General features: G+C 70.9%; 55 protein-coding genes, 1 tRNA gene and 1 pseudogene (2 of these 57 cut by a window edge). 18 read left to right on the top strand and 39 right to left on the bottom strand.

Annotated features, from left to right (window positions below; translation table 11 throughout):
- Both E0500_RS24995 and E0500_RS24990 read right to left on the bottom strand, forming a co-directional pair.
- On the bottom strand, positions 1-1,307 hold the 5' portion of the coding sequence (locus tag E0500_RS24995) for a sulfatase (protein ID WP_131562518.1). The gene continues 94 nt to the left of window position 1, outside the view; 1,307 of the gene's 1,401 nt are visible here — the first part of the coding sequence; the start codon lies at positions 1,305-1,307; its stop codon lies beyond the left edge, outside the window.
- 304 nt (positions 1,308-1,611) lie between these two features.
- Positions 1,612-2,910: an MFS transporter gene (locus E0500_RS24990; protein ID WP_165934959.1), complete on the bottom strand. Its 1,299-nt coding sequence runs from the start codon at positions 2,908-2,910 to the stop codon at positions 1,612-1,614.
- A 250-nt stretch (positions 2,911-3,160) separates the two neighbouring features.
- Here E0500_RS24990 and E0500_RS24985 point away from each other — a divergent pair, with 250 nt between their 5' ends.
- Entirely contained in the window at positions 3,161-4,144 is a 984-nt protein-coding gene (locus E0500_RS24985; RefSeq protein WP_131562552.1) for a LacI family DNA-binding transcriptional regulator, read from the top strand.
- A 425-nt stretch (positions 4,145-4,569) separates the two neighbouring features.
- Here E0500_RS24985 and E0500_RS24980 read toward each other — a convergent pair.
- From E0500_RS24980 to E0500_RS24965, 4 genes and pseudogenes are all read right to left on the bottom strand, one after another.
- Positions 4,570-4,778: pseudogene (locus E0500_RS24980) on the bottom strand (IS5/IS1182 family transposase); the annotation flags it as partial.
- 416 nt (positions 4,779-5,194) lie between these two features.
- A complete protein-coding gene (locus E0500_RS24975; RefSeq protein ID WP_131562522.1) occupies positions 5,195-5,575 on the bottom strand; it encodes a transposase family protein in 381 nt (126 codons plus the stop codon).
- 86 nt (positions 5,576-5,661) lie between these two features.
- Positions 5,662-7,173, bottom strand: a complete 1,512-nt coding sequence (locus E0500_RS24970; protein ID WP_131562524.1) for a cell wall metabolism sensor histidine kinase WalK — start codon at positions 7,171-7,173, stop codon at positions 5,662-5,664.
- Positions 7,160-7,840, bottom strand: a complete 681-nt coding sequence (locus E0500_RS24965; protein WP_131562554.1) for a response regulator transcription factor — start codon at positions 7,838-7,840, stop codon at positions 7,160-7,162. Before E0500_RS24965 ends, E0500_RS24970 begins: the two co-directional genes overlap by 14 nt.
- Positions 7,841-7,968: 128 nt before the next feature.
- On the opposite strand from E0500_RS24965, the gene E0500_RS24960 reads away from it, so the two are divergent.
- Positions 7,969-9,498 (top strand): glycosyltransferase family 39 protein, encoded by a 1,530-nt coding sequence (locus E0500_RS24960; RefSeq protein WP_165934960.1) that lies wholly within the window; start codon positions 7,969-7,971, stop codon positions 9,496-9,498.
- Positions 9,499-9,934: 436 nt separating this feature from the next.
- Here the strand turns inward: E0500_RS24960 and E0500_RS24955 are convergent, their stop codons facing one another.
- Both E0500_RS24955 and E0500_RS24950 read right to left on the bottom strand, forming a co-directional pair.
- Positions 9,935-10,597 carry a response regulator transcription factor gene (locus E0500_RS24955; RefSeq protein WP_131562526.1) on the bottom strand — a complete coding sequence of 221 codons (663 nt, stop codon included), beginning with the start codon at positions 10,595-10,597 and terminating at the stop codon, positions 9,935-9,937.
- Between the two features lie 136 nt (positions 10,598-10,733).
- Positions 10,734-12,482: a histidine kinase gene (locus E0500_RS24950; RefSeq protein WP_131562558.1), complete on the bottom strand. Its 1,749-nt coding sequence runs from the start codon at positions 12,480-12,482 to the stop codon at positions 10,734-10,736.
- Positions 12,483-12,729: 247 nt separating this feature from the next.
- Here E0500_RS24950 and E0500_RS24945 point away from each other — a divergent pair, with 247 nt between their 5' ends.
- Positions 12,730-13,329, top strand: coding sequence for a hypothetical protein (locus E0500_RS24945; RefSeq protein ID WP_131562528.1), 600 nt, complete (start codon positions 12,730-12,732; stop codon positions 13,327-13,329).
- Positions 13,330-13,671: 342 nt separating this feature from the next.
- Here E0500_RS24945 and E0500_RS24940 read toward each other — a convergent pair.
- Positions 13,672-13,745: transfer RNA gene (locus E0500_RS24940), tRNA-Pro, on the bottom strand.
- A 135-nt stretch (positions 13,746-13,880) separates the two neighbouring features.
- Here E0500_RS24940 and E0500_RS24935 point away from each other — a divergent pair.
- Both E0500_RS24935 and cobF read left to right on the top strand, forming a co-directional pair.
- On the top strand, positions 13,881-14,408 hold the full coding sequence (locus E0500_RS24935; protein WP_131562530.1) for a DUF309 domain-containing protein: 528 nt from the start codon (positions 13,881-13,883) through the stop codon (positions 14,406-14,408).
- 90 nt (positions 14,409-14,498) lie between these two features.
- Entirely contained in the window at positions 14,499-15,278 is a 780-nt protein-coding gene (cobF, locus tag E0500_RS24930; RefSeq protein WP_131562532.1) for a precorrin-6A synthase (deacetylating), read from the top strand.
- On the opposite strand, the gene E0500_RS24925 is transcribed toward cobF, so the two are convergent.
- Positions 15,229-16,056, bottom strand: coding sequence for a cobalt-precorrin-6A reductase (locus tag E0500_RS24925; protein WP_131562533.1), 828 nt, complete (start codon positions 16,054-16,056; stop codon positions 15,229-15,231). The genes cobF and E0500_RS24925 overlap by 50 nt on opposite strands.
- 88 nt (positions 16,057-16,144) lie before the next feature.
- The gene (locus E0500_RS24920) at positions 16,145-16,918 is read right to left on the bottom strand and encodes a sulfite exporter TauE/SafE family protein (protein WP_131562535.1); all 774 of its coding nucleotides are present in this window, start codon (positions 16,916-16,918) and stop codon (positions 16,145-16,147) included.
- Between the two features lie 167 nt (positions 16,919-17,085).
- Between E0500_RS24920 and E0500_RS24915 the strand changes: the two genes are divergently transcribed.
- Positions 17,086-17,895, top strand: a complete 810-nt coding sequence (locus E0500_RS24915) for an alpha/beta hydrolase (protein ID WP_131562537.1) — start codon at positions 17,086-17,088, stop codon at positions 17,893-17,895.
- 10 nt (positions 17,896-17,905) lie between these two features.
- On the opposite strand, the gene E0500_RS24910 is transcribed toward E0500_RS24915, so the two are convergent.
- Both E0500_RS24910 and E0500_RS24905 read right to left on the bottom strand, forming a co-directional pair.
- Positions 17,906-18,676: a YqjF family protein gene (locus tag E0500_RS24910; protein ID WP_131562539.1), complete on the bottom strand. Its 771-nt coding sequence runs from the start codon at positions 18,674-18,676 to the stop codon at positions 17,906-17,908.
- 77 nt (positions 18,677-18,753) lie between these two features.
- Entirely contained in the window at positions 18,754-19,860 is a 1,107-nt protein-coding gene (locus tag E0500_RS24905; RefSeq protein ID WP_131562541.1) for an FAD-dependent oxidoreductase, read from the bottom strand.
- A 235-nt stretch (positions 19,861-20,095) separates the two neighbouring features.
- Here E0500_RS24905 and E0500_RS24900 point away from each other — a divergent pair, with 235 nt between their 5' ends.
- Entirely contained in the window at positions 20,096-20,350 is a 255-nt protein-coding gene (locus tag E0500_RS24900) for a WhiB family transcriptional regulator (RefSeq protein WP_131562543.1), read from the top strand.
- An 86-nt stretch (positions 20,351-20,436) separates the two neighbouring features.
- Here E0500_RS24900 and E0500_RS24895 read toward each other — a convergent pair whose 3' ends face one another.
- The 9 genes from E0500_RS24895 to E0500_RS24855 form a co-directional block, all read right to left on the bottom strand.
- Positions 20,437-21,120 (bottom strand): SDR family NAD(P)-dependent oxidoreductase, encoded by a 684-nt coding sequence (locus tag E0500_RS24895; protein WP_131562545.1) that lies wholly within the window; start codon positions 21,118-21,120, stop codon positions 20,437-20,439.
- Positions 21,117-22,043, bottom strand: a complete 927-nt coding sequence (locus E0500_RS24890; RefSeq protein WP_131562547.1) for a cupin domain-containing protein — start codon at positions 22,041-22,043, stop codon at positions 21,117-21,119. Before E0500_RS24890 ends, E0500_RS24895 begins: the two co-directional genes overlap by 4 nt.
- Positions 22,040-23,401, bottom strand: coding sequence for an amidohydrolase family protein (locus tag E0500_RS24885; protein WP_131562549.1), 1,362 nt, complete (start codon positions 23,399-23,401; stop codon positions 22,040-22,042). Before E0500_RS24885 ends, E0500_RS24890 begins: the two co-directional genes overlap by 4 nt.
- A gap of 134 nt (positions 23,402-23,535) precedes the next feature.
- Positions 23,536-24,546 (bottom strand): alpha-ketoacid dehydrogenase subunit beta, encoded by a 1,011-nt coding sequence (locus E0500_RS24880; RefSeq protein ID WP_131558825.1) that lies wholly within the window; start codon positions 24,544-24,546, stop codon positions 23,536-23,538.
- The gene (locus tag E0500_RS24875) at positions 24,534-25,529 is read right to left on the bottom strand and encodes a thiamine pyrophosphate-dependent dehydrogenase E1 component subunit alpha (RefSeq protein ID WP_131558823.1); all 996 of its coding nucleotides are present in this window, start codon (positions 25,527-25,529) and stop codon (positions 24,534-24,536) included. The genes E0500_RS24880 and E0500_RS24875 overlap by 13 nt, the downstream gene beginning before the upstream one ends.
- Positions 25,529-26,863: a Xaa-Pro peptidase family protein gene (locus tag E0500_RS24870; RefSeq protein WP_131558821.1), complete on the bottom strand. Its 1,335-nt coding sequence runs from the start codon at positions 26,861-26,863 to the stop codon at positions 25,529-25,531. The genes E0500_RS24875 and E0500_RS24870 overlap by 1 nt, the downstream gene beginning before the upstream one ends.
- 44 nt (positions 26,864-26,907) lie before the next feature.
- Positions 26,908-27,564, bottom strand: a complete 657-nt coding sequence (locus E0500_RS24865; RefSeq protein ID WP_131558819.1) for a helix-turn-helix domain-containing protein — start codon at positions 27,562-27,564, stop codon at positions 26,908-26,910.
- 121 nt (positions 27,565-27,685) lie between these two features.
- Positions 27,686-28,348, bottom strand: a complete 663-nt coding sequence (locus tag E0500_RS24860; RefSeq protein ID WP_131558817.1) for a response regulator transcription factor — start codon at positions 28,346-28,348, stop codon at positions 27,686-27,688.
- Positions 28,345-29,460 (bottom strand): sensor histidine kinase, encoded by a 1,116-nt coding sequence (locus tag E0500_RS24855; protein ID WP_131558815.1) that lies wholly within the window; start codon positions 29,458-29,460, stop codon positions 28,345-28,347. Before E0500_RS24855 ends, E0500_RS24860 begins: the two co-directional genes overlap by 4 nt.
- 258 nt (positions 29,461-29,718) lie before the next feature.
- On the opposite strand from E0500_RS24855, the gene E0500_RS24850 reads away from it, so the two are divergent.
- The 3 genes from E0500_RS24850 to E0500_RS24840 all read left to right on the top strand — a co-directional run bounded on the left by E0500_RS24850 (position 29,719) and on the right by E0500_RS24840 (position 31,775).
- On the top strand, positions 29,719-30,102 hold the full coding sequence (locus tag E0500_RS24850; RefSeq protein ID WP_131558814.1) for a DUF6223 family protein: 384 nt from the start codon (positions 29,719-29,721) through the stop codon (positions 30,100-30,102).
- 163 nt (positions 30,103-30,265) lie between these two features.
- A complete protein-coding gene (locus E0500_RS24845; RefSeq protein ID WP_131558844.1) occupies positions 30,266-30,793 on the top strand; it encodes an NUDIX hydrolase family protein in 528 nt (175 codons plus the stop codon).
- 217 nt (positions 30,794-31,010) lie between these two features.
- Entirely contained in the window at positions 31,011-31,775 is a 765-nt protein-coding gene (locus E0500_RS24840) for an SDR family NAD(P)-dependent oxidoreductase (RefSeq protein WP_131558812.1), read from the top strand.
- Between the two features lie 53 nt (positions 31,776-31,828).
- On the opposite strand, the gene E0500_RS24835 is transcribed toward E0500_RS24840, so the two are convergent.
- A complete protein-coding gene (locus E0500_RS24835) occupies positions 31,829-32,932 on the bottom strand; it encodes an Lrp/AsnC family transcriptional regulator (RefSeq protein ID WP_131558810.1) in 1,104 nt (367 codons plus the stop codon).
- 157 nt (positions 32,933-33,089) lie between these two features.
- Here E0500_RS24835 and E0500_RS24830 point away from each other — a divergent pair, with 157 nt between their 5' ends.
- Positions 33,090-34,382, top strand: coding sequence for an amidohydrolase family protein (locus E0500_RS24830; protein WP_131558808.1), 1,293 nt, complete (start codon positions 33,090-33,092; stop codon positions 34,380-34,382).
- A complete protein-coding gene (locus E0500_RS24825) occupies positions 34,382-35,959 on the top strand; it encodes an AbgT family transporter (protein ID WP_131558806.1) in 1,578 nt (525 codons plus the stop codon). The genes E0500_RS24830 and E0500_RS24825 overlap by 1 nt, the downstream gene beginning before the upstream one ends.
- Positions 35,960-35,997: 38 nt before the next feature.
- Here the strand turns inward: E0500_RS24825 and E0500_RS24820 are convergent, their stop codons facing one another.
- Genes E0500_RS24820 through E0500_RS24790 form a run of 7 tightly spaced genes read right to left on the bottom strand, consistent with a single transcriptional unit; the run spans position 35,998 to position 42,008 of the window.
- Positions 35,998-36,798, bottom strand: coding sequence for an alpha/beta fold hydrolase (locus E0500_RS24820; RefSeq protein WP_131558804.1), 801 nt, complete (start codon positions 36,796-36,798; stop codon positions 35,998-36,000).
- Complete coding sequence (locus tag E0500_RS24815) at positions 36,795-37,871, bottom strand: LLM class flavin-dependent oxidoreductase (RefSeq protein WP_131558802.1); 1,077 nt, start codon at positions 37,869-37,871, stop codon at positions 36,795-36,797. The genes E0500_RS24820 and E0500_RS24815 overlap by 4 nt, the downstream gene beginning before the upstream one ends.
- Positions 37,868-38,881 (bottom strand): 4-hydroxy-2-oxovalerate aldolase, encoded by a 1,014-nt coding sequence (gene dmpG, locus E0500_RS24810; RefSeq protein ID WP_131558800.1) that lies wholly within the window; start codon positions 38,879-38,881, stop codon positions 37,868-37,870. The genes E0500_RS24815 and dmpG overlap by 4 nt, the downstream gene beginning before the upstream one ends.
- Entirely contained in the window at positions 38,878-39,828 is a 951-nt protein-coding gene (locus tag E0500_RS24805; protein WP_131558798.1) for an acetaldehyde dehydrogenase (acetylating), read from the bottom strand. The genes dmpG and E0500_RS24805 overlap by 4 nt, the downstream gene beginning before the upstream one ends.
- A complete protein-coding gene (mhpD, locus tag E0500_RS24800; RefSeq protein ID WP_131558796.1) occupies positions 39,825-40,658 on the bottom strand; it encodes a 2-keto-4-pentenoate hydratase in 834 nt (277 codons plus the stop codon). The genes E0500_RS24805 and mhpD overlap by 4 nt, the downstream gene beginning before the upstream one ends.
- Positions 40,655-40,981: a ferredoxin gene (gene fdxA / locus E0500_RS24795; RefSeq protein ID WP_131558794.1), complete on the bottom strand. Its 327-nt coding sequence runs from the start codon at positions 40,979-40,981 to the stop codon at positions 40,655-40,657. Before fdxA ends, mhpD begins: the two co-directional genes overlap by 4 nt.
- A 1-nt stretch (position 40,982) precedes the next feature.
- On the bottom strand, positions 40,983-42,008 hold the full coding sequence (locus E0500_RS24790; RefSeq protein ID WP_131558792.1) for an NAD(P)/FAD-dependent oxidoreductase: 1,026 nt from the start codon (positions 42,006-42,008) through the stop codon (positions 40,983-40,985).
- 147 nt (positions 42,009-42,155) lie between these two features.
- Here E0500_RS24790 and E0500_RS24785 point away from each other — a divergent pair, with 147 nt between their 5' ends.
- On the top strand, positions 42,156-43,148 hold the full coding sequence (locus E0500_RS24785) for an ABC transporter substrate-binding protein (RefSeq protein WP_131558842.1): 993 nt from the start codon (positions 42,156-42,158) through the stop codon (positions 43,146-43,148).
- Here E0500_RS24785 and E0500_RS24780 read toward each other — a convergent pair.
- The 7 genes from E0500_RS24780 to E0500_RS24750 all read right to left on the bottom strand — a co-directional run bounded on the left by E0500_RS24780 (position 43,084) and on the right by E0500_RS24750 (position 49,805).
- Positions 43,084-43,545, bottom strand: a complete 462-nt coding sequence (locus tag E0500_RS24780; RefSeq protein ID WP_131558790.1) for a MaoC/PaaZ C-terminal domain-containing protein — start codon at positions 43,543-43,545, stop codon at positions 43,084-43,086. The genes E0500_RS24785 and E0500_RS24780 overlap by 65 nt on opposite strands.
- On the bottom strand, positions 43,542-44,090 hold the full coding sequence (locus E0500_RS24775) for a MaoC family dehydratase N-terminal domain-containing protein (protein WP_131558788.1): 549 nt from the start codon (positions 44,088-44,090) through the stop codon (positions 43,542-43,544). The genes E0500_RS24780 and E0500_RS24775 overlap by 4 nt, the downstream gene beginning before the upstream one ends.
- A complete protein-coding gene (locus E0500_RS24770; RefSeq protein WP_131558786.1) occupies positions 44,087-44,812 on the bottom strand; it encodes an IclR family transcriptional regulator in 726 nt (241 codons plus the stop codon). The genes E0500_RS24775 and E0500_RS24770 overlap by 4 nt, the downstream gene beginning before the upstream one ends.
- A gap of 404 nt (positions 44,813-45,216) precedes the next feature.
- Positions 45,217-46,074 (bottom strand): alpha/beta fold hydrolase, encoded by an 858-nt coding sequence (locus tag E0500_RS24765; protein ID WP_131558784.1) that lies wholly within the window; start codon positions 46,072-46,074, stop codon positions 45,217-45,219.
- Between the two features lie 38 nt (positions 46,075-46,112).
- Positions 46,113-47,057 (bottom strand): catechol 1,2-dioxygenase, encoded by a 945-nt coding sequence (locus tag E0500_RS24760; protein ID WP_131558782.1) that lies wholly within the window; start codon positions 47,055-47,057, stop codon positions 46,113-46,115.
- Entirely contained in the window at positions 47,054-48,406 is a 1,353-nt protein-coding gene (locus E0500_RS24755; RefSeq protein WP_131558780.1) for a peptidase dimerization domain-containing protein, read from the bottom strand. The genes E0500_RS24760 and E0500_RS24755 overlap by 4 nt, the downstream gene beginning before the upstream one ends.
- 115 nt (positions 48,407-48,521) lie before the next feature.
- Positions 48,522-49,805 (bottom strand): Rieske 2Fe-2S domain-containing protein, encoded by a 1,284-nt coding sequence (locus tag E0500_RS24750; protein WP_131558778.1) that lies wholly within the window; start codon positions 49,803-49,805, stop codon positions 48,522-48,524.
- A 511-nt stretch (positions 49,806-50,316) separates the two neighbouring features.
- Between E0500_RS24750 and E0500_RS24745 the strand changes: the two genes are divergently transcribed.
- From E0500_RS24745 to E0500_RS24730, 4 genes are read left to right on the top strand one after another with little or no spacing between them, the layout of a single operon-like run.
- A complete protein-coding gene (locus E0500_RS24745; protein WP_131558776.1) occupies positions 50,317-51,324 on the top strand; it encodes an ABC transporter substrate-binding protein in 1,008 nt (335 codons plus the stop codon).
- Positions 51,324-52,175, top strand: a complete 852-nt coding sequence (locus E0500_RS24740; RefSeq protein WP_131558774.1) for an ABC transporter ATP-binding protein — start codon at positions 51,324-51,326, stop codon at positions 52,173-52,175. Before E0500_RS24745 ends, E0500_RS24740 begins: the two co-directional genes overlap by 1 nt.
- Positions 52,172-52,993 carry an ABC transporter permease gene (locus E0500_RS24735; RefSeq protein WP_131558772.1) on the top strand — a complete coding sequence of 274 codons (822 nt, stop codon included), beginning with the start codon at positions 52,172-52,174 and terminating at the stop codon, positions 52,991-52,993. Before E0500_RS24740 ends, E0500_RS24735 begins: the two co-directional genes overlap by 4 nt.
- Positions 52,990-53,955 (top strand): zinc-binding alcohol dehydrogenase family protein, encoded by a 966-nt coding sequence (locus E0500_RS24730; protein WP_309505133.1) that lies wholly within the window; start codon positions 52,990-52,992, stop codon positions 53,953-53,955. The genes E0500_RS24735 and E0500_RS24730 overlap by 4 nt, the downstream gene beginning before the upstream one ends.
- Before the next feature lie 42 nt (positions 53,956-53,997).
- Here the strand turns inward: E0500_RS24730 and E0500_RS24725 are convergent, their stop codons facing one another.
- The gene (locus tag E0500_RS24725; protein ID WP_131558770.1) at positions 53,998-54,414 is read right to left on the bottom strand and encodes an acyl dehydratase; all 417 of its coding nucleotides are present in this window, start codon (positions 54,412-54,414) and stop codon (positions 53,998-54,000) included.
- A gap of 35 nt (positions 54,415-54,449) precedes the next feature.
- Complete coding sequence (locus E0500_RS24720; protein ID WP_131558768.1) at positions 54,450-54,929, bottom strand: MaoC family dehydratase N-terminal domain-containing protein; 480 nt, start codon at positions 54,927-54,929, stop codon at positions 54,450-54,452.
- A 124-nt stretch (positions 54,930-55,053) separates the two neighbouring features.
- On the opposite strand from E0500_RS24720, the gene E0500_RS24715 reads away from it, so the two are divergent.
- Positions 55,054-55,365, top strand: partial view of an alpha/beta fold hydrolase gene (locus tag E0500_RS24715; RefSeq protein WP_131558766.1) — the 5' end (the start) only. It continues 555 nt past the right edge of the window; 312 of the gene's 867 nt are visible here — the first part of the coding sequence; its start codon is at positions 55,054-55,056; its stop codon lies off the right edge, out of view.

Below are 55,365 nucleotides of genomic sequence, written 5' to 3'. Positions count from 1 at the left end.
TCGCGTCGCAGGTACTCCTCGGCCGGGAGGAACTCGTCGCCGAGTTCGGCCAGCCGGCGGTCGAGTTCGCCGTCCAGTTCCTCCACCAGCGAGGCGTATGCCGGATCCGCGCAGAGGTTGTTCAGCTGCAGCGGGTCGTCGACGTTGTCGTAGAGCAGCCACGGGCCCTGGAGGGAGCGGATGTAGGTGTGCCGGGTCGTGCGCAGCCCGCGGTACTCACCGATCCCGTAGGTCCGTGCCCACAGGATGGGCACCGGCATCCCGATGAACGCCGATCCCGGCGGGGTCGCGCCGAGGACGTCCGTGCCCCGCACCGTCCCGGGAACGGGGATGCCGCAGAGGCCGAGCAGCGTCGGCATCAGGTCGGGGGTGTTGACGGGAACCGGGTTCCTGCTGCCCGTCGCTCCGAAACGCGCGGGGTAGCGCAGCAGAAGAGGCACACGCACCGACTCGTCCCACGGGCAGACCTTGACGTCGTGCCGGATGCCCTGCGATCCCATCATGTCGCCGTGGTCCGAGGTGAAGACGACGATCGTGTCCTGTGCGGACCCGCTGCGCTCAACCGCATCCAGCAGACGCTCGACACATCGGTCCAGTGCGGCGATGTGCGCGTAGTAACCGCGCAGGGCCTCGGTCGAGGCATCGGCGAGCTCGTCCGGGACATTGCCCCGCAGCTCGATCGGCGCGTCCTCGTAGAGGCTGCGAAAGCGCTCGGGCGCGGTGTGGAGGGGGAAGTGCGGTGGCCCGTAGGAGACCACGAGCATGTACGGCCGCTCGTCATCGCTGTCGGCGATGAACGCGCAGGCGTCCGTCGTCTGGTCCTCCGCGTCGTACCCCTCCCAGAACTTCCGCTCCGTGCTCGCGCCCTCGAAGTAGAACGAATCGTTGTAGTCGTGCGTGCACTCCGCGGCCTTCCAGTGCTCGAAGCCGAACTGCTTCTCGACCGGTACCGGATCGGTGCGCCGCCCGTAGCGGCCGTCGGGGCTGCCGTAGAGGTGCCACTTGCCTATGTAGCCGGTGCGGTATCCCGCGTCGCGGTACGCCTCGCCGAGCGTCGTCCCGCGCGGCCGCAGTTCCACGTCGTTGATGTAGACGCCGTGCTCCAGCGGGTACTGGCCGGTGAGCAGGCTCGCGCGCGCCGGGCAGCACACGGGGGCGCCCGAGATCGCGTTCTCGAAGTCGACCGACTCCGCCGCGAGTTCGTCGATGCGCGGCGTCCTCGCATTGGGGTCGCCCGCGTATCCCACGGACTGAGCGCGCCACTGGTCGGTGAGGACGAACAGCACGTTCGGCTTCCGCTCGGTCATGCGGATCCTTTCTGTGGGTGGTGGCCCCGCGGTCGCAGGGCCACGATCGTGCTTCTGCGCGGGTGGTCGCCGTCAGAGCCTGTGTCATATCCCCGGCCGGATCAGCGCGCGGCGTCTGGTGCGTGCGATCGCAAGGCGCCGGAGCGCCCTCGATGGGGGTGCCCCCGCGCGAGCGAAGCCGAGCGTGGGGGAGGAGCCACGTGGGCGTTTCGGCAACGCGGCTGGGGGTCCCCCCACGCCCTCAAGGCAGTGGGGGAGTGCGTGCCAGGCGTCGCGCGCCCGGCCGGGGATATGACACAGGCTCTCAGCGCGCGGACGAGGCGGCGGCAGTCTCCCCGGCGACGGCGGCCGCCTCGGGGGCGTATTCGTCCGCCGTACGGAGCCGGGGCATCCAGACCAGCAGCACGACGGTCGAGACGACGGCGCACACGAAGATCCCGGTGAACACCACGCGGGGGCTCGAAGCCAGCAGGGACGGCACCACGAACGCGAGGATCGCCGCGACAACGCGGGCGAACGCCATGGTGACTCCCTGGGCCGTGCCGCGCAGCAAGGTGGGGATGAGTTCCTGCGACCACACCTTGTAGAGGGGTTCACCGGCGAGACTGCTGGCGAGACCGAAGAGGAAGACGAGGACCAGGATCGAGGCCCGGGACGGTCCGAGGAACGTCAGCGGAGCCCAGCTCACAAGGATGAGCACGGTGCCGATCACGGTCAGCGGCCGACGCCACCGTGTGTCGACAAGGGCCATGAACAGCGCACTCGCCAGGAGCGACAACACCAGGGCGATGAGGGCCAGACGCGAGATCGTCTCGACGTCGCCGCCCGCGAGCGTCGTCCAGATGTAGGTCTTGTACTGGCCGTTGATGCTCGCCCCGACATTCCAGGCCGCGTAGAAGATGCCGGTCGCGAGCACCGCGAAGACCACCGGGCGACGGAAGATCTGGCCGATGTTCCGGAACTGCACGGCGGGTGCCCCGGTCCTGCCGTCGCGGTCGGCGGCGCGCCTCGCGTCGAGCCACTCCTGGGATTCGGGGAGGCTGATACGCAGCAGAAGGACAAGGACCGCGATTCCCACCAGGCCCCAGAAGATGATGCGGGCTCCGGTGACGCCGAGGTGTCCGACGAAACTCACCACCAGCTGCACGGTGGCGATCCCCAGCGCCCACAGCAACGCCGAGAGGCTCACCATCCGGCCCTTACGCCTGGGCGGGGCGGCCTCGTTGGCGAGTGCCAGTGCGACGGGCAGGTCGGCGCCGATACCGAGACCGGTCAGGACCGCGCCGGGAATCAGCATCCACGGCGCCACCGCGGTTGCCAGCAGGACGGCGCCCACGGCGAACACGATCAAAGCAAGGGTCAGCACACGCCGTCGGCCGAACCGGTCGCCGAGCCGCCCGCCGAAGAGCGCACCGAGGGCGAAGGCGAACTGCTGGCACGCGAGCACCGTGCCGATCATCCCCGGAGTGAGCCCGAGCGGGCCGGCGTAGAGCACGCTGATCCCGATCCCGGACCCGACGAGGGCGGCGGAATCGAGGTAGGACGCCATGCCGGCGAGGATGGCCGTGCGCCACGGGCGTTGCGCCGGGACAGGGTGCGCCATAACGAACTCCTCATTGAGTCGAAACCTTAGTGGGTCGATCGATTCCCGCCACTTGTAGATCGATCTACACATGGCGGGAAACGATCGCTGTAGATCGGTCTACGATGCTCGGGGCGGGTCGGCCCCATGTCAATACCCGGCCCACGAAGAGAGGAGATGCCCATCGCCCTCTCGATAGGGTGGCAGCACGGTCCAGAAGCCGCGGTGCCGGCGAAGGGGAGGTGCTGTGAGGCCAGGTAAGGCCGTCACGATGATGGACGTCGCACGCGAGGCCGGGGTGTCACGCGCGGCGGTTTCCAAGGTCATCCGCGACGCCTACGGCGTGAGTCCCGACATGCGCAAGCGGGTCGAATCGGCCATCGAACGCCTCGGATACCGGCCGAGTGTCGCGGCACGGGCGATCCGCGGATCGAGCTTCACGATCGGGTTCGAACTCCACGAGATCGAGAACCCGGCGCTCAGCCGCATCCTGCGCGGAGCCGCCGAGGGGATCGAGGGAACCGGATACCGGCTGGTCATCGCTCCCGGCGACCCCGAGGGCCAGCATGCGATCGACGCGCTCGTCGACCTGCGGGTCGACGGCCTCGTCGCGATCGCCCCGCGCGCCACACCCGCTTGGCTGGAGAACCTGGCGTCGCGGATTCCCCTGGTGCTGGTGTCGCGGCACGACCCGTCGGTCAACTACGACACCGTCGCGGGCGGCGACGACGAAGGGGCACGCCTCGTGATGCGGCACCTCTTCGACCTGGGACACCGCAGCATCGCGCACCTCACACGGAGCGAGGAAGCCACGGCGCAGGAGGGAGGGGCGCTCGCGGTGAGACTGGGCGCCTACCTCGACGAGATGGCCCGAAACGGCCGGGAGTCCCACATCCAGGTGCTGCGGACGCTCTCGACGAGCGACGCCTACCACGCCACGGTCGGGCTGCTGGACTCGGCCGACGCGCCGACCGCGATCTTCGCCTCGCACGACGACCTCGCGTTCGAGGTACTTCGCGCGGTCAGGGAGCGCGGCCTGGACGCGAGCGACCTGTCCGTCGTGGGATACGACAACGTGCGCTTCGCAAGCCATCCCGGGCTCTCGCTCACGACGGTGGACCAGTCCGGCGACGACCTCGGCCGACGTGCCGTACGCCTGCTTCTCGAGCGGATCAACGGCCGCACCGCGGCGAAACACGAGGAGACCGAGCTGCGGCTGGTGGTACGCGGGTCGACCGCTCCCCCACGGCGCTGACACGTTCAGGGGCGAGGCTCACCCGCTGCCGAACACGGGCATCGAGCGTTCGGACCCGACCAGGTCTCGACAGACCCGCAGTGATCCTGCCCAGGTCCAAGAGCGGAATCTTCGCCGGCCTCCGAGTAAAGGTGCCGATGAGCGGCGGACTCAACCTCGAAGATCGGAAACGACCCATACGAAAAGGGCCCTCACAGGCTCTCGCCCGCGAAGACTCTTCGCACCGTCGGGACGACAGGATTTGAACCTGCGCCCCCTTGACCCTCAGGAGTGAGCGTCGAAGGTATTTTCTGAACATAGCGGACTTAACCAGGACGCAGGATGCGTACACAAGGCTCCTTCGTGCACCATCGCGCACACCGTGTGGTCCCGAGCTGGTCCCCACTCGCGGTCATAGCTCTGCGGCCAGACGCTTCGTGAAACGTGGGTACGCCGTGCCGCTCGCAGATCCGGATGACGCGGTGGGTGCGGGCCGCTGCCAGGTCGTGAGTGCGTCCCAGCAGCGCAGGCGAGATCCACAGCCCTGTGCCGACTCGTCTGTGACGACGCTGTCGCCGCCCCAGAGGCACTCGGCGAGGGTCCCGTCGAACAGCGCGAAGTCCGGGTCTGCCTCGCGCAGCACCTTGCACTGACCGCCTCTCATTCCAGCCCTGGGGCGCTTTCCCACTCTTCCTTGACCTTCACCACGACCGACGCCGCGAGGCAGATCCGTGCACCGAACACTGGTCCCCAGAGCTGGTCCCCAAGCCAACACCGCCGAGCCCTCATCCCAGTTGGAGGAGGAGACGCTTGCACATCGTCGACAGGACACCCACGACACACATCCAAGGGCCGCCGCCGGGTCAGGAGGCGGTTCGCCATGGCCGGTCACGGCGTGAGAGCTCGCGACCCTCCGCCTGAGCTCGCGGATGTTGTCCTGCCATGGCCAGGAATCACTGCTACACCACTGAGTTGCGTTCATCTTGAACGCGCAGGTCATGGGGGTGGCATGAGTGGGTGAGGTCATGCTCGTGCTGGTCGGCGGCGGCTGTCTGCGGTGAAGATCGTCGGTCAGCGGGCGATCCCGTGCCGGTTGAGGACCATCAGCGCGCGGACGAGCCGGGTGGCCCACTTGACGTCGAGGCGGAGCCGGGTCAGTACGCGCCAGTTCTTCAGGTGTGCGAAGGCGTGTTCGCAGACGGCTCGTTCTGCGGCGATCAGCTGGTTGACCTGCTTCTTCGCGGGCGGGAGCTTCTTGCCCTTGGGCTTCTTGTAGCCGGTGATGACCGCCGGGTCGCTGCTGTCGTCGCCACCACCGTCGAGGCCGACGAAGCCGAGGTCGGCGATCGCGGCGAGGCCGGCCGCGCGGAGTCGGCCGACCTCGGCAGGCGGTGATCTCCGAGCCGCGCGTGGGTCGGGCGGTGGAGGTCCACAGCAGCCGCCCCTTGACATCGGTCAGGGCGATGACCGGCAGCCCGTGCCGTTTGTGCTTGGCCGGCCGGCTCATCGGGTGGCCGGTGCGGCCGCGGTGAAGCGCGTCATTTCTCGGCTGGGGCGGGGGCTCGGGGAAGGCGTAGCTGGAAGCATGCTCCGAGGGTCCGGGGGGTGAGGGTGAGGGTGCCTCGGTGGCGGTGGGCCAGGTCGCGTGCGATGGCGAGGCCCAGGCCGGTGCCGCCGTGGTCGCGGGAGCGGGCGTCGTCGAGCCGGACGAAGCGTTCGAAGATGCGCTCGGCGTCCTCGGTGGGTACGCCCGGTCCGTCGTCGTGCACCGTGAGGACGACCCAGGCGTCCTGGTTTCGGATGGTGATCTGGATGCGGTGTGCGGCGTGGCGGGCGGCGTTGTCGATGAGGTTGCGCAGCAGCCGTTCGTATTCGTCGGGGTTTCCGTGTACGTGTGCTGGGGCGGTGCTGTCGCAGGTGAGGGTCAACGGTCGTTCGGTGAGGGGGTATTGCTCGGTCAGCCGGGAGGCGAGGGCTGTCAGGTCGACGGTGTCGGGGCCGGTGGTGGGGGTGCGGGTGTCGAGGCGGGCGAGGAGCAGCAGGTCTTCGGCGAGGGCCTGGAGGCGGCGGGTCTGTCGTGCGGCGGTGGTGGCCGCGGCGGGCCAGTCGGTGCGTTCCGGGTAGGCGAGTGCGACCTCCAGGCTGGCCAGGAGTGTGGTGAGGGGGCTGCGGAGTTCGTGGGCGGCGTCCGCGACGAAGCGGCGTTGCCGGGCGGCGGCGTTGTCGAGGCGCTGGAGGGTGGTGTTGATGGTGGTGGCCAGGGCGGTGATCTCGTGTCCCGTGGCGGGGACGGTGACGCGTTCGCGGGGGTCGCTCGCGGTGACGGAGGCGGTGAGGACGCGGATGGCTTCGACCGGCCGCAGCGCGATACGGACGGCGAAGTAGGCGACGGCGGCGATCAGTACGAGGCCCACGAGCCCGGCCCGCAGCAGCAGGCGGTCGGTGGCCTCGGTGATCGCCTCGGCGATGTCCTCGCCTGCGTGCGGGAGCACCACCGCGTAGACCCGCAGTTGGGCGTCGGGGGCGACACCCAAAGCGGCGGCTCTGTCGGCGCTCAGCTCATCGGCCCTGACATCGTCGTACATGACCAGGTAGGTCCCACCGTCCTTGCCGAACAGGTCCCAGGGCTTGGAGTCGGGGCGCGCCGGTATGCGCATGGGACGGGTCGTGTAGCCCCAGACCGCCCCGTCGTCCGGTGGGGCGGGCAACTCGGCCTTCGGTGGGGCGGGCAGCACATGGCGGGTGCCGGGATCGAACTCCTCCATGCCTCCGCCGTAGGCGACGGCGGCGTGGCGGCCGGTCGCGACGACCTCGTACGGCACGGGGCTTCGGCGAACGGGAACCACACCCTCCTCCAGCTGATCGACGAGAGCCAGGAGCTGTTCCTGCGCCTGCTCTTCGGCGATCCGCGTGCTCTCGCGGTAGACGTCGCGGTGTATCCACCAGCCGATGCCCACCAGGATGACGGCGGCGGCCGAGGCTGCGGCCAGGGCCGTGCGGGCCCGTACCGAACGCGGCCACCAGCGGCGTCGCGGCTCAGTCGCGTTCACGGTCGTCCACCAGCCGGTAGCCGGTACCCCGTACGGTCTGCAGGGACCGTCGGCCGAACGCGGAGTCCACCTTCTTGCGCAGTGCGCTGACGCGCGCCTCCACCAGGTTGGGGTCCAGGGCTTCGTCGGGCCACGCGTGATACAGCAGATCCGCTTTGGAGACCGCCTGGCCCGCCCGGCGGGCCAGCAGCTCCAGCACGGCGAACTCCCTGGGCGTGAGTTCCACCCGGGCCCCGGCCCGGCGGCAGACCCGGCCGGCGACGTCCAACGAGAGGTCGCCCACGGCGAGGACGGGCGGGGCGACCGTGACGGCTCGTCTGACCAGGGCCCGCAGCCGTGCGACGAGCACCAGGTAGGAGAAGGGTTTGGCCAGGTAGTCGTCGGCCCCCGTGTCCAGGGCCTCTGCCTGGTCCCAGTCCCCGTCCTTGGCGGTGAGCACCAGGATGGGGGTCGCGTTGCCCTCCCGGCGCAACTGGGCGCAGACCTTGTAGCCGTTGAGTCCGGGCAGCATCAAGTCCAGTACGACCAGGGCGTATTCGCCGGACCTGGCCATCCACAGTCCCTGCCGGCCGTCGTGGGCGAGGTCGACGCTGTAGCCCTCGGCGGTCAGACCGGTGTGCAGGGTCTGGGCAAGGTCCACCTCGTCTTCGACCACCAGGATGCGCATGCGGTGCAGCCTCGCACAGCGCCGGCGCGCCTTCCTGATCAGCCGGTCAGGTTGGGTCAGCATCCGGTCAACGAGGTCCGGGCACGCTGGCGGAGTTTCTTCGCCACTGCTGAAAGGCCCTGTCGCCGATGTACCTTGATGAACGTGCCCCCGCCGTGGCCAGGACGGTTTCCCCTCCCGTACCCGCCCGTCGACGATCACCGAGCCCGGCCAAAGCCGTTGTCGTCATCGCGCCCTTGTCGCTGACCGTCGCTCTGGGGCTCTGGGGTATCCGCAGGAAGAACACCATGTGGGGGGACGAGTCCGTCACCTATCAGCTCGCGCACCGCGATCTTTCGCAGATATGGCTCACCGCCCAGCATGTTGATCTGGTCCATGCCCTCTACTACGCCGTGATGCATGAGATCTTCGGTCTCTTCGGCGGAGGGCTGCTGACGTTGCGGCTGCCGTCCGTGCTGGCGATGTCCGTGGCGGCGAGCGGAGTCGGGCTTCTGGGGCTACGCCTGGCGGGACCCCGTGCCGGGCTGCTGGCCGGGCTGGTGTTCGCGCTCCTTCCCCAGGTACAGAAGTACGCGCAGGAAGGCCGCTCGTATGCCATGGTCTGTGCCCTGGTCACCTGGGCCACCTATGCGCTCGTGATCAGCGTCCCGCATCGCGCCCGGTGGCGGTGGGCGGTCTATGGCTCCACCATGCTGCTGGCCTGTCTGCTCCATGAGTTCGCGGTCCTCGCCCTGGTCGCACACGGCGTCACACTGGTCGTCTCCCGTGTTCCACGACCGGTGCTGAAGGCGTGGAGCGTGACTGCCGCGGGCGTTGTGGCCGGGCTGTTGCCGCTGGCGATCCGTAGTGCGGGACAGTCGGGGCAGCTGTCCTGGATCGACGGACCGGTGCGGCTTCCTGGTTTCCTGGCCATGGCGGTCGTGGGCGTGGCGTGTGCCCTGGCACCCCTGGGGGCCAGAGGGCCCGTGCGGCTCTCCGTGCTGGCTGTACCGATTGTTGCGCTTCCGGGCCTTCTGCTGCTGATCGCCTCACTGGTCAAGCCCCTTTTCGTCGACCGGTATGTGCTCTACAGCAGTATCGGAATCGCCTTGCTGCTGGGCGCCTGGATGGATTACTTCCACCGGCTTCAGCGGTCTTCCCTCAACGCGTTGATCGCGGCGGTTGCCGTACTGGCCGCGCTCGTCCCGCCGAGCCTTTCGCTGAGGACGCCCCAGAGCCGGAGCAATGACGTCACCGCCATCGGCGCCGCCGTACGCAAGGAAGGCCGTCCCGGCGACGGGCTGCTCTATCTCTCCGGCCAGCACCGGATCTTGACCGCGGCCAACCCCGAGGACACCCGTTTTCTGACAGATCTCGCCCTGGCACAGGATCCCGTTTCGTCGAACACACTTGCAGGTGTCGAGCTTCCCGCCCAGGACATAGCGGCACGCATGCTGGAATTCGACCGGATCGTCGCGGTCCGTGCGGCGGGTGCGCACTCGGCGACCAACCCGCAGGAGGAAGCGAAAACAAGCACCCTGCGGCGCCATTTCCGCGAGTACGGAACAACCCATGTCAACGGGGCGCGAGTCACCGTCTATGTCCGAGACCACGCCCCGAGTCCGAAGGCCGGTCCTGGATCCAACAGCCCGGGAGCGAGCGGTGGCGTGATGAGGTGACGGCGGTGGTGCCGGCCCGGTCGGCACCACCGCCGTCACGCTGTCTCGACCCGGAAGCACCGGACCTTGACGTGCCGGTCGCTGCTGCCGTGGGAGGCTGCGGCTGTTCTCCGACGCTGCCCAACTCATCGCGACCGCACGCCAACGCCGCCTGCGATTTGCCCGCCACTGGCCATGGACGGAAGAGATCACCAACACGATCAGTCGGCTCGGCACCTTCCCGGACCCAGGCTGACCGACAACAGCCCGGGGAAGATCCGGGACGTCGGGGATGTCGGGGATGTCGATCTCCTCGAACCCCGACGAGCAGCACATTCATGTGCACAACAGCCGGGGAAGGCCGGATATTCCGTGGGCGGGAACGCGGGAAGCAGCCGCCCCGGAGCCCGTCGTCCGGATCTGCGGAGAACGCGGGCACCGTATCGGCCCCTGAAGTTCACCCCCCGCCCGGGTGCACTCCGGCGTCACGGGCGAGCAGCGCCGCCTGTACCCGGTTTTCGCACTCGAGCTTGGTCAGGATGCGGCTCACATAGGTCTTCACGGTGGCTTCGCTCATATGCAGCCGCCCGCCCGCGTCCGCGTTGGAGAGTCCCTCGCCGAGCAGCGCGAGCACGTCGCGCTCCCGGGCCGACAGCCGGCCGACACGCTGTCTGGCCTCATCCGCGCGGGTGGTGGCCCCGGGGGAGGCGAGGGCGTCCACCACGTGGCGGGTGGCCGCGGGCGAGAGATAGGCGTTCCCGGCCGCCGCCGCCCGCACCGCGTGGATCAGCTCGTCGGGCGCGGAGTCCTTGAGCAAGAAGCCGGCGCCGCCGTGGCCGAGCGCACGCAGGACGTTGTCCCGCTCGCCGAACGTGGTGAGGATCAGCACCCGCACGTCCGGCGCGGCACGGCGCAGCTCGCTCAGGGCCGTCAGTCCGTCCATCACCGGCATCTGGATGTCCAGCAGGGCCACGTCCACGACGGTGCCCCGGGCGGTCTCCACCGCCTCACGGCCGTTCCCCGCCTCGGCCACGACGTCGATGTCGGCGGCCGAGGTGAGGATCATCCTGATGCCGGCCCGGATGAGCGGCTCGTCGTCGGCGACGAGGACCCGGATCACACAGCCTCCTGCGGGGTGTCGGTCGTGGAGCGGACGGCGTGGCCCCGCCATCATGCCCTGACCCGACCGGGTGCTTCCCGCCGAGGTCCGGCGGTACCGCGCTGCCTCGCGGCGAGCGGCGGGGCGGCGTACCGGGTCACGTCGCCTGGTAGGTGTCCTTCGCGACCAGCTTCCCGTCACGGAAGCAGAACCGGAAGACGGTCATGGAGTCGAGGTTGTCGTCCTCGTCGGAGGCGAAGTAACGGCAGGTCGCGCCCTCGGGCAGCTCCGGACCCTGGTCCGACAGATCCGATGTCAGCCACGAGTCCCCGTCAGGGAGTTTGTCCTGTACATCGGCCTCCGCGTCGCCGATCTTCACCGACTCGTACACGCTCGGCGATATCTCGGCCTTCTTCATCTCCTTCATCACCTCCTTCGTCCCCCATGTCCCCAGGGCGACGATGCCCCCGACGAGAACGACAGCAATGGCGGCGCAGCCGATGGCCACATTCTTCTTGTTGGTCATGGCGGTGGTGAACTCCGTTGGCGGATCGATGTAGTTGATGACCGCTCCACGGTCGCCGGCCGCGCCCCTCCTCATCTGCCCCCCAAAGTCGCTCCCGGGACCGACGGAGGTCGCGCCGTCCGGGCCCGGCCCCGGCTCGCCGTCCCCGGTGCCGTACGGCAGCAGGCCCGCGACACGGAACCCGCCGTCCGCAGTGGGACCGGTGTGCACCATGCCGCCGACGAGCCGGGCCCGTTCCCCCAGGCCCCTCAGTCCCTGGCCGCCGCTGACCGCGGCCGGGGCCGGTGCGGCCGCGGCCGGTACGGGCCCGTTGGCGACCTCCACCACCAGGCTGTCCGGCTCGTAGCGCAGGGCCACGCTGATCGGGGCGCCCGGCGCGTGCTTGTGGGCGTTGGTCAGGCCTTCCTGCGCTATGCGGTACGCCGCATGCTCGACGGCGGGGACCAGCGGCCGGGGGACGCCCTCACGGTGCAGCTCCACGGTCACGCCCGCGGCCCGGGAGGACTCGACCAGAGCGTCGACGGAGGCGGCCGGCCGGGAGACAGGACGCCCGTCGGCCGGGCCGGCGGGCGGGTCACGCTCGTCCCGCTCGTCCTGGTCCTCACGGAGGATCCCGACGGCCTCGCGCAGTTCGCCCATCGCGGCCACGGAGGCGTCCCGCAGGATCCGTACCCCTTCCCGCTGGCGCCCGGTCAGCTCCGGGTCGACCTGCAGGGCACCCGAGTGCACCGAGATCAGGGCGAGTTGGTGGCCGAGGCTGTCGTGCATGTCCCTGGCTATCCGGTGGCGCTCCAGCAGCCGCGCCTCCCGTGCCACCATCGCCTGCTCCCGTACGAGCTGGGCGTTGTTGCTCCGCAGCGCATCGAGCAGCGCGCGGCGCTGGGCCCGGTAGCGGGCGGCCAGCCCCGGCACGCTCGCCAGCGCCAGGAACACCCCGGCGCTCACCGCGCCCGTGGTGACCGGCGACAAGGCGGAGCCGGCGGTGATCTCGTCATGGGCGATCAGCGCCGTATGGGCCACGAGCGCGGTGGCGTACGCGATGGCCACGCGCCAGGGTTTCACGATGCGGCTGCCCGCCGACCAACTCGCGTAGACGAGCAGCGGAACCGCGGCGATCAGTCCCCCCGCCGCGGCTGAGGAGAGGACCAGCACCGTCGCCGGCAGGGCGCGCCGGGTCAGTGACAGCAGGGCGACGCCCGTGACGACGGCGAAGGTCCGGGCACCGAACCCGGCCCCCACGGCATCGGCCAGCCCCGCGATCCCGGCGAGGGCGACGGTGAGCACGGCCTCCCCGGCGATCCGGGAGCGGCTCCAGGGGGACGCGGCGGCAAGCCGGGTCAGGAACGACCGGGCGGTACGGGGGGTGTCTGCTTCTTCCACTTCCACGGACCGACGATAGGCAACGAGCGGGAGCGCCCGCGTCGTCCGCCCGTCGTACGGGCGGACGACGAAAGTTGACAACCCTGGCCAGGACGGCGGCCGTTCGGGGGTCCGGTGCCGTCACCGTCGGTCGTTCCGGACCGCGACTTCCGGGAACTGCGCCGGGCCGGCCGCCACGGTGACGATGGACCGGTCGAGCTGGATGTCCGGCAGGCGGACACGAGAAGAAGACAACAGGAGACGTCACATGGACAGCGCGCACGTACAGGCACACGAGCGGTTCACCATCCGGCAGAAGATGACCCTCATGACCAAGGAGTACGTGGTGACCGCGGTCCGGCCGGACGGCTCCGAGGGCGAGGTCGTCGCCTTCGCCCACCAGAAGCGGATGACGCTCAGCGAACAGATGACCTTCTACACCGGCGAGTCCAAGGAGCACGTCCTGTGCGCATTCGAGGCCCGTGAGCTGCTCGACCCCGAAGCCGGGTACGACGTGCGGGACGCTGCGGGCCGGACCATCGGGTCCTTCCGCAACGAAGCCGTCGCCTCCCTCCTCCGCTCGACCTGGAGCATGCGGCAGCCGGGCACGGTGGATCTCACCGGCCGCGAGCGCAACCGGGTGGTGGCCGGGGTACGCCGGGCCTGGGAATGGCTGCCGTTCACGGATTTCGTACCGTTCCTCTGGCCGTACCACTTCGATTTCACCGAGGGCGGCAAGCGGCTGATGGCGGTCGACAAGAAGTTCGGGCTGCGGGACCGGTACGTGCTCGACATCCTCGCCCCCGGCCTCGACCGCCGCCTCGCCATCGCGCAGGCGGTGGCGCTGGACGCGCTGGAGGAGCGCTGACGCTCCTGCCAGCCACGTGACCGCACCGCGCACTCCCTCCGGCGTGGCGGTGCTGGACGCATGAGGCCACGACCGGCGACATCCGCAGCGGCAGCAGAAGGAGTATCGGCGGTCACTCCAGTGAACGTGACCCGCCACCGGCATCTGTCCGGGACGCCCCAGAAAGCCACAGGTCAGACCATGTACCCGCGCCACCGGCCTGCCAACTGTGGCGCACCTTGACCGGGTCAAGGTGCGCCACAGCCCCGTCAAGCGCGCTGGTCCCCAAGCGGTCCCCAAGAATGATCAAGGGGCTGCTTCAGATGTCCTCTGAAACAGCCCATGACCTGCGACTTCGTAAAGTCGGGACGACAGGATTTGAACCTGCGACCCCTTGACCCCCAGTCAAGTGCGCTACCAAGCTGCGCCACGTCCCGATGCGTTTCCGCGGGTGGCCCGCGTGATCACGCGATGAGAACTTTACCGCACGCCGGGAGCCGCCTCGACGGGGGACGTGGGCGGGGGAGAATCGACTCATGAGCGGGACGCGACGCACAAATGAGACAGAGCGGATGAGTGGCGCATCGGAGGGCCGGGCCGCCGAGAGGCGTGACCGGGACGCGCAGGGGCGGGCGCGGAACGCTCGGCCGCGGGACGGGCTGGGGCGGCCCCTGCCGTACGGCGCGGACGGCGTGGAGCGGCAGCCGGAGGGCGTCGTACGCGGCCCCCAGGACACCGTCGCCGAGGCTCAGGCGCTGCTCGACGCGGGCAAGCCGTTCCATGCGCACGAGGTCTTCGAGGACGCCTGGAAGTCGCGGCCCGACGACGAACGGGGCCTGTGGCGCGGGCTCGCCCAGCTCGCGGTGGGCCTCACGCACGCCGCTCGGGGGAACGTGACGGGCGGGGCGCGGTTGCTGCGGCGTGGGGCCGGGGCGGTTGAGGAGTGGGCGGCCGTGGCCGGGGAGCCGCGTCCGTACGGGATCGATGTGTCGGAACTCGGCGCCTGGGCACGGGAGTTGGCCAGGTTCGTGGAGCGCGACGGGGCGGTGGTGGACGCCGGGGAGTCGGCGCCGCGCTTGCGTGGGGGCGGGGCGGCGTAAGGGTGTCGGAGGTGCTGTCGGAGGTGGGCGCAAGGACCGTTGCCGGGGGCTTGGAGCGGGACTGTCAGTGCGGTGCGGCAGACTCGGGGTGTGCGAAAGATACATGTCATCGGCATCGGGGCGGGCGACCCCGACCAGCTGACCCTGCAGGCGGTCAAGGCGCTGAGGAGCACGGACGTGTTCTTCATCCTGGACAAGGGCGAGGTGAAGTCGGACCTCGTCCAGCTACGCCGTGACATCCTCGACGCGCACATACCGGAGGGGACGTACCGGCTGGTCGAGGCGCGCGACCCGGAGCGGGACCGCAGCGCCGGCGGTGCCGCGTACTCCCCCGCCGTCGGCGACTGGCGCAGTGCCCGCGCCGGAATCTACGAGCGGCTCATCGCCGAGGAGTTGGGCGAGGACGAGAGCGGTGCGTTCCTGGTGTGGGGCGATCCCGCGTTGTACGACAGCACGCTCGGGATCCTGGACGAGGTCCTGAGCCGTGGTGCCGTGACCTTCGAGTACGACGTCGTGCCCGGTATCAGCAGCGTGTCCGCCCTGGTGGCACGGCACCGCACAGGGCTGAACCGGGTGGCCCGGCCCGTCCAGATCACCACGGGGCGTCGGCTCGCCGAGGGGTTCCCCGAGGACGTCGACGACGTCGTGGTCATGCTCGACGCCCACCAGGTCTTCCGGCAGTACGCAGACGAGGACATCGACATCTACTGGGGCGCCTACATAGGCACCCCGGACGAAATCCTTGCCTCCGGCCCCCTCGCCTCCACGGCTCCCCGAATCGAGCGCCTCCGCGCCGAGGCCCGCGAGCGCAAGGGCTGGATCATGGACACGTATCTGCTGCGCAGGCATCCGCGGGGGCAGGGCGGCTGAGGCCCAGCCAGGACAGAGCCTGCGGTACGTCCGGTACCGCGGTCACGCCCGGCGGCAGTGGTGGCCGCCGTACGACGACGACCGGCAGCCCGAGGTCGCGGGCGGCCACGAGCTTCGCGGCCGTGGCCTCTCCCCCGCTGTCCTTGGTGACGAGGACGTCGATGCGGTGCTCACTCAGCAGTGCACTCTCGCCGTCGACCGTGAACGGGCCTCGCGCCAGCAGCACCTCGATGTGGCGTGGAAGCGGAAGCTCGGGGGCTTCCACGGACCGTACGAGGAAATACGTCTGGGCCAGGTCGGCGAAAGCCGCGAGGCCCAGACGGCCGGTGGTGAGGAAGACGCGGTGGCCGAGGGAGGGCAGGAGCGCGGCGGCCTCGGGGAGGGAGTCCACCGGGTGCCAGCGGTCGCCGGGGCCGGGGCGCCAGCCGGGGCGGCGCAGGACCACGGCCGGTACGCCGGTCGCCGCCGCGGCGCGCGCCGCGTTCGCAGTGATGGCGGTGGCGAAGGGGTGCGTGGCGTCGACGACCGCGTCGGCCTCGTGCTCGCGCAGCCAGGCCGCCAGGCCCTCCGCCCCGCCGAACCCCCCGATCCGTACGTCACCGGCCTGTGCCTCGGGGCGCGACACCCGTCCGGCGAGGGACGTGGTCACGCGGACGCCGGGGCGCGTCGCGAGCGATACCGCGAGTTCACGCGCCTCGGTGGTGCCGCCAAGGACGAGGACGTGGAAGCCCTGGAGGCCCTTCCGGGCGGGCGGGCGGAGGTGGTGGTGCGGGGACATGGTGTCGAGCGTACGAGTCCGTCGGCGGGCAGCACCCGCGCGTCCCTCGACGGGGAGTCCGGCGGAAGGGCAGCATCGCCCCCGCCCGTCAGCGGATCAGGAGTTGCACTCCGCCCACCACCGTCGCCGCGATGACGAGTCGCTCGAAGAGGCGCTGGTTGATGCGGTTCACGGCCCACCTGCCGAGGAGCGCTCCCGGCAGGACGAACGCGGCGAGGGCCGCGTCGAGGAGGAGCGAGGGTCCGTCGATGAGGCCGAGGCCGACGCTGAAGGGCACCTTGGACACGTTGACGATGAGGAAGAAGAAGGCGGACGTGCCCAGGAAGCCGAGTTTCCGGAAGCCGGCCGAGAGCAGGTACATCGACATCACGGGGCCGCCCGCGTTGGCGACCATCGTGGTGAAGCCGCCGAGGACGCCGTACGAGCGGGCCTTGACGCGGCCCGCCCGCGTGGTCACCGCTTCGGGGTCGTCCTCCTTCTCGGCGGTGCGGCGGCGCCACACCGTGACCGCGGCCATCATCAGCAGGATCGCGCCGATCGAGGTCCGGACGATCCCGTCGTCCGCCCACATCAGGAACACCGTGCCGAGGACGACGCCCGCGGCGACGGCGGGGAACAGCCGCCAGAGGGTGGGCCAGTGGGCGTGCCGCCGGTAGGTCAGCACGGCGAGTACGTCCCCGACGATCAGTATCGGCAGCAGGACGCCCGTCGACGCCCGGGCGGGCAGAACGGCCGCGAAGATCGCGAGGCTGACCGTGTTGGCCCCGCTGACGGCCGTCTTCGAGAAGCCCACGAGCAGGGCCGCGAAGGCGAGCGCGGCGAATTCGGGCAGGGATATGTGCCAGAGCGTCATCGTGTTCATGCGGGGACCGATGCTAGGCCCACCCATCTCGACGCGACAGGACCGTCTCGACAGGTGGCCTTCCCGGCGTCGGAATCGGGCCGCCCGGTCCGTCACGCCCCGTGGACCGCCGCCCGGCCGGCTGGGAAGATCGCCCGGGAACCTTCACCGACGCAGTTGGAGGAGACATGGCCGACGCGCGCGAACACACCGTCACCGGGACCAGGGGAAGCGTCGTCGCACGTGAGTGGCCACACGAACGGCCGCGGTACGTGGCCCTGCTGGTGCACGGCTACGGGGAGCACATCGGCCGGTACGCGTACGTCGCCGACGTGCTCACCGCTCACGGTGCCGCCGTGTTCGGGCCCGACCACATGGGGCACGGGAAGTCGGCGGGCGAGAGGGTGCTGATCGAGGACTTCGAGGACGTGGTCACCGACCTGCACTCGGTGGAGGAGCTGGCCCGGGCCACGTACCCCGGAGTGCCGGTCGTGCTGATCGGCCATTCCATGGGCGGGCTCATCGCGGCGCGGTACGCCCAGCGGTACGGTGCCGGGCTCGCCGCACTCGTCCTGTCCGGACCGGTGCTCGGCACCTGGGAACTGCCCCGCACGCTGCTCGCGTACGACGAGCTGCCGGACGTGCCGATCGACACCGCCCTGCTGTCCCGGGACCCGGAGGTCGGTGCCGTGTACGCGGCCGATCCGCTGGTGTGGCACGGCCCGTTCAAGCGGCCGACGCTGGAGGCGATCCTCCGCACCCTGGAGACGATCTCCAAGAGCGGCGACATCGGTCCGCTCCCCCTGCTGTGGGTGCACGGCGATGACGACCGGATCATGCCGCTGCCGGGGAGCCGTACGGGCATCGAGGATCTGCGGGGCTCCGACTGGGCCGAGCGCGTCTATCCGGGTGCCCGGCACGAGGTGTTCAACGAGACGAACAAGGACGAGGTCCTGGCGGACGTGACCGGGTTCGTGGATCGCGTCGTGGCGAGCTGAATCAGGGGAATCAGGGGGCCTTTCTGCCGGTCACCGGTGGGGCGGTGACGGCGGAGGGCGTGCCGAAGCGGACGGTGACGCCCGGCGAGTAGAGCACGCTGACCGGTGGCTCCGTCATGGGCGGCAGTCCGGCGGCGGTGAGCAGGTCCCCGTCCAGGTCGAGCAGTTCGGCCCGGTGCAGCGGCCATGGCTCGTGCTCGTTCGGCAGGTGGACCGTGTGGCCGTGCCAGGGGACGTGCAGGCCCCAACGGGCGGTGAGGAAGCGTTCCAGCGCCGTGGGCCGCGCTATGGGCCCACCTGTCCTCACCACGGTGCGGCTCGTCGGTCCCGGGCTGCGACCCGTGGTCCGTCGTCGACGGCTGGTGTAGGTGAGCACGTCGTGCTCGCGGCGCAGTCGCATCCTCGACCATGTGTAGGGCAGGCGTACGCCGAGCCGGCCCACCAGGGCGGGGATGAGCCGGGCCGCGTCCAGGGAGCGGAACACGACGCCGCGCCGTCCGTGGTCGTCGACCGAGTACAGCCGTACGTTCGTCTCGCAGAACGTTCCGAGGTACGGCATGCCGGGGCCCGGTCCCAGGCCCACGCCGCGCATCAGGAAGGGGACCAGGCCGACGTAGGTGACCCCGTCGAGGGTGTCCGGGCGGGTGCCGGGCGGCAGGAGCCCGGCCACCCGGTCGGGGTCCACCGGCCAGTGCAGGAAGGTCAGTTCGTGCCAGCCCTGTACGAGGGTCGGCCGCCGTACGGGCCGCGGCGTGGACAGGGTGATCGGCTCGGTCTCCATGGCCCCACCTTGTAGCACGGCCGCCTCGCCGGGGATTTCGCCGGGGTTTTCGGCGGGGTTCTCGCCGAGTCCGTGTGTCAGGCCGCGGTGTACCCGAGCTGGCGCCTCATGTAGGGGGTCATGAGGGTCTTCGCCTTGGCGAGGGTGGTGGTGCGGCCGCCGAGGACCGCGGTCTCGCCGCCCGGCACGGGCACCATGGTCACGCCGTCGGACGGGCCGAAGGGCACGATGAGCGGGGTGCGGTGGGCCGGCCGGTAGGAGCGGGGCTCCTTCCGGTGCTTGCCGGAACTCTGCAGGTAGGCACGGATGTTCCAGGCGGCGAGGTCGGCCTGGGCGGTCGCGACGGGGGTGAGCTTGAGCTCGCTGATGTCGTTCACGTCGCCGACCGCGAACACGTCCTGCTGCCCTCCTGCCCGGAGCGTCCGGTCGACCTTCACGTGCCCGGTCGCGTTCAGCCAGTCGCCGTGCCCGGCCAGCCGCAGCCAGAGCGTGTTGGGAGTGATGCCGGTCGCCCAGAAGGAGAGGTCGGCGTCGATGACGGTGCCGCGGCTGTCACGGAAGGTGCCGAAGTCGTTGCCGGGGGACATGAAGGAGTCGAGCCGCACCTCCACGTCGTGCGCCTCCAGCCAGGCACACGCCTTGCGTCCGGCCCGTGCGCTGCCCGTGGAGTCGAGCAGGGCCGGACCGGAGTGGGCGAGCGTGACCCGGGCGTCCGGCCGGGCCAGTCGGATCTCGGCGCTGAGCTCGACACCGGAGGGCCCGCCGCCGACGACCAGGACGTGGTGGGCGCCCGCGATGTTCCGCTGGTGCCCGGCGAACGACTTGGCCGCCTCCTCGCTGGTGCCGCCGACGAAGCGGGCCGGTTCGGGGTAGTCGGCGCCGGTCGCGATCACCACCACGTCGTACGGGAGGCGCTCGCCCGTGGCCAGCACCACCTGCCGATCGGTGGTGTCGATACGGACCGCCTTGCCCACGGCCACACGGCCGTTGCGGAGCAGCCGGTCGTACGGAATGAAGGGGGTTAACGTCCACGCCCGGTGCACGCCTGCGCGCAGGGAGGCTATCCGGTGGAAGAAGACCTCCTTGCGGTCCACCAGCGTGACCCGCGCCGCGCCGTCCAGCCGTTTCGCCAGCCGGACGCCCGCATAGCCGCCGCCGATCACCACTACGTCGCCGTCGTGCACACCGTTCTCCTGTGCCTGGTGGGGGGAACGAGTGGCACTGCGGGTGGGCCGCTTCCGGCCACTCGACTCCTGTGAGCGTAACGCTTGAGACTTAAAGGTTCAGCGGGGCTGTGTGTGCGTTCTGTGAAGTGACAGCGCGGATGCCGGTGTGTGCCCGGGCAGGGCGAGAACCGTCACGGCATCTCCCTGCGGGATGCCGTGTTTTCACCCATCTCTGCGGGGCACCCGCGCCCGCATGGAGTGGTTGCGGAGTGCGGCCTGCGTGGGAGAGGACCCCGATCTGTTCTTCCCCGTGGGCACATCGGGTCCGGCTCTCAGGGACATCGCCGCCGCCAAGCGCATCTGTTCCCGCTGCCCGGTGATCAGCCAGTGCCTGTCCTGGGCGCTCAACAGCGGGCAGACGGCGGGCGTCTGGGGCGGCCTGTGCGAGGAGGAACGCGCAGAGCTGCTCCGTGCGGCACGGGTCTGCCGCGTGGACAGGTACGGATAACACACTGCTCGCGCCCCCTGCCGGACATGACCGGTGGGGCCAACTGACCCACAGAGCAGAGGCGTTGACACCGGCAGGCCCGTTCGTCAACGCAGCAGCCAGCCCCCGTCGACGCTCAGATTCACCGCGTTGACCGAGCGGTTGCCGAGGAGGAAGTCCACCGAGTCGACCACGTCCCGCATGGTGGCCAGCCGGCCCGTCGGCGTCCTGGCGATCAGGGCGTCGTGTTGCTTGTCCGACCAGAAGGGGCTGTCGCCGACGACGCCCGGGTGGATGGCGTTGACGCGGATCGGGGCGAGTTCGGTGGCGAGGGTGTGCACGAGGCCGGTCACGCCCGCGTTGACCGTGGCCACGGTGGTGGCGCCCGGGTACGGCCGCTCCTTCGCCTGGCCGCCGAACAGCACGATGGCGCTGTCGTCGTGCAGTCGCGACTGGAGCGCGTGCACGACCTCCGTGTAGCCGACCAGCTTGAGGGTGACGAGATGGATGGCCGCGTCGATGTCGTACTCGGTGACGCGGTTGTCGTCGCGGGAGATCCCGACGAGGACCAGGTGGTCGACGCGGCCCACGTCCGTGAGCGCTCCGGCTGTCTCGTGCGGCCTGGACAGGTCGAGGCCGAGGCCCAGGGCCGCGCCGACCTCCTTGGCGACGGTGTCGGCCCGGTGCGCGTCGCGTCCGGTGAGCACGACCTCGTCGCCGCGCCCGGCACGGTGCCGGGCGATCTCCCGGCCGATCCCGGACGTACCGCCGATGACGACCACGCTGCTCATGAGTTCCCCTCCGGGATACCCGGCTCCGCTTCCGGCATCCCCGGGTTCCGGTTCCCCAGCGTCTCCCGCAGGTAGTCCCAGTCCCTGGTGAACCGGTAGGAGTGCCGCGACGGCGGCTGCGGCGCCTGCGTCTCCAGCCAGCGCACCGGCGTGTCACCGGCGTTGGAGAAGCCGTGCACGCAACCGGCGCCCGCCCAGGCCGTGTCCCCCGGCCCCAGCAGGTAACTCTCGTCGTCGAAGGTGGCGTTCACGGCTCCTTCGAGGATCAGATACGTCTCCTCGAAGGGATGGTCGTGCGTGCCCGCGACCCCGTCGGGCGCGTACCGCACCATGAACATGGTCGAGGCCACCGCCCCCAGATCACTGTCCACCATCATCTTCACCGTGATCCCGCTGTAGACGAGGAGCGCGGTGCGCATGCTCGCCGACACGGCGAGGAGGTCCTGGGACTGTTTCCCGGGATCCATCTGCGCGGGCTCGAAGTGGCCGTACGAGCGGGTGCGCGGGTCGCGCACGTCGATCCGCACCGGCTCGCGTTCCGGCAGCGCGGGCACCGCCTGGGTGTCGTACCCGTAGCGGGCCCGTGGTACCGGCGCGAGCATGTCGGCCCAGCGGGCGACGGTGTCCCCGGCGCCGCGCCAGGCGTGCGGCATGCCCGTCGGGAGCAGCCCGTAGTCGCCCTCTTCGAGGAGAAACGAGCCGTCGGGCACATCGAGGATCACGGTCCCGGAGAGGATGTGGAAGCTCTCCTCATACGAGTGGACGTGCGCGCCCACCGCGCCGTCGGGCCGCAGGTCGCACAGCCCGAAGCCGGTGTGGACACTGCCGTCCTCCTCGCCGATGACGGCCCATCGCCGGAAACCGCCGCTGTCGTACGGGAGTTGGGGTGCCTCGGCGGCGCGCCGCACCAGGTGGTTGGTCATGCCTGCCGCTTCCTCTCCTCCATGGCGGCCACCAGCCGGTCGCGTGACTCCTCGACCAGGCGGCGGGCGCGGCCGGCGTCGGCGAGCAGTCGGCCGTCGCGCTTGTGGATCACGCCGTCGACGATGACGGTGTCCACATTGGACACGTCCGCGCTGAGGGTGACCGCGGCCGCCGCGTCGTACACCGGGGCCATGTTGAGCGCGGTGGCGTCGAGGGCGACCACGTCGGCCCGCTTGCCGGGGGTGAGCGAGCCGGTGCGGTCCTCCAGGCCGGCCACGTGGGCTCCGTTGAGCGTGGCGATCTCCAGCATCTGACGTGCCGTCAACATGGTGTCGGGAACGGGCAGGTTGGCCTGCCAGCAGTCGGCGTTGACGCGGGCCCGTTCGGCGCCGAAGGCGGCGCGGATCTGGGTGAACATGTCGCCGGGCACGGTGGTGACGACGTCGATACTCAAGGACGGCCGCAGCCCGTGCTCGATCGCCTTCATCACGGGCGGCCGGCCGTGTCCCATCTGGGTCTCCACCTGGGCGGCGATGGAGACCGTGCCGCCGCTGTCGGCGACCATCCCCCACTCCTCCTCGCTGAGGTAGCAGCAGTGGACGTAGGTGGTGTCGGAGCCGAGCAGGCCGAGGCCGTGGAGTTGCTTGACCATGCCGAAGCGGCCGGCCAGCCGCCCCATCGCGACGTGCACCGTGAGGGGGATGCCGAGTTCGCGGGCGAGGCCCCACTCGGCGGTGACGACGTCGTTCGTGCAGAAGCCGGGGCCGCGTGTGGCCAGGGCCATGGTCAGCAGGCCGCTGTCGGACGCGAAGTACGCGTCGCGGATACGGCGCACGTCGTCGCCCGGCATCACGATCTTGCTGTCGTACCAGTAGTCGGAGAGCGAGGTGTTGGCACTGCCGTAGGCGTACTGGGCGCGAATGCCGGTCTCGGTGAGGGCCTGGAGGGCGGCGTCGGGGTGTTCGGGCGTGTTGTTGATGTGGGACCAGTCGACGAGTGTGGTGATGCCCGCGTTGAGGCACTCCAGGGTGCCCGCGAGGTTGGCCGCGTACACGTCCTCGGGGGTGTAGACGGGCGCGAACGTGTCGAGGACGTCGACGAAGTAGTCGTCCAGCGTGGCGTCGGGAGCACAGCCGCGGATGGACGTCTCCCAGGTGTGGCGGTGGGTGTCGACGAAGCCGGGGATCACGATCCTCCCGGTCATATCGAGGACCTCGGCGTCCACGTCGGCGTCGATGCGCTGCTCGACCGCCGTGATCTTCCCGTCCTCGATGAGGACGTCGCCCTGGGGCAGGTCCCCGATCGCGGGGTCCATCGTCACGATGTGGCCCGAGCGCAGGAGCATCCGGTTGGTCATCGCCCTTCCTCCCAGGGGGTGTGCGGTACGGGGCGCGGGTGGGGATGGGGGTGGGGGGTACGGCTTGGGGACACGGGTATTCGGGGGATACGGGTCTTTGGGGGATACGGGTCTTTGGGGACACGAGTCGGGGGTCAGTACGCGGCCAGGGCGCGGACGGTTGCCACGACCTTGTCGACGGTGGGGATCACCCGCTGCTCCAGCGCGTCGGCGAACGGCAGCGGGACGCACTCCCCCGCCACTCGCCGCACCGGCGCGTCCAGCAGGCCGAACCCCTCGTCGGCAACGACCGAGACGAGCGTGCCACCCCAGCCGCCCTGGTACGGGTTCTCCTCGACGGTGACGAGCCGGGAGGTCCGGGCGAGTGAGGCGAGTACGGTGCTCACGTCCAGGGGCACCAGGCAGCGCAGGTCCACGACCTCCGCCTCGATGCCCTCCCCGGACAGGATTCCGGCGGCCCGCAACGCGACCGGCACCATCGAGGCGAGGGCGACGAGCGTGACGTCGCCGCCTTCACGGACCACGGCGGCGCGGCCCAGCTCGACGACGTGGTCCGGCGGCGGGGGCGCGCCCTTGGACGCCAGGAGCCCCTTGTGCTCGAAGAAGACCACGGGGTCGTCGCTGCGCACGGCGGCCGCCATCATGCCGACCACGTCGGCGGGCGTGGACGGTGCGGCGATCTTCAGGCCGGGGATCGTGAACGCCCAGTTCTCCGTGGCCTGCGAGTGCTGGGCGCCGAAGCCGAGTCCGCCGCCGTTCGCGGTGCGCACCACGAGCGGCACGGTGACCTGGCCACCCGTCATGTAGCGGACCTTGGGGATCTCGTTGGCGAGGTAGTCCCAGCAGCAGGCAAGGAAGTCGGAGAACATGATCTCGGCCACGGGGCGCATCCCGGTCATCGCGGCCCCCATCGCGGCGCCCACGATGGCCTGTTCGGAGATGGGCGTGTCCCACACCCGCTCGGGCCCGAACTCGTCGCGCAGCCCGACCGTTGTCTTGAACACCCCGCCCGCGGCTCCGATGTCCTCGCCGAGGCACACGACCGCCGGATCGCGCCGCATCTCACGTGCGATGCCCTCGGCGACAGCCTCCCGGTAGGTGATCTGCCGTGCGCCGGCCGGCCGGCCGTCGATCACGTCCGCCATGCCGCGCCTCCGTCCGCCCACACATCGGTCAGTGCCTCGCGCGGATCGGGACCGGGCGCGGCCTTCGCGGCGTCGACGGCCCGCTGTACGACGTCACGTGCCCGCTCGTCCGCGTCGGCGAGCGTCTCCGCGGGCACCCCCAGGTCGGTGAGCCGTCCGCGTGCGATGTCCAGCGGGTCGTGCTTCAGCCACCGTTCGACCTCCTCGGGCGGCCGGTACGTCGCGGGGTCGGCGCGGCTGTGCCCGAAGTGGCGGTACGTCTCGGCTTCCAGCAGTGCGGGCCCGTCTCCTGTCCGGGCCCGCTCCGCCAGCCGGAACACCGCCTCCCGGACGAGCACGACGTCGTTGCCGTCGACGACCTCGCCCGGGACGCCGTACGCGGACGCCCGGTCGGCCGCCGGCCGCGCGACCGCGGTGACGTCGGCGATGGGCGTGTACTCCATGTACAGGTTGTTCTCGCAGACGAACAGCACCGGCAGCTTCCACACCGCCGCCAGGTTGAGCGCCTCGTGGAACGCGCCGATGTTGGTGGCACCGTCCCCGAAGAACGCCACCGCGACCTGGCCGGTCCCCCGCAGCCGGGCCGACCAGGCCGCTCCGACCGCCATCGGGAGGTGGGCGCCGACGATGGCGTACGAGCCGAGCATGCCCGTCGAGGCCTTCGTGAGGTGCATGGAGCCGCCCTTGGCCCGGCACAGCCCGGTGGCCCTGCTCATGAGTTCGGCCAGGCACTCCTCCGGCGTCGCGCCGCGGGCGAGGGCGTGGTGGTGGCCCCGGTAGGTGGCGAACACGTAGTCGTCGGCGCGCAGGGCCGCGCTCGCCCCGACGGCGATGGCCTCGTGCCCGGCGGCCAGGTGCGTGGTGCCCTTCACCAGTCCGGACAGAAACAGGTCGTGGGCGGCCTTCTCCGTACGCCGCACGAGGACCATCTGCTCGTACAGCGCGAGGAGTTCCGCCGTCCGGTTCTGTTCCTGAACTGCCATCAGTTACTCCCGTGCGCACGGGTGTTGAGATGGGACTGGGCCTCCCGGCGGGTGTTGAGCTCGCCGCCGACCGTCCAGTACTTGCGGCCCGCGACCAGGAGTTCCTCCGCCGGGAACCTGGTGATGACCTCGCAGCCGTCGGCGGTGACGACGACTTCCTCCTCGATGCGCGCGGCCGACCAGCCGTCGGCGGCGGGCCAGTACGTCTCCAGCGCGAACACCATGCCCTCTTCGAGGACTTCGGGGTGGTCCAGGGAGACGAGACGGCTGAAGACGGGCTTCTCCCAGATCGACAGGCCGACCCCGTGGCCGTACTGGAGGGCGAAGGCGGCCGTCTCGTCGGGGAACCCGAACTCCTCGGCGCGCGGCCACACCTGGACGATGTCGGCGGTGGTGGCGCCGGGCCGCACCAGGGCGATGGCCTGGTCCATGTACTCACGGCAGCGGACGTACGCGTCGCGCTGTGCGGTGGAGGCGCTGCCGACGGCGAACGTGCGGTAGTAGCAGGTGCGGTAGCCGAGGTGGCTGTGCAGGATGTCGAAGAAGGCGGGGTCGCCGGGGCGGATCAGGCGGTCGCTGTAGACGTGCGGGTGCGGTGAACAGCGTTCCCCGGAAATCGCGTTGACCCCTTCGACGTACTCGCTGCCGAGGTCGTACAGGACCTTACTGACGAGCCCGACGCACTCGTTCTCGCGGACGCCGGGCCGCAGGAAGCCGTACAACTCCTCGTAGGCGGCGTCGACCATCGCGCAGGCCTGGGTGAGCAGGGAGATCTCGTCGCGGGTCTTGGTGCGGCGGGCGGCGAGGAAGACCTGCTGGCCGTCGACGACGTCGATGCCCTCGGCGCGCAGTGCCATGAGGATCGGCATCTCGACGAGGTCGACGCCCAACGGCTCGTCCGCCAGGCCGTGTTCACGCAGTTCGGCGGCGATCCTGGCAGCGACGTCCTCGGCGATGCCGGCGTCCGGGTGGAAGGCTCCCCGGAGCGTGGAGATGCCCGCTCGGGCGCCGGTCGGCGGGCCCTCCTTGCCGTCGCTGTGATCCAGCCACGGGTTGTACAGCTGGTGGTGGCGGGCGGCGGAGCCGAAGTCCCACACGATCGGCTCGCCGCCGCGCACGAGCAGTGCGAAGCGGATGAGTTTGTCCATGGCCCAGGTGCCGATGTGGGTCGCGGACATGTAGCGGATGTTGGCGAAGTCGAAGCTGAGCACGGCTCCGAGCGAGGAGTCGTTCAGCGCGCTGCGCAGCCGGGACAGGCGCTCCTTGCGCAGCCGGTCCAGGTCGATGCGCTCTTCCCAGTCGACGGCATTGGGTCCGAACGTACGGATCGCCATGGAGACCACCCCCACCCGGAGTGAACGACCGCACGGAGGAAGTGTCAAGTGCTACTGAACACGAACCAGACGCCGACGGCGGGTTCGTCACCGTCGTTGCGGTAGCGGTGCGGGGTCGTCGACTCGAAGCAGACCGCGTCGCCGGGGCGCACGGTGAACTCCTCGAAGCCGAGGGTGAGGACGAGTTCGCCGGAGGTCAGATAGCCGTACTCGGTGCCCGCGTGCCGCATCAGCCCGCCGGAGCCGGACGAGGAGCCGCCGGGACGGTAGGTGACGAGCAGGAAGTCCACGTCCATGCCCGGAACGTGGCCGAGACGTTCCCATACGACTCCCGAGTCCAGCTCCAGCGTCTCCCGCTCCCCCGCTCCGACCAGCGGCCCGATACGGCGGCCGGGGTCGGCGGCGAAGGCGGCCAGGGCGTGGAGCACGGTCGAGGGGACTGCGGAGGTGGCCGCCGTGGGGGTCAGGGGAGCCGCGGGGGCGGTGTCGCGTGCGTCGAAGAGCGCCTCCACGGAGAGGGAGAGCGCGGTCGTGATCGCGTACAGGGTGCTGACCGACGGCTGGCTCTTGCCGGTCTCGATCTGCGACACGAGGCTCGCCGACACCCCGATCTCGCGGGCCAGCGCCCGCAGGCTCATCCCGCGCTCCACACGCGCCTGCCGGATGCGCGCCCCGAGGGGCGGCACGACCGCGGGGGACACGGCTACTCCTCTCGACTGGCCGATGCCGTACAGCTCCATTGAACAGGAGGACGCAACGGGGGACCCACCATATGGTCTGCGTCGCCGCCCCTGGACTCCCCCTCCCCCTGGACCGTGGACGTCAGCGGTTGCGCGGGGTCACCAGGCCGGACTCGTAGGCGAAAACCACGAGTTGAGCGCGGTCACGGGCCCGGAGCTTGGTCATGGCCCGGTTGATGTGGGTCTTCGCGGTCATCGGGCTGATCACCATGCGGTCGGCGATCTGGTCGTTGGACAGGCCCTGCGCGACCAGGGCGACGGCCTCGCGTTCGCGGTTGGTGAGCTCGTCCAGTCCTGTGTCGGTGCCGGTGTTGAGCGGCTGGGTGACATACCTGTCGATCAGCTTGCGGGTGATCGACGGCGCGAGCAGGGCGTCGCCGCGCGCGGCGACACGTACGGCGTGGAGGAGGTCTTCCGGCACGATGTCCTTGACGAGGAACCCGGCGGCTCCGGCCCGCAGCGCGTTGAACACGTACTCGTCGAAGCCGTAGTTGGTCAGGATGACGACGCGCACCCCGGCCAGGGCCGGGTCCGCGGCGATGCACCGGGTGGCCTCGATGCCGTCGACGACCGGCATCTGGATGTCGATGAGCGCGATGTCGGGCAGGTGTTCCCTGGCCAGTGCCAGGCCCTCCCTCCCGTCGGCGGCCTCGGCCACCACCTCGATGTCGTCTTCGAGGTCGAGGAGCGCGCGGAATCCGCTGCGCAGGAGCGGCTGGTCGTCGACCAGCAGGACACGGATCACGGCGTCCGGTCCACGGGGAGTTCGGCCTGGACGGTGAAGCCGCCCTCGCCGCGCGGTTCGGCGCGCAGTCGGCCGCCGAGGGCGGTGACTCGTTCGCGCATGCCGAGCAGTCCGACGCCGGGCGTCGGGGCGGTGTCCGGCGTCGCCCTGCCGTCGTCGTCGACGCGTATCGCGAGGGCGTCCGGGCGGCAGTCGACGCGGACCGACGCCGTGGCGGCGTCCGCGTGACGGGCGATGTTGGTGAGCGACTCCTGAACGATCCGGTAGACGGTGCGGTCCACCGCGGCGGGCACGCGACGTCGTTGTCCCTCGATCGTCAGCGTCGCGTCCAGACCGATGGCACGGGCCCGTTCCACCAGTTCCGGGAGGTGGTCGAGCCCGCGCGGCGGGGTCGTGTCGTCGTCGCGCAGCGCCTCCAGGGTCGCGCGCAACTCGCGGGTGGCCTCACGTCCGGCCTCCTGGATCGCCAGCAGGGCCTCCGGTACCGGTTCACCACGCCTGCGGGCGACGTGGACGGCCACTTCGGACTGCACCTTGATGATCGAGATCTGGTGCGTGAGCGAATCGTGCAACTCCCGCGCGATACGCAGCCGCTCCTCGTCGGCGCGGCGCCGCGCGGTCTCCTCCCGGGTGCGCTCGGCTTCGTCCGCCCGCCGCTCGGCCTGCCGCAGCGCCTCGCCCGCGGCAGCGGCCGCGATCAGCCAGGCCAGTTCGAGTGCGCCCCGGGCCCGCGCGAACGCCTCGCTCGTGTCGTGCAGGCCCGAGGCCAGGGCCGCGAGGGGGAGAACGACCAGCATGGTCACGCTCGCCACCACCGTGGCGGTGCGGTGTCCCGCCCGTACCGCCGCGTACACCGCGAACAGGTAGGCGACGACAGGCACGTCGAAGCCGACTGCCTGGTAGCCCACCGCGGACAGCCCGGTGACGGCCAGGACCGGAACCGGCGCCCGGCGGCGCGCAGCCAGCCCCAGTCCACCTACCGTCAACAGCGCGTAGCCGAGCAGATCGAGGCTCGTGGCGGAGTGCTCCCCGGACAGCCCGGTGACCAGCAGGATCGCCGCCACACCGACGGCGATCGCCCAGTCCACGACACCGATCCGCCCCCTGTCCATGCGCGCACCCTAGCCGGATGCCGGCGTGGGCGGATCCCGCGCGCGGATGAGCGGCCGACTACCGCACGCGCGGTAGCTTCGCGGCTCCTGCGGCGTCCGCAGCAGCCGGATGCGGCAGCGGCGGCAGTACGAATTGACCGCGCCCGCCGGACGACCGGCGGTGGGTCCGGGGGACACCATCAGGCGACGTCCGGTGGGACATCCAGTCGGACATCCAGTGGGACATCCCGTCGTGGGAGAAGGAAGAAGGAGCACCTCATGTCTGTCGCATCCGTGCTTGCCGCACCGGCGGTCGCGTACGTCTCGGCCCAGTCGGCCGCCGCCAGTGTGTACGCCATGAGCTCCGGCCGGGTCGGGGCCGCCGTGGCCGCGCTGGCCGGGTTGGCCGGCCTGGTCGTCGGTGGGCTGGTCCTGGCCGGCTCCGCCGGCCGTATCGGTATCGGCTCCGAGCGGAACGGGGCCATCATGGCTCTGGTGGCAGGGCTGGTCGGCCTTGCCCTCGGCGGGCTGGTCGTGGCCACCGCCGACGGCGGTGTCGGCACCGGCAACGGGCTGGGCGGGGCCATCGTGGCCCTGGTGGTGGGGCTGATCGCCATGGTCCTCGGCGGGCTCGCGCTGGCCCGCTCCCGCCGCACCGGCTGAACGGACCGGACGCGATGCGGACCGGACGCGATACGCACAAAGGGACGACCTCGTCGAACCCGCGTCGAACAGCGGTAGCACAGCCGGTGCGAGTCATGTGTGACGTGGAGCGCTGTGCGCGAAAAGCGGGACCCGGTGAAAGTACGATCATTCAATGTCTGACATGACCGAAACCACGCCGGGTTGGCTCAGCCCCGACGATCTCGAACAGGCACGCGCCCAGATGCCGATCCTGTACGTCGAGGCCGTGCCCGTACGAGTCGACGACAGCGGCGAAGTCACCAGCATCGGACTGCTGCTCCGCATCGGGCCGGACGGGACGGTCAGCCGTACCCTCGTCTCGGGCCGGGTGCTGCACCATGAGCGGGTCCGTGACGCCCTGCTGCGCCATCTGGAGAAGGACCTCGGCCCGGTGGCACTGCCCCTGGTCCCGGCCTCCCTCCAGCCCTTCACCGTCGCCGAGTACTTCCCGACGCAGGGGATCACCCCTTTCCACGATCCCCGTCAGCACGCCGTGGCCCTCGCCTACATCGTGCCGGTGACCGGCGACTGCCGCCCCCGCCAGGACGCCCTCGACCTGGTCTGGTTCAGCCCTCAGGAGGCCGCGGACCCCTTGGTCCAGAACGAGATGCCGGGCGGCCAGGGAGTCCTCCTCAAGCAGGCCCTCGCCCATGTGGGCTGCCTGTCCTGAACCGGCCCCGACCCCGGCCCCGCACCCGTACTGCGAGGGCGGCGACAGCGGACCCGCACCGCCGTCCTCGACAGTGACCAGGACGCAGCGACGAACGAACACGGTATGGCCGACGCCGCTCTTTACACCCGGAAGCACCGGTTCGCACCCTGAAGCGCAGGCCTTTCGTCCGTCCCCCCGGTACCGGGAGTCGTGTCCCTCGGCAGAAGGAGCGTCCATGAGCAGCGCGGGACTTGAAGGACGCGGTGTCGTCGTCACCGGAGCGGCGTCCGGCATCGGCCGGGCGACTGCCCTGAGGTTCGCCGAGGAGGGTGCGAAGGTCCTGGTCGCGGACCTGAACCGGGAGGGCGCCGAGGAGACCGTCAAGTCGATCGAGAGCGCCGGGGGCACCGCTCTCGCCGTCATGGGTGACCTGAGCGACCAGGCGGTGGTGGACACGGTCGTCGGGCGGGCCGTCGAGGGCCTGGGCGGGGTGGACGTCCTGGTGAACAACGCCGGGATCATGGACCGTATGTCCACCCTCGGCGAGACCGACGACGCCGAGTGGGAGCGCGTCCTCCGCGTCAACCTGACCGCGCCCTTCCTCCTCACCCGCGCGGTCCTGCCGCACATGCTGGCCGCGGGCGGCGGCTCCATCGTGTTCACCGCCTCGGAGGCCGGTCTGCGCGGCGGTGCTGCCGGAGCCGCGTACACCGCCTCCAAGCACGGCGTCGTCGGCCTGGTGAAGAGTCTCGCCGTCATGTACCGCGAGCAGGGCATACGGGCCAACGCCGTCGCCCCCGGCGGCACCACGACCAACATCGTCGACGGACTGGACCTGGCGACCCGGGGTGCGGCCACACTCCGCCCCTACCAGGCCCACGCCGGCCGTTTCGCCGACCCCGAGGAGCAGGCCGCCGCCATCGTCTTCCTCGCCTCCCCGGCCGCGAGCAACATCAGCGGCGCCGTCCTGCCCGTCGACAACGGCTGGTCCGCCGTCTGATCTGCCGTCCGACCCGCCTCTGAGGCTCCCCCGGCCCGCCCCCAGGAGACCGCTCAGGTGACGGGTGCGGCGGCGGGCCGCGGTCCCTCCGGATACCGGAGCGGTACGACCCCGACACAGCGGCCGTCGTGGTCGAGCAGCCGCCCCATGTGCTTGACGGTGCGCAGCACCACCGAGCGGTCGGCGACGGCGAGGCGCGGCAGCTTGCGTGACAGATGGGCCTCAAAGGCGTGCACGTCCCGCAGGTCGCGCAGCCAGACGTCGATGACCAGGTTGTGCGGGCCCGCCGTGATCGCGCACGAGCGGACCTCACGGACCCCGGACAGCACCCGGCTCGTCTCCTCCACGTACTGACCCGGTACGGAGGCGAAGTACACGGCGGACAGGGGCCAGCCCGAGAGCGGGCGGGCCAGGTCGCAGCGCAGGACGAGCCGGGACGCGAGCATCGACTGCAGTCGGCGGCGCACGGTGGTCAGGCTCGCTCCGGTCGCCGCCGACAGGTCGCGCAGCGACATGCGCCCGTCCATGCTCAGCAGTGCCAGCAGGTGTGCGTCCAGGGTGTCCCCGCGGGCCTCGGCCGCGGGTGGGGGCTCGTGGGCCGGGGGGACCGCCGCCTCGATCGTCGCGCTCTGGGCGTCGTCCAGGCTGCGCAGCCGCCATCGGCTGCCCTCGGTCGGGACGCCGGTCGACACGTGCGTACGCGTCGCCCGTACCCCGGGTGTCCGCTGGAACAGCAGCGTGGAGAAGCGCGCCAACTCGTCCAGGCTGCGGGCCTGTACGGCGGCGACCAGGTCCCGGCCGCCCGCCGTGAGTTTGATGTTCGCCACCGACGGGTTCGCCGCGAGGGCGCCGGCCACGTCCTCGGCGACGCCGGGCTCGGTGTCCACCTCGACCACCCCGGTCACCACGATCCGTGTGTTGGACAGCCGGGGGTAGGCGGTCACCCACGCCAGGCCCGCCTCCTGAAGCCGGTGCCAACGCCGCGCGGCGGTCACCGGGTTGACGCCCAGCACCTCGCCCACGAGCGTCCACGGGGCGCGGGGGTGGATCTGCAGGGCGTGGACGATCCCCCGGTCGAGTTCGTCGAGCTCCATGGCGGCTTCGTCGGCGGCTGACGCCGTGATCCGGCCGCCGGCGGCACATTCCTGCACTCCCATGGTTGGCGCTTCTCTGCGCACGTGGAGGGAATCCGGCGAGAAAGCTGCACTGTCACACCAGGTTTTCTTCCGCATTCCACACTCCCTTCCTCTGATGCCGACACCGAGTTTTCCGACACGGAGGAGTGACCGCACCCCTATGACCCCCAAAAACCCCATGACCACGCATGTCACGACGCAGGAGGCCCCCCGGACCGCTCTGCGGGTCCGCAACGCCCGGCTCATCGACGGCACGGGCGCGGGCCCCGTCGACGACGCTGTCGTCACGATCGATGCCCAGGGAACCATCACCTACGCCGGTCCCGCCGCCACGGCGCCCGCGGCGGACGAGGACGCGGCCGGCGCCCGCGTCGTCGACGCCGGTGGTCGCACCGTCCTGCCCGGTTTCTTCGACTGCCATGTCCACCTCGCCTATGCACAGGGGTCGCCGCCCAGCCGCCGTGCGGAGCTCGACCCCGTCCTGGTCACTCTGGACACGGTCGCCCGGCTGCGCCAGACCCTGGACGCGGGCATCACCACCGCCCGTGACCTGGGCGGTCTGTCGGCGGGCTTCCGTACGGCCGTCGAGAGCGGCCGGGTCGTGGGGCCGAGGCTGCACACGGCCGTGCGGATCATCAGTCACACCGGCGGGCACGCGGACGTCCGTCTGCCCGACGGCACCGATCTGAGCGCCGGGATGTCGGAGATCGCCGACAGCACCGACGCGGCCCGGCTGGCCGTGCGCCGGGTGCTGCGCGACGGCGCCGATCTGGTGAAGGTCTGCGCCACCGGTGGCATGGGAAGTCCCTACGACGATCCCGACGACGAGGGCCTGCTGGAGGAGGAGATCCGGGCCGTCGTGGACGAGGCCGGCCGCCACGGCGGCAAGCCGGTCGCCGCCCACGCACAGGGCAACGCCGGCATCCTCACCGCCCTGCGCGCCGGCGTCACCAGCATCGAGCACGGCTACGGGCTCGACGAGCGGGCCCTGGACATGGCGGGTGAGCAGGGCACCTTCGTCGTGCCGACGCTGTCCACCGTGTACGCGGGCATCAACAAGGACACGATGCCGGACTACCACTACCAGAAGAAGACCCGCTGGTCCGGTGTCACGAAGGAGAACATCGGCCGGGCCATCGAGTACGGTGCCCGGATCGCGCTCGGCACCGACGCCGCCGTCGGCCCGCACGGCGTGAACCTGATGGAACTCAGCTATCTCGTCGACCTCGGCATGGACCCCATGGCCGCCATCGTCGCCGGCACCCGCACCTCCGCCGAGCTCCTCGGTGTCGCCGACCGGTTGGGCACCCTCGCCGCCGGCCGCACCGGAGACCTCGTCATCTGCGACGGCGATCCGCTCACGGACATCGGCGTCCTCGGCAAGCCCGCCAACATCGTCTGCGTCATCCAGGACGGCGTCGTCCGGAAGGACCTTCTGCTCCCAGCGGCACCGACCGGAAGGCAGCCCTGATGTCCTCAACCACCGACCTCCCAGCGCCCGGCAGACAGTCCCCCGGCTCCGAACGGCCGACCGGTATCGACCGTGTGCTCGCGGTGATCGAGCGGTTGGGCAACGCGCTGCCCAACCCGATCATCCTGTTCACCGGCCTGTTCGTGATCCTGGCCGTCATCTCCACCGCGCTCGCGCTGGCCGACGTGACCGTCACCGTCCCCGGCACCGACGAGACGAAGGCCGTCACCGGGCTGTTCACCGGCGAGGGCATACGCTGGCTGACGGAGAACCTGGTCACCAACTTCGCCACGTTCCCGCCCATCGCCGCCGTGCTGCTCATGATCATGGCGGTGGGCGTCGCGGAGAAGGCCGGGCTCCTGGAGACCGTCATGCGGGCCACGCTCGCCCGTGCGCCGCGCGCCGTGCTGCCGTATCTGGTGGCGCTGATCGCCTGCCAGGCGCACATGATCAGCGACGTCGCCGCGATCGTGCTGCCGCCGCTGGCCGCCGTGGTCTTCAAGAGCGCCGGACGGCACCCCGTGGCCGGGCTGATCGGCGGTTTCGCGTGCGTCGGCGCGGGCTATGCGGCAGGGTTCACCATCGGTTCGCTGGACGCCCTGTACATCGGCATCACCCAGCAGGCGGCCGCGGTCCTGCCGGCCGCCCAGGGCCTCGATCTGCACCTGCTCGTCAACTACTACTTCACCGCGGCCAGCAGCCTCGTCCTCGGCCTGCTCGGCGGCTTCCTCATCAGCCGCGTCCTCGAACCGCGCCTGGGCACGTACGACGCGTCCACGGCCGCCGAGGACGAGCCCGAGCAGGACCTCACTCTCACTCCGGTCCAGCGCCGCGGGCTGCTGCTCACCGCCCTCGTCGTCGTCCTCTACGCGGGCGCGGTCCTGTCCCTGTGGCTGCCCGAGGGCGCCCCGCTGCGCGGCGAGGGCGGGGCACTCGTGCCCTCGCCGCTGCTCACCGGCATCGTTCCGGTGCTGTTCGGCGCGTTCCTGCTGGCGGGGCTCACCTACGGCTTCACGGTGAAGGCGCTGTCCGGCTCGGAGGGCGTGGTCACGGCCATGTCCGACTCCGTGCGGAACATGGCCGGCTACATCGTCCTCATGTTCGTCGCCGCCCAGGTCATCGCCCTGTTCAACTGGTCCAACGTGGGCATCCTGCTCGCCGTGAAGGCCGCGGCGGGCCTCGACTCCATCGGTCTGACCGGTTTCTGGGCGCTGGTGGCGTTCGTTCTCCTGGCGGCCTGTCTGAACCTGTTCATCGTGTCCGGGTCCGCGCTGTGGTCGCTGGTCGGGCCCGTGTTCGTCCCGGCGTTCATGCTCCTCGGCATGAGTCCGGCCCTCAGCCAGGCCGCCTTCCGCATCGGCGACTCGGCCACCGGCATCATCACGCCGATGAACCCGTACGTCTTCCTGCTCCTGGCGCTGCTGCGCCGCTACGAGCCGGATGCGCGGCTGGGCACGCTCATCGCCCGGCTGTCGATCTTCACGGTGCCGTTCCTGGTGGTGTGGCTGGCGATCCTGGGGATCTTCTACGGGTTCGATCTGCCGCTCGGGCCCGGTGCGCATATCGGCCTGAAGTGACGGAGCCTGATGTGACGGGAGGTCCGCCCGGGCCCGGTTCAGGCCTGGGCGGACCATTCCAGCACGACCTCGGCGAACTCCCCGGGCAGTTGCTCGGGGACGGGGACGTGGCCCCCGGACAGGACGCGGGTCTCGCAGCCGAGAGCCGCGGCGAACCTCTCCAGGGCGGGCAGGGAGTAGTGGTCGCCGGGGGCGCAGACGGCGAGGGTGCGGGCGGTGATGCCGGGCAGCCGCTGGTCCATCGCGTACTGCCGGACCGCCACATGGCCCTCCTCCACCCGGTCCAGGACGGTCAGCGCGTCGACCATGAACCGGGTGAGGGCGGCCTCCTCCCCGCTCGCGTAGAACTCGCGGCGCCGGTTCCACAGCTCCAGCAGGTGCGAGCCGTCCGGCTTGGGGTCGACGTGGTCGATCTGCTTGCGCTCCGCCGCCGTGCGCCGCTTCTCCTCGTCGATGAAGGGTGTGGCGGAGAGCAGGAGGCTCGCCACCCGGTCCCCCAGGCGCGCGGCGAGTTCGACGGCGATCACGCCGCCCGTGTGGTGGCCGACGAGGTGGAAGCGTTCCAGTCCGAGTGCGCCGGCCAGGGCCTCGGCGGCGTCGGCGAAGCGCTCGATCGAGTGGGGTCCGTCGGGCTTCGCGGAGGCGCCGAAGCCCAGGGTGTCCATGGCGATGGCGCGGCGTGCGGTGCCGACGCGCGGCAGCACGTGGAGGTACTCGGTCCACGAGCGCGGGGTCTGGTGGAGCATGAGCACGGGCTCGTCGCCCGTACCGCCGCATTCCGCGTAGTGCAACTGCCCGAAGGGGCTGGGGACGTAGCCCTTGCGCACGGTGTCCGTCATCGGTGCTCCGCCTTCGCTTCAGTGGTCCGGGACAGTGCCGGCAGCACGGAGCTGCCGACGGCCTCGATCAGGTCGGTGGGAGGGTCGTAGGAGCCGACGTGCTGGAGGAACACTCCGGTGACACCGGTGGTGTGCAGGGCGCGCAGGCGTTCGGTGATCTGCTCGGCGGTCCCGAACAGGCAGAACTCCTCGGCGAACCGGGCGGCCGCCTCGTCGCTGATCCATGCCGAGCAGATGTCGACGGCGGCGTCCCAGTCCTCCGCGTGCACGAGGTCCGGGTAGACCCCGCCGATCGTGGCGGGCACCTGGACGTCGATTCCGGCGAGGGCGAGGAAGGGCGCACCGCCGTTCTGGGCGATCGACGCGCAGATGGGCTTGATCCGGCGGGCCTCGGCCTCGATGTCGTCGGTCACCGCGCAGTACGCGGAGACCGTCAGGGGGATGGTGTCGGCGTTCCGGCCCGCCGCCTCGGCGCCCTCGCGCACCCGCGCCGTCGCTCCTTCCAGGGTCCTCGGTGAGACCCCGCTGAGGAGGATCACACCGTCGGCGACCTCTCCGGCGAGCCGCAGGTTCCTCGGCCCGCTCGCGGCCAGGTGCAGCGGAACCTCGGGACGTGGATCACGCAGCCGCGAGCGAACCGTGCTGCTCTCGGAGACATCGAATTCCCACTCGCGGCCGTCGAGCAGGGCGCGCAGCATGCCGAGCCCCTCGCGCATCGCCGCCGAGGTGGTCTGACGCAGGCCGATCGGTCCGACGGAGCTGTTGCCCACTCCGAGGCCGAGAGTGAAACGGCCGGGGGCGAGTTCCGCGACACTGCGGGCGGCCGAGGCGACGACGGCCGGGTGCCGGGTCGCCAGGTTGGTGACCGCGGTGCCGAGGCCGATCCGCTCGGTGCCCAGGGCGGCGGCGGTCAGGGTGGTGAACACGTCCCGCCACAGCAGTTGGGAATCGGGGAACCAGACGTCGTCGAAGCCGAGCCGCTCCGCTCGCCGTACCGTCTCGGCCACACGGTCCGCGCGGTCGCAGGGCGGGACGCGGACGCCGACCCGGAGGGGGATGTCTGACGCCGTCATGCCCGCCCCTCCCCCACCAGGTCGAGGGCGATGTCGGTGATCATGTCCTCCTGGCCGCCGACCATGCCGCGCCGGCCCACCTCGACGAGGATGGTGCGGGTGTCGAGGCCGTAGCGGGCGGCGGCGGTCTCGGCGTGGCGCAGGAAGCTGGAGTACACGCCCGCGTAGCCGAGGGTGAGGGTCTCGCGGTCGACGCGTACCGGGCGGTCCTGGAGGGGGCGTACGAGGTCGTCGGCGGCGTCCATGAGCGGGAACAGGTCGCAGCCGTGCTCCCAGCCCATCAGGTCGGCGACCGCGACGAACGCCTCCAGCGGGCAGTTCCCGGCGCCCGCGCCCTGACCGGCCAGCGAGGCGTCGACACGGGTGACGCCCTCCTCGACGGCGACGACGCTGTTGGCGACGCCGAGGCCGAGGTTGTGGTGGGCGTGGATGCCCAGCTCCGTGTCGGGGGACAGGACGTCGCGGTAGGCGCGGAAGCGGTCTCGTACGCCGTCCATGGTGAGCCGGCCGCCGGAGTCGGTGACGTACACGCAATGGGCGCCGTAGGACTCCATCAGGTGGGCCTGACGGGCCAGTTCGGCGGGTTCGGCCAGGTGGGACATCATCAGGAACCCGGCGACGTCCATGCCCAACTCCCGGGCGGCGGCGATGTGCTGGGCGGCGATGTCGGCCTCGGTGCAGTGGGTGGCTATGCGTACCGAGCGGATACCGAGGGTGTGGGCCTGCTTGAGTTCGTGCAGGGTGCCGATGCCGGGCAGCAGCAGGGTGGTGGGGGTGGCCTGGTGCACGGCGTCGGTGACGGCCTCGATCCACTCCCAGTCGGTGTGGGCGCCGACGCCGTAGGTGATGCTGGAGCCGGACAGGCCGTCACCGTGGGCGATCTCGATGGCGCGGACCCCGGCGGAGTCGAGGGCGGCGGCGATGGTGCGGGCCTGCTCGACGGTGTAGCGGTGCCGGATGGCGTGCATGCCGTCGCGCAGGGTGACGTCCTGGACGTACAAGCCGGTCACTTGGCGGCCTCCGTGGTGTGGTGGGCGGCCAGACGTTCCGCGGTGCGCAGCGCGGCCGAGGTCATGATGTCGAGGTTTCCGGCGTAGGCGGGGAGGTAGTGGGCGGCGCCCTCGACCTCCAGGAACACCGACACCCTCAACGCGTCGGTGCCGACGGTGGCGGCGGGGACCAGTGCGCGCTGCGGGTCGTCGGCGGCGATCCGGTCGAACTGCACCCGCTGCTTGAGCCGGTAGCCGGGCACGTATGCCTGGACCCGGCCGACCATGGTCTCGACGGAGGCGGTCACGGCCTCCTCGTCGCACTCCGAGACCAGGCAGTGCACGGTGTCCCGCATGATCAGCGGGGGTTCGGCGGGGTTGAGGACGATGATCGCCTTGCCCCGGGCGGCACCGCCGACCTGCTCGATGGCGCGGGCGGTGGTCTCGGTGAACTCGTCGATGTTCGCCCGGGTGCCGGGTCCGGCGGAGCGCGAGGCGATGGACGCGACGATCTCGCCGTAGTGCACCGGGGTCACCGCCGAGACGGCCGCGACGATCGGGATCGTGGCCTGCCCGCCGCAGGTGACCATGTTGACGTTCGGGGCGTCCAGGTGGGCGTCGCCGTTGACCGGAGGGATGACATACGGGCCGATGGCGGCCGGGGTCAGGTCGACGAGGGTGCGGCCCAGCGGGCGCAGTACTTCCTCGTGGTGACGGTGGGCGCCCGCCGAGGTCGCGTCGAAGACGATGCCGACGTCGGCGAACTCGTCCAGCTCGACGAGCCCTTCGACGCCCTTGTGGGTGGTGGCGACCTTCAGGCGCCAAGCGCGCGCCAGGCCGTCGGAGTCCGGGTCGATCCCGGCCATCGCCGCCATCTCCAGGCTCTCCGACAGCCGTAGCACCTTGATCATGAGGTCGGTGCCGATGTTGCCCGAGCCGATGACGGCCACCTTGGTGCGGGTACTCACAGTCCCTCTCCTTCCGCTGCGAACTCGACCGCGAACTCGACTGCCACCCGGCCGAGTTGACTGATCCGTGCCTCGAACCGGTCGCCTGGGGCGGCAACCGCCATGGGCCCGAGCGCTCCCGTGAGCACCACGTCTCCGGCCCGCAGGGGATCGCCCCTGCCGGCCAGCGTGGAGGCGAGCCAGGCCGCGGCGCCCAGCGGGCTGCCGAGGCAGTCGGCGCCGGTGCCCTCGGACACGGCCTCGCCGCCCCGGGTCATCGTCATCCGGACACCGCGCAGGTCCAGGCCCGACAGGGGCACGGGCGTGCCGCCGAGCACGAACAGTCCGCTGGAGGCGTTGTCGGCGACGGTGTCGACGAGGCGGATGTCCCAGCCCTCGATCCGGCTGTCCACGATCTCCAGCGCGGGCAGCGCGAAGTCGACCGCCCGCAACACGTCGGCCACCGTGCACTCGGCGTGCGGCAGATCGGCGCCGAGGACAAGCGCGACCTCGGCCTCCACCTTGGGCTGGAGCAGCCGCCCGGCGGCCACCACGCCTGACTCCGGGACCGCCATGTCGGCGAAGAGCGCCCCGAAGTCGGGCTGATCCACACCGAGTTGCCGCTGCACGGCCGGAGAGGTGAGCCCGATCTTGCGGCCGACGATCCGCCGTCCGGCCGCGAGCCCTCGCTCGACGTTCACCCGCTGCACCGCGTACGCGGCGTCGATGTCGCCCTCGGGGAGCAGGGACCGTACGGGAGGGCAGGCCCTGCCCGTGCGGACGGCTTCGGCCAGGGTGTCGGCGGCCTTGACCACGTCGGGAGCGGCCTTGAGTACCTCGCGGGCCGTCATGCGCCCACCGTCGCGATCAGCGGGGAGTCGGCGTCGACGCGCCCGACTCCGCTCGCGCCGCCCGGTGTCCCGAGCGGCTCGCTCCGGCCGGGCAGCACCACTTCGAAGAACTGCTTGTTGTCCTCGCGGTGTCCGGGGTCCGCCTTCCGGTCGACCGTGATGGCCTGCTCGGGGCAGGCGATCTCGCAGGCGCCGCAGTCGATGCACTCGGTGGGGTTGATGTAGAGCTTGCGCGCACCCTCGTAGATGCAGTCGACCGGGCACTCCTCGACACAGGACCGGTCCATGATGTCGACGCAGGCCGACCCGATGACGTAGGCCATCTCAGTTCTCCTTCTCGGTGGAGTGCCCGGGGAACAACTGGGCCTCCGGGTCGATGACGGTGGCGGCGTTGTTGACCGCGGTGGCGACCTCGCCGAAACCGACGGAGATGAGGCGCACCTTGCCCGGGTAGTCGGTGATGTCGCCCGCGGCATAGACGCGGGGGATGTTGGTGGCCATCCGGGTGTCCACGGCGATACGGCGTGCCCGCAGCGTCAGGCCCCAGTGCTGGAGCGGGCCGAGGTCGGCCTTGAAGCCGAGGGCCGCGACGACGGTCTGTGCGGGCAGCAGGCGGGTGGTCCGGTCGAGCCGGTGCCGGATCTCCACGTGTTCCACATGCGAGGTGCCGTGCAGGGCGCTCACCTCGGAGTCGGTGAGGATCCCGATGCCGAGGTCTCGGGCCTTCTCCACGGTGGCGCGGTGGGCGCGGAAGCGGTCGGTGCGGTGCACGAGCGTGACGGACCGGGCCACGGGGGCGAGGGTCACCGCCCAGTCGAAGGCGCTGTCGCCGCCGCCGACGATCACGACGTCCCGGTCGGTGTGGTCGGCGGGCTGCGCCACGAAGTAGATCTGGCCGCGGCCGAGGAAGGCCTCGCCCGCCGGCAGTGGCCGGGGCGTGAACGTGCCCACTCCCCCGGTGATCACCACGGCCCCGGCGTGGACCTCGGTCCCCTGGTCGCTGCGGACGACGGGCCGGCCGTCCGCATCGTGGGACAGCTCGGCCGCACGCTCCCCGAGGAGGTGGACCGGCCCGTACGGTTCGGCCTGCGCGACCAGGTTGTCCACCAGGTCACGGCCGCGCACCGAGGGGAACCCGGCGATGTCGAAGATGGGTTTCTCTGGGTACATCGCGCTGATCTGGCCGCCGCACTGGGGCAGTACGTCCATGACCGCGACCCGAAGCCCGCGGAAGCCCGCGTAGTAGGTGCCGTAGAGGCCCGCGGGCCCGGCGCCGATGATCAGGACGTCGGTCTCGATCCTGCGCGACGACTCGTCCTTGGTCACCGGCATGTCGGAAAGAACGCTCATGCTCCGGAGGCTAGGGAGGGCCCCGGTACCGCCCAATGAGTTCGTTCCGGTGAGCAGGACGCTCTGCTTATGCCCGGCGGGCCGGCACTGGGAGGGTCGGCGCTCCACCACCCCCCGCTCACCATTCCCCGCCCTGGGAGGATGAAGATGCACACAAACGACGGGTCCCGCCTCGGGACCAGGGGTCTCGCTCTCACCGCCACCTGCACCGCGCTGGTCCTCACCACGGCCTGCACGGCCGGCAGCACCGATTCGACGGGGGTGTCGTCCGCGGGGCAGCCGACGGTCCGGCTCGCCCTCGGGGTGGACGCCTCCTACGCGCCCTTCTATCTCGCCGTGGAGCGCGGCATGTTCAGGAAGGCGGGCGTCAACGTCGAACTCGTGAAGACCGAGGGCGGTCCCGCGGCCTCCCAGGCGGTCACCGCGGGCACGGCGCAGATCGCGGCCAACGCCGACTCCACGGCGCTGCCGCTGATGGTCGCCAATCCCGGTCTGCGGGCCCTGGGCGTCTTCCAGTCCTCCGACCGCTACCTCAAGGTCGTCCTGCGCGACGGCATCGACTCACCGAAGCAGATCAGGACGATGGCGTCGATCGGCGGCCTCGGCCTCTACGCGACGCATCAGTACCTGAAGCACAACGACATCGACCCGAAGTCGGTGAAGATCCTGGAGAGTTCACCGCCGGAGATACCGGGCATGCTGGAGCAGGGCTCGATCGACGCCTACGTCCTCTTCGAGCCGTGGGCGGCCCGGGGTGACGCGGCGGGCGGCCACATCGCGGGGCGCATCGGTGACTTCGGCGTGAAGTACGTGCAGTGGCTGCTGGTCGACCAGAGCTGGCTGAAGGACAACGAAGACGTCGCGGGCAAGGTCTTCAAGGTGGTCGCCGAGGCGGACAAGCTCGTCACCGACGATCCCGCCGCCGCGGCGAAGGCCTCCGAACAGCAGGTCAAACTGCCCGCGGACCAGACGGCGAAGGTGCTGCCGGAGATCACCTTCGCCGCCCGCGGCATCGACGACACGGATGTCACCGCGTCCGAGAAGATCGCCGGCTTCCTGGTCGAGCAGAAGCTGATCAAGAAGTCGCCGGAGCTGGGGACGACCCTGCTGAAGGGCTGGTACGAGCAGCACGCCAGGTGAGTCCGACGTGACCGGTGACGCAGGGGGCGCCGTCGTCCTTGTGGACGGCGACGTCCAGCGTCACCCGGGCGCCCTCGTCGCGGGGCTCGACCGTGCGCACCGTCGCGGACCAGGTGAGCCGCTCACCGGCCACGGCGGTGGCCCGGTTGCGCCAGCTCACCGACTCCAGGGCGGCGCCGGGCCCGGCCCACTCCAGCGCGTACCGGCTGAGGGTCTCGCCGTGCAGCGTGGACTGCACCACCGCGTCCGGGAAGCCCTCCAGGGCCGCGTACTCGGCGTCGTAGTGGACGCGGTGGGAGTTCCAGGACACGGCGCTGAACCGGAAGAGCTGCACCCTGCTGTGGGAGTAGGTGCGCGGCGCGCACAGCTGCCCTGCGACGGGGGTGACGGTCGTCATGCGGCGGTCACCCCCGTCGGCGCGTCCGTCGCCTCGTCCGGGACTCCGTCCAGGACGACGATCGTCTCGTCCACCGCCATCAGTTCGGCTCCGTCCTGCGAGGTGAAGCGCGTGGTGACGCCGAGCAGCACGAACTCGCCCGACCGGCCGTGCCGGTGGTCGGCCGAGACGAGCGACCGGGCCGCGGTGACCCGCATCCCCGAGACCGGGGCCCGGCGCAGCCGGACCGACTGTCCTCCGTGCACCTGCCGCACCGGCAGGCCGTCGGTGCAGGGCGACTCGCGTGCGGCCAGCCCATCCGGGCGCAGTTCGTTCTCCGGCGGGCCGTCCTCCCAGCTCAGCGTCCCGGCGAGGAACAGGGCTGGAGCGACGACGGGTTCGCCGGCTGCCTCCTGTGCACGGGCCGTGCGGATGTAGTCGAGGTCGTTGAGGGCTGCTGCGTAGCGGCAGAAGTCCTTCACGGCGAGGACGCCGCAGTCCTCGCTCTCCCACTGCCCGATCAGTTTCCGGGCCCGGGTGAGCACCTCCTGAAGGACCGCGCTCACCGCAGCGACCGGCTGATCCCGAGGGCGGCTGCGCGCAGCGCGCCGGCGTGCCCGGTGGGATCCATGCGATAGGTGGGCGCCGTGATGGAGAGCGCGCCGACGAGTGTGGACCTGCTGCCGAAGACCGGCACGGCCATGCTCGTGTACCCGAGGCGGATCTCCTCGGCCTCGGTCGCGATGCCCTCCGACCTGATCCGTTCCAGCTGGGCCCGCAGTCGGCCCGGTGAGGTGACCGTGTGCCGGGTGAACGGCTTCAGACCGTTCCTGACCACGTCGACGAAGAGCGTGCTCGGGGAGAAGGCGAGGATCGCCTTGCCGGTGGCCGTGCAGTACAGCGGCAGCCGGCCCGCCACCCGGGACTCCTCGTTCAGCCCGCGGTGGGGGAAGATCTTCTCCAGGTACACCACGTCCAGGCTGTCGTGGATGGCGAAGTGGATGGTCTCCTGGGTGGCGAGCAGGAGGTCCTCCATGTACGGCTGGGCCACCTCGCGCAGGATGCGCTGCCGGTGGACCCGCTGGCCCATCTCGAACAGTCGCAGCCCGAGCCGGTAGTCACAGCCCGACCGCTCCAGCAGCCCCCACACCACCAGTTCCTGCGCGAGCCGGTGCACGGTGGCCTTGGCGACCCCGGTGCGGCGCACCAGCTCGGCGAGGGAGAGGGCGTCGTCCTCGGGAGTGAACGCCTCCAGAATGGGTCTGACCTTGCCGAGAACCGAGTTCATCGGGTCGGGGTACGCAGCGGGAGGGGCCGAGCGCGGAATCGATGCCGGAGCCGGACGCGATACCGGCCCCGGCTCCGGACGCGGTACCGGGGCCGCGGCCGCGCGTGGGCTCTGGGCCGGTGCGGAACCGCGGACCTGGGCCGGGACGCCGGACACCATGCAGGGGACGGCTTCGTCGGGTGGGTCGGGTACGAGGGGTGGAACGTCGGCGCGGCCAACCGAGGTGACGCTCATGTGTAGAACCTCCCGATCAATCCGTTGCCTTCCTCAGAACGCGGTCTGTGGCTGGATCTGGCCCTCCACGGAACCATGCATGCCCTCGATCAGGCCATGCGTCGTGCTGTTAATTCGGAGTGACCGGGCCACTGCCCGGCCCCGGTCCCGGCTAACGTGCTCGGCCCCGGTCACCGTGCCTCGGCGAGGAACGCCAGGCTCAGGGGGTTGTACAGCTCGGCCTTCTCGTGCTGCGGCCAGTGACCGCACTCGTTGAAGACCTCCAGGCGGGCGCCGGGGATGGCGGCGGCGATGGCCTCGGCCTCCGGGACGTCTCCGAGAGGGTTCTTGTTGCCCCAGACCACCAGCGTCGGCGCCTTGATCCGCGCCATCCGGTCCGGCCGGAGCAGATTGCGCTCACGCGCCCCGGGTTCCTGGAGGGCCAGCAGATTGTGCAGGTTTGCCTGGAAGTCGGGGTGGTGGTAGATGCCGTAGCGGACCTGCGTCAGCTCCTCGCCGAGGTCCTCGTCCCATTGTGCCCACAGCAGCTTGAGCCGCTCCCGGGTGAAGGACACGTCGTCCTCCAGCGCGGCGGCCCGCGTCGAGGTCTTCAGCCGTTCCATCACCTTCGGGTTGATCTTCGTGCCACCCATGCACAGCAGTTGGAGGGAGGCGACGCGGTCCGGGTACTCGCTCGCCGCCCAGGACGAGACCCAGCCGCCCAGCGACTCGCCGACCAGGTGGACGCGTTCGGCGCCGACGGCGTCCAGGTAGGACATCAGGTGCTCGACGTACGCGGGGATCTCACCGGGGCGGTCCGGCTTGCCGGTGTAGCCGTGGCCCAGCATGTCGACGGCGTGGCAGCGGTAGCGCTCGGCGTGCGCCGGGATGTTCCGTACGAAGGCCTCCAGATGGCCGGTCGTGCCGTGCAGGAACACCACGTGCTCGCCATCCTCGGGTCCGGCCTGCAGGGCACGGGTCCTGAAGCCGGCGGTCTCGACGTAGGTGTGCCGGTAGTCGACGCCGATCAGTTCGGTCCAGATGCTCATGGCTGCCTTTCAGCTTCCGGTGTTCGTCTGTGCGGGGTTCAGGACGGCTGTGCGGGGTTCAGGACGGCGACGGCCATCCCGGTGAGCCACTCGGGCATCGGCTCGTAGGCGAGGCGCCGGCCGGGCACGTGGTCGAGCAGGGCCGCCATGAGCAGCCAGGTGCGTACTTCCTGTGCGCCGTTGCCGGCCGTCTTCTCCAGTTCCTCGGTGGTGAACCGGGTGACGAGGTGGGTCTCGCCCTTCTCGACGAGGGAGAGGAACTCGTCGTCGAAGCCGGGGTTGAGCGCGGCCTCGGCGGCGCGGATGATCTCGCGGCGGCGGGCGTCGTAGTCCTGCCAGTTGTCCCGGCCGTTGAGCCAGGCGCCGACCATGAACTCCTCGTCGTCGCCGTGCGGATCGCGCCAGTCCGGCCAGGGCAGCCGGTGCGAGAGCCCGCCGGAGCCGATCACCGCGACGCGACGGTCTCCGGGGAACGCCAGGACCGCCTCCCGGATCGCGCGGCCCAGTTCCTCGCAGCGTTCGAGGGTGGGCAGCGGTGGGGCGAACACGTTGACGACGAGGGGGACGATCTCCACGTCGAGGCCGTCGAGGAGGTACTGGATGGCGTGGGACTGGCCGTGGTCGATCTGCAGCCGGGCCGAGTACGCGGGGTCGAAACGGCCGCCCTCCACGAGGGAGCCCGCGATGTGCCGGGCGAGCGGTACGTCCACGGGCTGCGGGCCCTTCGGGGTGCCGGACTCCCCGCTGGCGACGCACTCGCCGACGCCGAGGGTGAAGGCGGGGATGAGATCCAGCCAGAAGCCGCGGAAGTGGTTGGAGCCGACGAGGATCACGGTGTCGGGGCGGGCAGCGGCGAGTTCGTCGCACGCCTCCTTCAGCGCGTCGCGGAAACGCTCGGCGCGGTCCTTGTGGAGGGTCTCCTCCCAGTGGGTGTTCATCAACGTGCTGTGCGAGGCACCCACGCCCAGGACGATCTCGGTCATGACGGCTCTCCTTCCACCTCGGCGCGCGTGCGGGTGACGGTGTCGACGGCCGTACGGATCAGATGGCGCGTCAGCTTCTCCATGGCCCGTACGGAGACGGTGTTCATCCCGCGGGCGAAGTCGATCGGGAACGGTGCCTCCGCGTCGGCGACCTTCGGCATCCCGACCCGCACGGTGGGGATGCCACGCCCACGCAGGATGTTGGCATCGGTCGCACCGCTGTTGCCGCGGATCACCTCGTGCTCGCGCCCTTCGAAGGCCTCCCAGGCCGCTGTCGCGCTGCGGCAGACCCAGTTGCGCGGGTCGGTGCGCGTACCGGGGATGGCCAGCACCATGCGGGCGGTGACATCAAGGCCTGGCACCTCGGCGCGCAGGGCGTCCAGCGCGGCCGAGAACTCCCGCCTGGCCTGCATCGGTGTGGTGTCGGGCGCGATACGCAGGTCCACCATCAGGGTGCAGACGGCGGGGGTGACGGCCGCCATGCGGGGCCAGCCGCCGCGTACGGAGGAGACGATGCCCTGGGGTGCGACCGTGCCGCCGGTGTGGCGGTCGGCGTACTCGACGAACCACTCCTCCAGGTGCCGGGCCACCTCTCCGGCCCGGGCGATGGCGTTGTCGTACGGGAGCCGGTGCCGCGAGCCGACGTAGGTGTGGGTGCCGTGGACGGTGACCTCGAACCAGACGAGGCCGACCTCGTCGTGGGAGACCGTCCAGCCGGGTTTGGCGATCACCGCGTAGTCGGTCCACACGCCCTGCTCCAGCAGGAACGAACAGCCCACGCCCTGGCCGGTGTTGTACCGGGTGCCGCCCGGCCGTGCGTTGGTGGGCATGCCGCCCGCGCCGAACGCGGCGACGAGATCGCCGGTGAGCGGGATGCCCGCGAGGGCGATGGCCTCGGCGGCCATCATCACGCACGCCGCGTGGCCCTTCGGGTTGGAGGCGCCGAGCCCGGTGACCAGGTCATCGTAGACGGTGGCCCGCGGCCGCATGTCGTCCCGCAACTCCGGGCCGATCCACGGGAGGTCCTCGCTCTCCTCGCCCACAGTCAGGGTGTCGATGGGCGCGTAGAGCATGAGGTCGGGGCCGGTTCCGTCGCCGTCGAGCCGAGCCCACGCGTTGGCCTGCCGGTCGTCGAGCGGCTGCACCGTGGCGGAGCATCCGGAGTCGGCGAGCGTGCCGGCGATATGGGCCGCGAGGGGGCCCTCGTCGCCCGTCGGGCTCGGGATGTCGACGAGCCCGATGATCAGCTCTCGCAGCCGGTCGCCGGTGACGTGCCGCCAGGCTTCGCCGGCCCAGGCCCTCCGCCGGTCGTCCAGCCCGGCCAGACCGGCCGCCGTGTGGTCGTTCACTGGTTGATCCTGTGGACCTGGGTCATCGTCGTACGCTCGAAGCGCTTCTTGGCCAGGGGGAGCGCCACGGCGATGGCGGCCCCGGCCAGCAGGGTGAGCAGTGTGCGGCCCATGATCAGCCCTTCTTCGCGTTGCCGGCGTTGGCGGAACCGGTGGAATTGGCGGAACCGGTGGAATTGGCGGAACCGGTGGAAGGAGCGGGTGGGGCCCCGGCCGCGGCCAGCTTCTTCGCGTACTCCTCCTCGCTGAGGTTCCGCCAGGCGGTCAGCGAGATGTCGGGGCGGTAGAGCTTCTCCGGAGGGGCGTCGGTGACGTCGACCATCCAGGCGTCCTGGCCGGAGAACTGCCCGTGGAACAACCAGCGGATCGCCCCCAGGTACTTGGCGTAGAACCTGAGCGTCTCCCAGCCCTCGGTGAAGTTGACCATCACACCGACATAGCGGTGGTTGTCGGCGTCGACCGGGACGTAGAACTCGTAGTGGATGAACTTGGGGTAGGCGATGCGCAGCACGCCCGGCATCGCCAGGGAGGCGAAGCCGGGGAACTCCTGGGCCTCGATCGTCGGGTCGACCTTGTCCGCCTTGCCCGTGTTGCCGAGGTTGAAGGTCTCCTTGGGCGGCTGGAGTTTCCACCAGCGCTTGTTGGACCAGCGGCCCACGCCGGGGAACTCGGCCTCCCAGTGGACCTCGTCCTGGACCCGGAAGATCCAGCGTCCACGGGGGACGATCCGGGTGATGTTCCAGGTCGGCATCGGCTTGAACAGCCGCCACAGCGCGGTGCGGTGCAGGTACTTGGCGTGCCCCTCGTCGAAGCCGTTCTCGCAGGCGAACCGCCAGTTGCCGCCGCGGGGTTCGATGCGGCCGCCCATGACGAAGCCGTGGGAGACGAGTTCCTCGGGGAGTTGTTCGTCGATCGGGTGGGGGTCCTCGTCGGCGACGGGGATGTACACCCACACCATGCCGAGGCGCTCCTCGACGGCGTACGTCTTCACCTCGACCTTGCCGGTGAGCCGGCAGCCGGGGCCGTCGGTGATGACCGCGCACAGCTTTCCGGTGGGCAGGTCGAACGTCCAGCCGTGGTAGGGGCAGCTGACCGTGCCGGGGAACTGCTGGTTGCCCTCGGAGAGCGGCACCCCGCGGTGCGGGCAGCGGTTGTGCAGCGCGTACGCCTTGCCGCTGTCCCGGATCAGGGTGATCTTCTCGCCGCAGATCGTGAACGGGAGGGGTTTGCCGGTGATGTGGCTGGACCAGGTGATCGGGTACCAGTAGCCGCGGAAGCCGGCCGCCGCACCGTCGTAGTGGGGCCACGACGACCAGTCCTGCCGGCCGGGCTGCCCGGCCGGTCTGCGGCCGGTGCGGCCGGTGCTCGTGGAGGCGGGCGGGCCCTCACTCGTCGTCATGGTGCGTGACCTCCTGCTGCCGTCGGAACATGCCCCGAGCATCGGGTGACCGGTCCGATCCGCCTACGGACCCGTTCCGCTGAGCAGACCGCACCGGATCTGCGGTTCGTCCCTGCCTGCCGGGGTCCCGGTGTGGAGGACACGGAGGATCTGTTCGCTCTCGTGGTGCGCACCGCCCTGGCCGCGGGCGGCATCTCGGGCATCGGGGCCGCACACGCGTGCCGTGGGCGCGAGTGCGGCGGTCACATCACGGGACGCGCGGCGGGCGTCCGGGCGGGAAGGCCAACCCGGGTATCCGGGCGGGAAAGCCCACCCCGGGCGACCCATCCCACCGCGGTCACCCGGCCCATGGACGGCTCGCCGCGCAGCCGGTCCCGTGTCCATCCCGTTCAGCGGACCGTGAACCGTGCCAGTCGCCCTCGCCCGGGTCTACGGTTCGCGCCAACCCACGGGCCGCACCCCGTATGACCGGCCGAAACCGGCGGTCTCCCGTCAACCCACCGAGGTATCCATGGAGACACGGGTCAGCAGGAGACACCCCTTTGCGGGTGTCGTCGCCCTCCTCGCTCTCATCGCCGCAACAGCCCTGACCGCGTGCAGCGCGGCCACCACCGACTCCGCCACAGGTTCCGGCAAGACCACGGCGTCGGGCCCCACGGTCCGGATCGCCGTCGGTATCGACCCCTCGTTCGCGCCCTTCTTCCTCGCCGACGCCAGGGGTCTGTGGGCGGAGCACGGGGTGAACGTCCAGCTCGTCCAGTTCGGGCGGGGCGGTGAGGGCGTCGACGCCCTGGCCGCCGGTCAGGTGCAGTTGGCCGGCAACTCCGACACCACCACCATCGGCATGCTCCAGCAGCACACCGGTCTGCGGTCACTGCTCGTCTACGAGGAGTCCGGCCGCTATCTCAAGGTGGTCCTCGGCCCCAAGGTCAAGGACCCTTCTGAGATCAGGAAGATGGCCGTCGTACCGGGGCTCTCGGAGCTCGCGGCGACCCGGTTCCTCCAGTCCGAGGGCATCGACGAGACGTCGGTCGACTTCGTCACCGCGGATCCGCCGGAGATCCCGGCGCTCTTGCAGAAGGGCGACGTCGACGCCTACGTTCTGTGGGAGCCGTGGCCCGCCAAGGGCGCCGAACTGGGCGGACGGGTCCTGGAGACCACGGGCGACTACGGCCTGTCGTACGCCCACTGGCTCATCACCGACGACAAGTGGCTGAGCGGCAACAAGGGCACGGCGGTCAAGGTCGCGCAGGCCCTGCGGGAAGCGGCGAAGGCCACCGAGGCCGACCCGGACGCGGCGGCGGCCGCCACGCAGAAGGCGGCGAAGGTCCCCGCCACCCAGACCGTGCAAGCCATCGAGGACATCGACTTCGGCGTCCGCGACATCACCGCGGCCGACCTCAGGGGTTACACCGCGACTGCCCGGTTCTACGTGGACACCGGAAAGGTCGCGTCCGAGCCGGACGTGACCCGGGCCGTGCTGCCCGGATGGTTCACCCAGCAGACGAAGGGATCCTGATGACCAAGGCCATCGAGGCGGACCGGCCGCCGTCCGGTCCGGCGCGTGAGAACGACGCCCACGGTGCGGCCGTCGCCGTCGACGGGGTGGACATCCGGTTCGGCTCCTTCCACGCCGTGCGCGACATCTCGCTGGACATCGCCGCGGGTGAATTCCTCTGTCTGCTCGGCCCGAGCGGCTGCGGCAAGTCCACCCTGCTGTCGGCGCTCGCCGGGTTCGTGCACCCGCACTCCGGCAGCCTCACCGTCGACGGGGCGCCCGTCACCGGTCCGGACCCCGAACTCGGCATGGTCTTCCAGAGCAGCGAAGCCCTCTTCGACTGGCTCACCGTCCGCCAGAACGTGGCGTTCGGCCCCCGGATGCGCGGCAGGTCCCGTGCCGAGCAGCACAAGCTGGCCGACGAGTACCTCGCCCTGGTCGGCCTGCGGCACTGCGCCGACCGGTTCCCGAGCCAGCTCTCCGGCGGAATGCGCCAGCGCGTGCAGATCGCACGCGTCCTGGCGAACGAACCGCGCGTGGTGCTGATGGACGAGCCGTTCGGCGCGCTCGACGCGCAGACCCGGCAGGTGATGCAGGAGGAGATGGCCCGCATCTGGCAGACCTCGGGCTGCACCGTCGTCTTCGTCACCCATGACATCGACGAGGCGATCCTGCTGGCCGACCGCGTCGCCGTCATGACCGCAGGCCCGGCCGCCTCGGTCAAGTCCGTCTACCCGGTGGACCTGCCCCGGCCGCGCGACGAGTCCGACCCCGCCGCCCGCGAACTGCGGCGCGCGCTGCGGGACGACATCGGCGAGGAGGTCCGCAAGGCCCTGCTGGCCCAGGGGCTCGACCAGGAGGAGCAGCGATGACGGTCGTCACGGCGAAGCCCACCGCCGAACCGCGGATCGACTGGCGCCCGGTGCGTGGCGCCGTACGGGGACTGCGCACGGCCGGTCTGTCCGTGGTGTCCGTCCTCGTCGGCGTCGGGATCTGGCAGTTGCTGGCGATGTCGTACGGCGCCTCGCTGGTCGCCTCCCCGCAGGCGACCCTGTCGGCCGCCGTCGATCTCGCCCGCGACGGCACGCTCACCAACTCGATCATCGCCTCCAGCCGCCGCATCCTGATCGGCTGGGGTCTCGGCCTGCTGGTGGGTGTGCCGGTCGGCCTGCTCATCGGGCAGATCCCGCTGGTACGCCGGCTTCTCGACCCGTACATCGAGTTCTTCCGCTTCATCCCGCCGGTCGCCTTCGTGACGCTGGCCGTGGTGTGGCTCGGTATCGGCGAGTCGTCCAAGGTCGTGCTGATCTTCTACACGGCGGTCTTCATCGTCACGCTGAACACCAGCGCCGGGGTGATGGCGGTGAGCGAGTCGAAGCTGCGGGCCGCCGCCAGCCTGGGCGCGGGCCGCCGGCAGATCCTGCAGCAGGTCGTGCTGCCGTCGACCGTGCCGTACATCGTCACGGGGGCGCGGCTCGCCATGGGCAACAGCTTCCTGACCATCGTCTCCGCCGAGATCGTCGCCGCCCAGGTCGGCCTCGGCTCGCTGATCTGGACCTCCCGCAACTACGGGCGCATCGACTGGGTCTTCGTCGGCATCATCACCCTGGGCATTCTCGGCTTCGTCTTCGACCGCGTGCTGCGCATCGTGGCCTCGCGGGTGCTGCGACGTTATGGAGTGAAACTGTGAGCAGTCATGTGCAGGGGCAGACGTCCCGTGCGCTGGTCCTTGAGCGGTTCGGCGCGCTTCCCCGACTGGTGGAGCGTCCCGTGCCGGTGCGGGAGCCCGGCCGGACCCTTGTACGGGTACGGGCGGCGCAGGTGGCGCATCTCGATCTGAACGTCGTGGACGGGAAATTCGGCATCCTCCCGGATCTGCCCTCCGTGCCGGGCACTTCGGCGTGCGGGGTGGTCCTGGCCTCGGACACCCACGCCGAGGGCAGTCTGGTGAGGATCAACGGCAAGGGGCTGGGGCTGCGCCGGGACGGCGGCTGGGCCGAGCATGCCGTGGTGCCCGACGCCGCCGTGCTCCCCGTGCCCGCGGGCACGGATCCGGCGCTGGCGTGCAGTTACTTCTCCCCCGCGGGTACCGCGTGGCTGGCGGTGCACTCGGTGGCGGGGGTGCGGCCCGGGGAGCGGGTCCTGGTGACCGGTGCTTCGGGTGCGGTCGGCGCGCTGGCCGTGCAGCTCGCCGCGCGCGCCGGGGCCGAGGTGATCGGGGTGGTGGGCCGCCCGGCCAAGCTGAGCCATGTCCCAGCGCCGGCGAAGCCGGTCCTGGCGGCGGAGTTGTCGCCGGACGCGGTGGGCGGCCCGGTGGACGCGATCGTCGACACCGTCGGCGGACCGGTGCTGCGCGACGCCCTCGCGCTGGTCCGTCCGCGCGGGCGCGTGGCGCTGGTCGGCTACACCGCCGGGCGCGAGTTCAGTGTGGACCTCGCCGACTTCCTGCTGGCGGACGTGGCGCTGTTGCCCGTCAATCTGATGTCCCGCGGCAAGGAGGTCGCCGCGGACGCCGAGCGGCTGCTCGCCGAACTGGCCTCGGGAGAGCTGACGTTGCCGATCGAGCGGCACGGGATCGAGGGGCTGGGGCAGGCGGTGGACCGGTTGCGGAGCGGGGAGGCGGTCGGGAGGGTGGTGCTGGACCTGGACTGAGACCGCTCAGTGGGCTGAGGCCGTTCAGGGGACGGAGGCCGTTCAGACCAGGACGACGACGGCGTGGCCCCGGCAGCAGACGCTTCCGGGGCCTTCGCCGTCCGCGGGCCCGCAGTGCTCCACGAGGTCGAGCGTGACCTCACCGCGCACCGGGTCGACCGCGCGTACGGTGCCGGTGACTTCGAGCCGGTCCCCCGCGTGGGCGGGCGCCCGGTTCTGCCAGGCGACCTCCCGCACCCGCCCGGTCCCGCCGGCGAAGCCCGCCGCGGCCCGGTGGAAGAGACAGCCGTGCAGCTGCGCCATGACGACCGGTCCGGCCAGCCCCTCGGAGCGGGCGAAGGTGGTGTCGTAGTGGATGCGGTGGGTGTTGCGGGTGACGGCGCCGAAACGCAGCAGGGTGACCTCGTCGGGGACGAACGAGACGGGTGGTACCGGCTGACCGACGCTGACGGAATCCATCTGCGTACTCACCTGACTCACCTGACTCATATGACTCACCTGACGATGAACCTTTCCGTGACCTCGACGAGCACTCCGCGCGCCGCGCTGTACGTCTTCTCCACCGTGAGCAGCAGGAACCCGTCCCCGGAGCCCTTGCGCTCGACCGCCGTGAGGGCACGGAGCACGTCGATCGTGTCACCGGCCCGTACCTCGTCCTTCCAGCGCACCTCCTGGCCGCCCGCCATCAGCCGCACGTCGAGCCCGTCCGTGCCGGGGACCTCGTCGCGGTACATGCCGTCCGGCCGGACCTCGTCCGGGCCGGGGCCGGGAGCCGGGCGCAGCAGACTCACGAGGTACATGGGGTGCACGGTGAACCGGGAGTGCCCAGGGTCGGTCAGGCGCGGCGCGGTCTCTCCCGAGGCCCGCGCGAACTCCGCGGCGTCCTCGGCCCGAACGACCCCCAGGGGGCGCCGTTCCTGCCGGCCGATCGAGGCCCGGGCCCGTTCCTCCGCCAGATCCAGCTCCGCCGCCATACGCCGCCTCCGTCCTCGGGTCACGCGACGCTAACCGCCGCTGCCCGTCCGTCACCACGGGTCCGGCCCGCTCAGCGGACCGCTCCGCTTGGGTGCGACCGTGCCGCCGGACACGATGCGAGGCATGGACCTCATGGACATTCAGCCGCCCCCGCAGGGCGCCTACGCGGACGCGGACGGCGTCGACTACCACTACATCGAGCTGGGCGAGGGAACCCCCACCGTCTTTCTGCACGGCGGCGGCCCGGGATGTACGGGCTGGTCGGACTTCGGGCAGGTGGCGCCGCTGTTCGCGGCGGACCGCCGGTGCCTCCTCGTCGACATCCTGCAGTACGGGAAGTCCGCGAAGCCCGTCATCAAGGGCCCCATGTGGGACTACCACGCCGCGAAGACCGTGGCGTTGCTCGACACCCTGGGCGTGGAGCGCGCCGACTTC

Source organism: Streptomyces sp. KM273126 (assembly GCF_004337435.2).
GTDB classification, from domain to species: Bacteria; Actinomycetota; Actinomycetes; order Streptomycetales; family Streptomycetaceae; genus Streptomyces; species Streptomyces acidicola.
The sequence above is the reverse complement of the archived record's forward strand: the minus strand, read 5'-3'. Positions and strand labels throughout refer to the sequence as shown.

Bases quoted from the DNA above. Each gene is read 5' to 3' on its own strand.
- E0500_RS24990 (WP_165934959.1), bottom strand. From the start codon at position 2,910: ATGGCGCACCCTGTCCCGGCGCAACGCCCGTGGCGCACGGCCATCCTC.
- E0500_RS24985 (WP_131562552.1), top strand. From the start codon at position 3,161: ATGATGGACGTCGCACGCGAGGCCGGGGTGTCACGCGCGGCGGTTTCC.
- E0500_RS24975 (WP_131562522.1), bottom strand. From the start codon at position 5,575: ATGTCAAGGGGCGGCTGCTGTGGACCTCCACCGCCCGACCCACGCGCG.
- E0500_RS24965 (WP_131562554.1), bottom strand. From the start codon at position 7,840: ATGCGCATCCTGGTGGTCGAAGACGAGGTGGACCTTGCCCAGACCCTG.
- E0500_RS24960 (WP_165934960.1), top strand. From the start codon at position 7,969: ATGTACCTTGATGAACGTGCCCCCGCCGTGGCCAGGACGGTTTCCCCT.
- E0500_RS24945 (WP_131562528.1), top strand. From the start codon at position 12,730: ATGGACAGCGCGCACGTACAGGCACACGAGCGGTTCACCATCCGGCAG.
- E0500_RS24935 (WP_131562530.1), top strand. From the start codon at position 13,881: ATGAGTGGCGCATCGGAGGGCCGGGCCGCCGAGAGGCGTGACCGGGAC.
- E0500_RS24925 (WP_131562533.1), bottom strand. From the start codon at position 16,056: ATGTCCCCGCACCACCACCTCCGCCCGCCCGCCCGGAAGGGCCTCCAG.
- E0500_RS24920 (WP_131562535.1), bottom strand. From the start codon at position 16,918: ATGAACACGATGACGCTCTGGCACATATCCCTGCCCGAATTCGCCGCG.
- E0500_RS24915 (WP_131562537.1), top strand. From the start codon at position 17,086: ATGGCCGACGCGCGCGAACACACCGTCACCGGGACCAGGGGAAGCGTC.
- E0500_RS24910 (WP_131562539.1), bottom strand. From the start codon at position 18,676: ATGGAGACCGAGCCGATCACCCTGTCCACGCCGCGGCCCGTACGGCGG.
- E0500_RS24900 (WP_131562543.1), top strand. From the start codon at position 20,096: ATGGAGTGGTTGCGGAGTGCGGCCTGCGTGGGAGAGGACCCCGATCTG.
- E0500_RS24895 (WP_131562545.1), bottom strand. From the start codon at position 21,120: ATGAGCAGCGTGGTCGTCATCGGCGGTACGTCCGGGATCGGCCGGGAG.
- E0500_RS24890 (WP_131562547.1), bottom strand. From the start codon at position 22,043: ATGACCAACCACCTGGTGCGGCGCGCCGCCGAGGCACCCCAACTCCCG.
- E0500_RS24885 (WP_131562549.1), bottom strand. From the start codon at position 23,401: ATGACCAACCGGATGCTCCTGCGCTCGGGCCACATCGTGACGATGGAC.
- E0500_RS24880 (WP_131558825.1), bottom strand. From the start codon at position 24,546: ATGGCGGACGTGATCGACGGCCGGCCGGCCGGCGCACGGCAGATCACC.
- E0500_RS24875 (WP_131558823.1), bottom strand. From the start codon at position 25,529: ATGGCAGTTCAGGAACAGAACCGGACGGCGGAACTCCTCGCGCTGTAC.
- E0500_RS24870 (WP_131558821.1), bottom strand. From the start codon at position 26,863: ATGGCGATCCGTACGTTCGGACCCAATGCCGTCGACTGGGAAGAGCGC.
- E0500_RS24855 (WP_131558815.1), bottom strand. From the start codon at position 29,460: ATGGACAGGGGGCGGATCGGTGTCGTGGACTGGGCGATCGCCGTCGGT.
- E0500_RS24850 (WP_131558814.1), top strand. From the start codon at position 29,719: ATGTCTGTCGCATCCGTGCTTGCCGCACCGGCGGTCGCGTACGTCTCG.
- E0500_RS24845 (WP_131558844.1), top strand. From the start codon at position 30,266: ATGACCGAAACCACGCCGGGTTGGCTCAGCCCCGACGATCTCGAACAG.
- E0500_RS24840 (WP_131558812.1), top strand. From the start codon at position 31,011: ATGAGCAGCGCGGGACTTGAAGGACGCGGTGTCGTCGTCACCGGAGCG.
- E0500_RS24835 (WP_131558810.1), bottom strand. From the start codon at position 32,932: ATGGGAGTGCAGGAATGTGCCGCCGGCGGCCGGATCACGGCGTCAGCC.
- E0500_RS24830 (WP_131558808.1), top strand. From the start codon at position 33,090: ATGACCACGCATGTCACGACGCAGGAGGCCCCCCGGACCGCTCTGCGG.
- E0500_RS24825 (WP_131558806.1), top strand. From the start codon at position 34,382: ATGTCCTCAACCACCGACCTCCCAGCGCCCGGCAGACAGTCCCCCGGC.
- E0500_RS24820 (WP_131558804.1), bottom strand. From the start codon at position 36,798: ATGACGGACACCGTGCGCAAGGGCTACGTCCCCAGCCCCTTCGGGCAG.
- E0500_RS24815 (WP_131558802.1), bottom strand. From the start codon at position 37,871: ATGACGGCGTCAGACATCCCCCTCCGGGTCGGCGTCCGCGTCCCGCCC.
- mhpD (WP_131558796.1), bottom strand. From the start codon at position 40,658: ATGACGGCCCGCGAGGTACTCAAGGCCGCTCCCGACGTGGTCAAGGCC.
- fdxA (WP_131558794.1), bottom strand. From the start codon at position 40,981: ATGGCCTACGTCATCGGGTCGGCCTGCGTCGACATCATGGACCGGTCC.
- E0500_RS24790 (WP_131558792.1), bottom strand. From the start codon at position 42,008: ATGAGCGTTCTTTCCGACATGCCGGTGACCAAGGACGAGTCGTCGCGC.
- E0500_RS24785 (WP_131558842.1), top strand. From the start codon at position 42,156: ATGCACACAAACGACGGGTCCCGCCTCGGGACCAGGGGTCTCGCTCTC.
- E0500_RS24780 (WP_131558790.1), bottom strand. From the start codon at position 43,545: ATGACGACCGTCACCCCCGTCGCAGGGCAGCTGTGCGCGCCGCGCACC.
- E0500_RS24770 (WP_131558786.1), bottom strand. From the start codon at position 44,812: ATGAACTCGGTTCTCGGCAAGGTCAGACCCATTCTGGAGGCGTTCACT.
- E0500_RS24765 (WP_131558784.1), bottom strand. From the start codon at position 46,074: ATGAGCATCTGGACCGAACTGATCGGCGTCGACTACCGGCACACCTAC.
- E0500_RS24760 (WP_131558782.1), bottom strand. From the start codon at position 47,057: ATGACCGAGATCGTCCTGGGCGTGGGTGCCTCGCACAGCACGTTGATG.
- E0500_RS24750 (WP_131558778.1), bottom strand. From the start codon at position 49,805: ATGACGACGAGTGAGGGCCCGCCCGCCTCCACGAGCACCGGCCGCACC.
- E0500_RS24745 (WP_131558776.1), top strand. From the start codon at position 50,317: ATGGAGACACGGGTCAGCAGGAGACACCCCTTTGCGGGTGTCGTCGCC.
- E0500_RS24740 (WP_131558774.1), top strand. From the start codon at position 51,324: ATGACCAAGGCCATCGAGGCGGACCGGCCGCCGTCCGGTCCGGCGCGT.
- E0500_RS24735 (WP_131558772.1), top strand. From the start codon at position 52,172: ATGACGGTCGTCACGGCGAAGCCCACCGCCGAACCGCGGATCGACTGG.
- E0500_RS24725 (WP_131558770.1), bottom strand. From the start codon at position 54,414: ATGGATTCCGTCAGCGTCGGTCAGCCGGTACCACCCGTCTCGTTCGTC.
- E0500_RS24720 (WP_131558768.1), bottom strand. From the start codon at position 54,929: ATGGCGGCGGAGCTGGATCTGGCGGAGGAACGGGCCCGGGCCTCGATC.